Annotated in this window: 60 protein-coding genes and 1 tRNA gene (2 of these 61 cut by a window edge); 31 read left to right on the forward strand and 30 right to left on the reverse strand. The window is 40.3% G+C overall.

The features are described 5' to 3' along the window. Positions 1–567, reverse strand: the 5' portion of a protein-coding gene (locus tag OO007_RS12420; RefSeq protein WP_165874692.1) for a TIGR04219 family outer membrane beta-barrel protein. It extends 90 nt beyond the left edge of the window; 567 of the gene's 657 nt are visible here — the first part of the coding sequence; its start codon is at positions 565–567; its stop codon lies beyond the left edge, outside the window. 266 nt (positions 568–833) lie between these two features. Between OO007_RS12420 and OO007_RS12425 the strand changes: the two genes are divergently transcribed. From OO007_RS12425 to OO007_RS12435, 3 genes are all read left to right on the forward strand, one after another. Further along, complete coding sequence (locus OO007_RS12425) at positions 834–1520, forward strand: YceH family protein (protein WP_131906033.1); 687 nt, start codon at positions 834–836, stop codon at positions 1518–1520. 418 nt (positions 1521–1938) lie between these two features. Beyond that, positions 1939–2526: a hypothetical protein gene (locus OO007_RS12430; RefSeq protein WP_131906034.1), complete on the forward strand. Its 588-nt coding sequence runs from the start codon at positions 1939–1941 to the stop codon at positions 2524–2526. A gap of 217 nt (positions 2527–2743) precedes the next feature. Further along, positions 2744–3259 (forward strand): YHS domain-containing (seleno)protein, encoded by a 516-nt coding sequence (locus OO007_RS12435; RefSeq protein WP_325809046.1) that lies wholly within the window; start codon positions 2744–2746, stop codon positions 3257–3259. A gap of 102 nt (positions 3260–3361) precedes the next feature. On the opposite strand, the gene OO007_RS12440 is transcribed toward OO007_RS12435, so the two are convergent. Then, positions 3362–3901, reverse strand: coding sequence for a hypothetical protein (locus OO007_RS12440; protein WP_325809047.1), 540 nt, complete (start codon positions 3899–3901; stop codon positions 3362–3364). 367 nt (positions 3902–4268) lie between these two features. Here OO007_RS12440 and OO007_RS12445 point away from each other — a divergent pair, with 367 nt between their 5' ends. Then, positions 4269–4868, forward strand: coding sequence for a hypothetical protein (locus tag OO007_RS12445; RefSeq protein ID WP_131906037.1), 600 nt, complete (start codon positions 4269–4271; stop codon positions 4866–4868). A gap of 83 nt (positions 4869–4951) precedes the next feature. Here OO007_RS12445 and OO007_RS12450 read toward each other — a convergent pair whose 3' ends face one another. Both OO007_RS12450 and OO007_RS12455 read right to left on the reverse strand, forming a co-directional pair. Next, on the reverse strand, positions 4952–5692 hold the full coding sequence (locus OO007_RS12450; RefSeq protein WP_325809048.1) for a DUF4124 domain-containing protein: 741 nt from the start codon (positions 5690–5692) through the stop codon (positions 4952–4954). Between the two features lie 121 nt (positions 5693–5813). Then, positions 5814–6257: a hypothetical protein gene (locus tag OO007_RS12455; RefSeq protein WP_325809049.1), complete on the reverse strand. Its 444-nt coding sequence runs from the start codon at positions 6255–6257 to the stop codon at positions 5814–5816. 326 nt (positions 6258–6583) lie between these two features. Between OO007_RS12455 and OO007_RS12460 the strand changes: the two genes are divergently transcribed. After that, a complete protein-coding gene (locus tag OO007_RS12460) occupies positions 6584–6979 on the forward strand; it encodes a hypothetical protein (protein ID WP_325809050.1) in 396 nt (131 codons plus the stop codon). Positions 6980–7057: 78 nt separating this feature from the next. On the opposite strand, the gene OO007_RS12465 is transcribed toward OO007_RS12460, so the two are convergent. After that, positions 7058–7807 (reverse strand): hypothetical protein, encoded by a 750-nt coding sequence (locus OO007_RS12465; protein ID WP_325809051.1) that lies wholly within the window; start codon positions 7805–7807, stop codon positions 7058–7060. Positions 7808–7957: 150 nt separating this feature from the next. Then, positions 7958–8554, reverse strand: coding sequence for a DJ-1/PfpI family protein (locus tag OO007_RS12470; RefSeq protein ID WP_325809052.1), 597 nt, complete (start codon positions 8552–8554; stop codon positions 7958–7960). 413 nt (positions 8555–8967) lie between these two features. Here OO007_RS12470 and OO007_RS12475 point away from each other — a divergent pair, with 413 nt between their 5' ends. After that, positions 8968–9678: a cyclic nucleotide-binding domain-containing protein gene (locus tag OO007_RS12475; protein WP_325809053.1), complete on the forward strand. Its 711-nt coding sequence runs from the start codon at positions 8968–8970 to the stop codon at positions 9676–9678. Positions 9679–10747: 1069 nt separating this feature from the next. Here the strand turns inward: OO007_RS12475 and OO007_RS12480 are convergent. Then, positions 10748–11743 (reverse strand): GlxA family transcriptional regulator, encoded by a 996-nt coding sequence (locus OO007_RS12480; RefSeq protein ID WP_131906044.1) that lies wholly within the window; start codon positions 11741–11743, stop codon positions 10748–10750. Positions 11744–12084: 341 nt separating this feature from the next. Here OO007_RS12480 and OO007_RS12485 point away from each other — a divergent pair, with 341 nt between their 5' ends. Together OO007_RS12485 and OO007_RS12490 are read left to right on the forward strand one after the other, a co-directional pair. Further along, a complete protein-coding gene (locus OO007_RS12485) occupies positions 12085–13428 on the forward strand; it encodes an NAD(P)/FAD-dependent oxidoreductase (RefSeq protein ID WP_325809054.1) in 1344 nt (447 codons plus the stop codon). A gap of 60 nt (positions 13429–13488) precedes the next feature. Further along, entirely contained in the window at positions 13489–14067 is a 579-nt protein-coding gene (locus OO007_RS12490; RefSeq protein ID WP_325809055.1) for a histidine phosphatase family protein, read from the forward strand. A gap of 111 nt (positions 14068–14178) precedes the next feature. On the opposite strand, the gene OO007_RS12495 is transcribed toward OO007_RS12490, so the two are convergent. Then, positions 14179–14868 carry a hypothetical protein gene (locus OO007_RS12495; protein ID WP_131906047.1) on the reverse strand — a complete coding sequence of 230 codons (690 nt, stop codon included), beginning with the start codon at positions 14866–14868 and terminating at the stop codon, positions 14179–14181. 419 nt (positions 14869–15287) lie between these two features. Between OO007_RS12495 and OO007_RS12500 the strand changes: the two genes are divergently transcribed. Continuing rightward, complete coding sequence (locus tag OO007_RS12500; protein WP_131906048.1) at positions 15288–15506, forward strand: hypothetical protein; 219 nt, start codon at positions 15288–15290, stop codon at positions 15504–15506. Between the two features lie 90 nt (positions 15507–15596). On the opposite strand, the gene OO007_RS12505 is transcribed toward OO007_RS12500, so the two are convergent. Further along, positions 15597–15977 (reverse strand): TusE/DsrC/DsvC family sulfur relay protein, encoded by a 381-nt coding sequence (locus tag OO007_RS12505; RefSeq protein ID WP_243651559.1) that lies wholly within the window; start codon positions 15975–15977, stop codon positions 15597–15599. Positions 15978–16123: 146 nt separating this feature from the next. Between OO007_RS12505 and OO007_RS12510 the strand changes: the two genes are divergently transcribed. The 3 genes from OO007_RS12510 (at position 16124) to OO007_RS12520 (ending at position 18066) form a co-directional block, all read left to right on the forward strand. After that, complete coding sequence (locus OO007_RS12510) at positions 16124–16408, forward strand: hypothetical protein (RefSeq protein WP_325809056.1); 285 nt, start codon at positions 16124–16126, stop codon at positions 16406–16408. A 37-nt stretch (positions 16409–16445) separates the two neighbouring features. Further along, entirely contained in the window at positions 16446–17357 is a 912-nt protein-coding gene (locus tag OO007_RS12515; protein ID WP_325809057.1) for a LysR family transcriptional regulator, read from the forward strand. 121 nt (positions 17358–17478) lie between these two features. Beyond that, complete coding sequence (locus OO007_RS12520; protein WP_325809058.1) at positions 17479–18066, forward strand: cytochrome P460 family protein; 588 nt, start codon at positions 17479–17481, stop codon at positions 18064–18066. 155 nt (positions 18067–18221) lie between these two features. Here OO007_RS12520 and OO007_RS12525 read toward each other — a convergent pair whose 3' ends face one another. The 6 genes from OO007_RS12525 to OO007_RS12550 form a co-directional block, all read right to left on the reverse strand. Beyond that, the gene (locus tag OO007_RS12525; RefSeq protein ID WP_325809059.1) at positions 18222–18665 is read right to left on the reverse strand and encodes an MgtC/SapB family protein; all 444 of its coding nucleotides are present in this window, start codon (positions 18663–18665) and stop codon (positions 18222–18224) included. Between the two features lie 69 nt (positions 18666–18734). Then, a complete protein-coding gene (locus OO007_RS12530; RefSeq protein WP_325809060.1) occupies positions 18735–19544 on the reverse strand; it encodes an alpha/beta hydrolase in 810 nt (269 codons plus the stop codon). 302 nt (positions 19545–19846) lie between these two features. Beyond that, positions 19847–20785, reverse strand: coding sequence for a 4,5-DOPA dioxygenase extradiol (gene ygiD / locus OO007_RS12535; RefSeq protein ID WP_325809061.1), 939 nt, complete (start codon positions 20783–20785; stop codon positions 19847–19849). A gap of 41 nt (positions 20786–20826) precedes the next feature. Next, on the reverse strand, positions 20827–21300 hold the full coding sequence (locus OO007_RS12540; RefSeq protein WP_325809062.1) for a DoxX family protein: 474 nt from the start codon (positions 21298–21300) through the stop codon (positions 20827–20829). 116 nt (positions 21301–21416) lie between these two features. Next, positions 21417–22058, reverse strand: coding sequence for a DsbA family protein (locus tag OO007_RS12545; protein ID WP_325809063.1), 642 nt, complete (start codon positions 22056–22058; stop codon positions 21417–21419). A 42-nt stretch (positions 22059–22100) separates the two neighbouring features. Next, positions 22101–22994: an MBL fold metallo-hydrolase gene (locus OO007_RS12550; RefSeq protein ID WP_325809064.1), complete on the reverse strand. Its 894-nt coding sequence runs from the start codon at positions 22992–22994 to the stop codon at positions 22101–22103. A 137-nt stretch (positions 22995–23131) separates the two neighbouring features. On the opposite strand from OO007_RS12550, the gene OO007_RS12555 reads away from it, so the two are divergent. Beyond that, positions 23132–24061, forward strand: coding sequence for a LysR family transcriptional regulator (locus OO007_RS12555; protein WP_325809065.1), 930 nt, complete (start codon positions 23132–23134; stop codon positions 24059–24061). Positions 24062–24258: 197 nt separating this feature from the next. Here the strand turns inward: OO007_RS12555 and OO007_RS12560 are convergent, their stop codons facing one another. Beyond that, positions 24259–24465: a cold-shock protein gene (locus OO007_RS12560; protein WP_131906057.1), complete on the reverse strand. Its 207-nt coding sequence runs from the start codon at positions 24463–24465 to the stop codon at positions 24259–24261. A gap of 356 nt (positions 24466–24821) precedes the next feature. Here OO007_RS12560 and OO007_RS12565 point away from each other — a divergent pair, with 356 nt between their 5' ends. Further along, entirely contained in the window at positions 24822–24947 is a 126-nt protein-coding gene (locus tag OO007_RS12565) for a hypothetical protein (protein WP_279388040.1), read from the forward strand. Between the two features lie 195 nt (positions 24948–25142). Here OO007_RS12565 and OO007_RS12570 read toward each other — a convergent pair whose 3' ends face one another. The 4 genes from OO007_RS12570 to OO007_RS12585 form a co-directional block, all read right to left on the reverse strand. Further along, positions 25143–26300, reverse strand: coding sequence for an alpha/beta hydrolase family protein (locus OO007_RS12570; RefSeq protein WP_325809066.1), 1158 nt, complete (start codon positions 26298–26300; stop codon positions 25143–25145). Positions 26301–26409: 109 nt separating this feature from the next. Beyond that, positions 26410–26637: a DUF1653 domain-containing protein gene (locus OO007_RS12575; RefSeq protein WP_325809067.1), complete on the reverse strand. Its 228-nt coding sequence runs from the start codon at positions 26635–26637 to the stop codon at positions 26410–26412. A 101-nt stretch (positions 26638–26738) separates the two neighbouring features. Next, positions 26739–27956 carry a vWA domain-containing protein gene (locus OO007_RS12580; protein ID WP_325809068.1) on the reverse strand — a complete coding sequence of 406 codons (1218 nt, stop codon included), beginning with the start codon at positions 27954–27956 and terminating at the stop codon, positions 26739–26741. A gap of 121 nt (positions 27957–28077) precedes the next feature. After that, positions 28078–28671, reverse strand: coding sequence for a TetR/AcrR family transcriptional regulator (locus OO007_RS12585; protein WP_325809069.1), 594 nt, complete (start codon positions 28669–28671; stop codon positions 28078–28080). A 101-nt stretch (positions 28672–28772) separates the two neighbouring features. Between OO007_RS12585 and OO007_RS12590 the strand changes: the two genes are divergently transcribed. Then, positions 28773–29198 carry an MAPEG family protein gene (locus tag OO007_RS12590; RefSeq protein ID WP_325809070.1) on the forward strand — a complete coding sequence of 142 codons (426 nt, stop codon included), beginning with the start codon at positions 28773–28775 and terminating at the stop codon, positions 29196–29198. Between the two features lie 113 nt (positions 29199–29311). Here OO007_RS12590 and OO007_RS12595 read toward each other — a convergent pair whose 3' ends face one another. Next, a complete protein-coding gene (locus OO007_RS12595; RefSeq protein ID WP_131906063.1) occupies positions 29312–29563 on the reverse strand; it encodes a PA3496 family putative envelope integrity protein in 252 nt (83 codons plus the stop codon). 269 nt (positions 29564–29832) lie between these two features. On the opposite strand from OO007_RS12595, the gene OO007_RS12600 reads away from it, so the two are divergent. Beyond that, positions 29833–30633: a hypothetical protein gene (locus OO007_RS12600; RefSeq protein ID WP_325809071.1), complete on the forward strand. Its 801-nt coding sequence runs from the start codon at positions 29833–29835 to the stop codon at positions 30631–30633. A 235-nt stretch (positions 30634–30868) separates the two neighbouring features. On the opposite strand, the gene OO007_RS12605 is transcribed toward OO007_RS12600, so the two are convergent. From OO007_RS12605 to OO007_RS12620, 4 genes are all read right to left on the reverse strand, one after another. Further along, positions 30869–31471, reverse strand: a complete 603-nt coding sequence (locus tag OO007_RS12605; RefSeq protein ID WP_325809072.1) for a pathogenesis-related family 1 protein — start codon at positions 31469–31471, stop codon at positions 30869–30871. 120 nt (positions 31472–31591) lie between these two features. After that, positions 31592–32269, reverse strand: coding sequence for a hypothetical protein (locus OO007_RS12610; protein ID WP_325809073.1), 678 nt, complete (start codon positions 32267–32269; stop codon positions 31592–31594). Positions 32270–32466: 197 nt separating this feature from the next. Next, on the reverse strand, positions 32467–33168 hold the full coding sequence (locus OO007_RS12615) for a ParA family protein (RefSeq protein WP_131906067.1): 702 nt from the start codon (positions 33166–33168) through the stop codon (positions 32467–32469). A gap of 350 nt (positions 33169–33518) precedes the next feature. Then, entirely contained in the window at positions 33519–35354 is a 1836-nt protein-coding gene (locus OO007_RS12620) for a TPR end-of-group domain-containing protein (protein WP_325809074.1), read from the reverse strand. 476 nt (positions 35355–35830) lie between these two features. Here OO007_RS12620 and OO007_RS12625 point away from each other — a divergent pair, with 476 nt between their 5' ends. Then, positions 35831–36406, forward strand: coding sequence for a hypothetical protein (locus tag OO007_RS12625; protein ID WP_325809075.1), 576 nt, complete (start codon positions 35831–35833; stop codon positions 36404–36406). 176 nt (positions 36407–36582) lie between these two features. Here OO007_RS12625 and OO007_RS12630 read toward each other — a convergent pair whose 3' ends face one another. After that, positions 36583–37353 carry a DsbA family oxidoreductase gene (locus tag OO007_RS12630; protein ID WP_325809076.1) on the reverse strand — a complete coding sequence of 257 codons (771 nt, stop codon included), beginning with the start codon at positions 37351–37353 and terminating at the stop codon, positions 36583–36585. Between the two features lie 445 nt (positions 37354–37798). Here OO007_RS12630 and OO007_RS12635 point away from each other — a divergent pair, with 445 nt between their 5' ends. Further along, positions 37799–38362, forward strand: a complete 564-nt coding sequence (locus OO007_RS12635; RefSeq protein WP_325809077.1) for a PhnA domain-containing protein — start codon at positions 37799–37801, stop codon at positions 38360–38362. A 184-nt stretch (positions 38363–38546) separates the two neighbouring features. Here OO007_RS12635 and OO007_RS12640 read toward each other — a convergent pair whose 3' ends face one another. The 4 genes from OO007_RS12640 to OO007_RS12655 form a co-directional block, all read right to left on the reverse strand. Then, a complete protein-coding gene (locus tag OO007_RS12640) occupies positions 38547–38984 on the reverse strand; it encodes a hypothetical protein (protein ID WP_325809078.1) in 438 nt (145 codons plus the stop codon). Positions 38985–39331: 347 nt separating this feature from the next. Further along, the gene (groL, locus tag OO007_RS12645; protein WP_131906073.1) at positions 39332–40972 is read right to left on the reverse strand and encodes a chaperonin GroEL; all 1641 of its coding nucleotides are present in this window, start codon (positions 40970–40972) and stop codon (positions 39332–39334) included. A gap of 58 nt (positions 40973–41030) precedes the next feature. Further along, a complete protein-coding gene (locus tag OO007_RS12650; RefSeq protein WP_131906074.1) occupies positions 41031–41321 on the reverse strand; it encodes a co-chaperone GroES in 291 nt (96 codons plus the stop codon). A gap of 144 nt (positions 41322–41465) precedes the next feature. After that, entirely contained in the window at positions 41466–42008 is a 543-nt protein-coding gene (locus OO007_RS12655; RefSeq protein WP_325809079.1) for an FxsA family protein, read from the reverse strand. Positions 42009–42140: 132 nt separating this feature from the next. On the opposite strand from OO007_RS12655, the gene OO007_RS12660 reads away from it, so the two are divergent. The 13 genes from OO007_RS12660 to OO007_RS12720 all read left to right on the forward strand — a co-directional run. Next, positions 42141–42464 carry an H-NS histone family protein gene (locus OO007_RS12660; RefSeq protein ID WP_325809080.1) on the forward strand — a complete coding sequence of 108 codons (324 nt, stop codon included), beginning with the start codon at positions 42141–42143 and terminating at the stop codon, positions 42462–42464. 746 nt (positions 42465–43210) lie between these two features. Then, on the forward strand, positions 43211–45679 hold the full coding sequence (dsbD, locus tag OO007_RS12665) for a protein-disulfide reductase DsbD (protein WP_325809081.1): 2469 nt from the start codon (positions 43211–43213) through the stop codon (positions 45677–45679). 22 nt (positions 45680–45701) lie between these two features. Beyond that, the gene (locus OO007_RS12670) at positions 45702–46286 is read left to right on the forward strand and encodes a TlpA family protein disulfide reductase (RefSeq protein ID WP_131906078.1); all 585 of its coding nucleotides are present in this window, start codon (positions 45702–45704) and stop codon (positions 46284–46286) included. A 140-nt stretch (positions 46287–46426) separates the two neighbouring features. Then, positions 46427–46503, forward strand: a tRNA-Met gene (locus tag OO007_RS12675). Positions 46504–46650: 147 nt separating this feature from the next. Next, positions 46651–47094, forward strand: a complete 444-nt coding sequence (rimP, locus tag OO007_RS12680) for a ribosome maturation factor RimP (RefSeq protein WP_325809082.1) — start codon at positions 46651–46653, stop codon at positions 47092–47094. A gap of 17 nt (positions 47095–47111) precedes the next feature. Next, a complete protein-coding gene (gene nusA / locus OO007_RS12685; protein WP_131906080.1) occupies positions 47112–48644 on the forward strand; it encodes a transcription termination factor NusA in 1533 nt (510 codons plus the stop codon). A 20-nt stretch (positions 48645–48664) separates the two neighbouring features. After that, positions 48665–51478 (forward strand): translation initiation factor IF-2, encoded by a 2814-nt coding sequence (gene infB / locus OO007_RS12690; protein WP_325809083.1) that lies wholly within the window; start codon positions 48665–48667, stop codon positions 51476–51478. An 18-nt stretch (positions 51479–51496) separates the two neighbouring features. Continuing rightward, a complete protein-coding gene (rbfA, locus tag OO007_RS12695; RefSeq protein ID WP_131906082.1) occupies positions 51497–51886 on the forward strand; it encodes a 30S ribosome-binding factor RbfA in 390 nt (129 codons plus the stop codon). A 2-nt stretch (positions 51887–51888) separates the two neighbouring features. After that, positions 51889–52821, forward strand: coding sequence for a tRNA pseudouridine(55) synthase TruB (gene truB / locus OO007_RS12700; protein ID WP_325809084.1), 933 nt, complete (start codon positions 51889–51891; stop codon positions 52819–52821). A gap of 317 nt (positions 52822–53138) precedes the next feature. Next, the gene (gene rpsO, locus OO007_RS12705) at positions 53139–53408 is read left to right on the forward strand and encodes a 30S ribosomal protein S15 (protein ID WP_131906084.1); all 270 of its coding nucleotides are present in this window, start codon (positions 53139–53141) and stop codon (positions 53406–53408) included. Positions 53409–53613: 205 nt separating this feature from the next. Then, positions 53614–55704 carry a polyribonucleotide nucleotidyltransferase gene (gene pnp, locus OO007_RS12710; protein WP_325809085.1) on the forward strand — a complete coding sequence of 697 codons (2091 nt, stop codon included), beginning with the start codon at positions 53614–53616 and terminating at the stop codon, positions 55702–55704. A gap of 158 nt (positions 55705–55862) precedes the next feature. Then, positions 55863–56405: an RNA polymerase sigma factor gene (locus OO007_RS12715; RefSeq protein WP_131906086.1), complete on the forward strand. Its 543-nt coding sequence runs from the start codon at positions 55863–55865 to the stop codon at positions 56403–56405. Further along, positions 56393–56962: the 5' portion of an anti-sigma factor gene (locus OO007_RS12720; RefSeq protein WP_325809086.1), read on the forward strand. 165 nt of this gene lie beyond the right edge of the window; 570 of the gene's 735 nt are visible here — the first part of the coding sequence; it begins with the start codon at positions 56393–56395; its stop codon lies off the right edge, out of view. The genes OO007_RS12715 and OO007_RS12720 overlap by 13 nt, the downstream gene beginning before the upstream one ends.

Here is a 56962-nt window from a genome sequence, read left to right on the forward strand (position 1 = left end):
TCGATAACCCGCTTTCAAACCAAGATCTACCGCGACTAAATTGAAGTCATAGCGTAAACCTGCAATCGCGTCAGTGATCTGGTTTCCATCATAATTCAAGTAATGAATATCGGTATAAAGCGTGGTATTCAAAAACGGCAAAGCCACTTCTGCATCGAAATAAGCATGCGGTGTTGCGCCAGAAAAAGATTGTGACAGGTATTTTCCGCCTTCAAATTGTGAGATACCCAAACCGACGTCAATTGAAATCGCGTCATTGTCTAAAATTTCGTAGTAAGCGGTGTAATCAATTTTAGTGTATTCATAAGCGTCACTATTCACTTCAGACAGTGATAATTTGAAATTTGGAATCAATGGCACCGGATGTTCAATGGTTGCGCTGGCAAACACCGATTGATCGTCACCAGACACACTGCCGACGAAGCTACCAGCATCATAACTGGGTGACCAGACTCCTACTTCTAAATCTGCCCCCAATAAGGTATCGGCATTTAACCCACCGTTGATTAAAAATGCACTGATCACAGTGCCTGAGAGTAATACCTTATTGATGTGTGTTGACTTCATGTTGCCCTTGCCCAAAATTATTATAATATTCATTCGTTTTCATGCAGTTATCGGCTATTTATTTATTGCAGATAAGCGCTAAACTTTCGCGGCATAGAATATCAGCTTTGCTCAATAAATAGCACCTCTAAAACCAAACTCACATTCAGTGTGGATAAAGGCGTTTCATACTAGAATTGCTATAACGTGCTTAGAAATAATTACTAATAACAATACAGAACGATACATAACAATACATAACAACAGATCAAAAAGGAGATATTTTCATGGATGAGACTCTCGAAAACACGGATAGTAATAGCGACGACCTTCTAGACGAAACACAAGATGAGGTTTCACAAGAACCTGCTTATTTCACAGCTTTAGAAGCCCGCGTAATTGGCTCGTTGATGGAAAAACATCTAACCACGCCAAATAACTATCCGCTCACAATTAACTCACTGAGCAACGCCTGCAACCAGAAAAGCAATCGCGAACCTGTGATGAATTTGACCGAGGGTCAGGTAGGTCACACAGTAAATGCACTAGTGGAACGCAAACTGGCAGGTATTGATTACGGTGAACGTTCGAATAAAATCTCGCATCGTGTTTGCACAGAGTTGGATATTGATCGCAAACAACAGGCGATTCTCACAGTATTACTGTTACGCAAACCGCAAACACTGAATGACCTAAAAACTCGCACTGCGCGTATGGTTGATTTCGAATCTAACGATGAAATCCACGATAATCTTATCGCGATGATCGAACGTGAGATGCCATTGGTAACCCTGATTCCCAAAGGTGCTGGACGTCGTGAAGATCGTTTTGCACATACACTCTGCGGGGAAGTATCAGTAGAAGACATCGAGAAAGACGCTGTATCAATCAGCAGCATTCCTCTCGACAATGACCGCCTTGATGCGATTGAAGCCCGATTGGCAGCGATAGAAGCTAAACTCGGCATTAACTAGAAGAACAATTATCCAATTATGCTTTTCTGGTTCTTATGTTCTGGAAAAGCCACCTCCCCACTTTGAGGCGTTTTTTTCGTTAACGACATACTTACTGCTGTATAGCCAGATAATACGCTTAGCTGGCTAGACAACACACTTCTAATCGATTGATTTACTTCATTTTATTTTTGTAAATATTAAAAAAGCGGCAGACTATTTGATTTAAACATTTAAAAAAAACTAATAGCCTCATAAATACAACTTTATACTTATATTTCAATAACTTAAATAGTATATATTAATTTACCTTCTATCCTCATAAATTAAATTTCGGTACAGGATAAAAAAAGAGGAGTACATTAAAGGAATATATACTGATTATTAACATTCAATTTTACACACATTATTAAGTACCACTCAAAGAGAGGAAGCAATAATGACACAAGCAGAAAAAGGGATTCACCCGAAGCAGCTACCCAATGTAGTGAGCTTAACCACGCCAGATTCTGATGGCAAAAAATTAGTTTCTGAGGATGATCCTGCGATTAAAGTGATGACCGATTTAAAAGTCGTCAAACCTTATTCCATAAGATCCAATGCCTGCATTGAGTCGATCAATAACAAGATGATTGCCTGTGGCGTTCGCATGCTATTTGTTAATGATCCCATGGGAGACCTGGCTGGCCTGGTAACCACTTCCGATATAAACGGTAAAAAGCCGTTACAGTTCGCTAATCAAAATGGTTGCAGCAGGGATGACATTAAAGCGTCTGATCTAATGACTCCTATTAGTCGCCTTGAAGCCATTCCAATTAAAGAAGTGTTGAGTTCACATGTGTCAGATATTGTGAGTGCATTTGAACAATGCCGAAGAAATCACATGCTGGTTATGGAAAGTAATAAAGAAGGTAAAGTTATTCGGGGGATTTTCTCAATTACGCAAGTGAGTAAACAACTCGATACCTATATCCCTTCAAGTATTGAAGACACTAACTTCGAAGAGTTAAACGAAGCTTTAGCCTGATTACTTTGCATCCATAGCCTATTATTCATCCATGCTTAATTGGGTGGATAATTGGAAAGTCTGAAATGATCATTTGCCAATCAACGTAGAATTATTTTTATGTTGTCTAACGGCTTTTTTCTACGACTAATCCAGACAAAATTAACAATTCACAAGCTCTCTATAATTATACCAACATACAATCAGAGCTTTTATAACTCGTTATAGGAGTATCTATATGGCCAAACCGCTAGCCGTATCAAATATCTTATCTCAGCCTGGCTTTACTCTAAGCCTTACCTCGTTGCGAAACAGCCTTATCTTTTTAATAATTATGTGGATCGGGAGTTCTGTTGCGTACGCCGCCAATGGAATGAATATCGATTCAAGCAACGGACTTGCAATTCATGGATATGATCCTGTAGCCTACTTTAGTGATAGCAAACCTGTAGAGGGTAAACAGGAATATACGCTCGATTACAAAGGTAATAAATGGGCATTCGCCAGTGAAAAAAACAAACAGGCTTTTGTTGAAAACCCTGAGGCCTTTATCCCTCAGTATGGAGGCCATTGTGCTTATGCCGCCGGGAAAAATGCAATTGCGAATACCGATCCGTTTGCATGGACCATTCACAATAAAAAACTGTTTTTAAATTACAGTATTGGTACACGGGAATTATGGTTGAAAGATAAAGAAGCCCATATTGCCTCAGCGGATGGGTATTGGCCTTCGTTGATGAAACAGGTTCCTTAAATACATATTTAGATATAAAAAAGCACAAATAAAAAAAGGGCGATCTAAGTCGCCCTTTCTTTGTTTAGTGGTTATCCTTTTTTGTTTAGTGATCACCACTTATTACTTTTTAAATGTTTCAAACTTAGCGTATTGCTCAGCGGTAAGAATTGACTTCATTTTTGCAGTCATTGCTTCTTTACGCTGCGAACGCATCTCTTCTTTAAGTGCTTTACGTGCATCTCTCAATTGAGTCTTTTGCTCTGCAGTAAGATTCAAGCTCTTCATCTGCTCACGCTTCATTTTACGCCCTTGCTTATGCTCGCCACGTTGTGCTTTGATTTGCTCAAGTTTCGCATTTTGCTCAGCCGTTAAAATTCCTGCCATTTCGCTTTTAAAACTTTCACGAGTCAGACTTCCATCACGCTTTTGCTTACGTAAGTCTTTGAGCTGTGTTTTCTGAGCATCTGTTAAATCTAGCTGTGCAAACACTTTCTTAAAACCTCTGTGATGTTTATGATGACCACCTTTTTTGTGAGACTCACTTTTATTGTCTCCATAATTAGTGTTAATTTCTTTGTCACCGTCTGCAAATGCAGATAGAGAAGCTAAACTTACCGCAGTAGCGATTGTTGAAGCGATGATTGCTGATTTGATTTTCATAATATTTTTCCTGTAATTTCAATTAAGTTTTTAAGTTCACAGCCGTTGTGTGACTGATGGAGAAATTGTGCAGGTATCTTGTGTAAATGTGGGTGTTAGGTGAGTAAGAAAGTGTAAAGAATCGTTATTATTTCTTTACAAAAAATGTGGGTAAACTTGGCACTTTTTCTTTTATTAGAGAAATAGCCGATTAACAACTTGCTTACAAGCGAATAGCATTAAGCAATTGTTTTAAAAGAATATTTTTGCATAAAATACTAACACACAACGCTACTAACTGAGTTTATAAAGTGCATCGAATTTACTGTATTACATAACAATTAATAAGCGATAGACTAGGCGCACCTAAAAATAAGAGACAACTACATTGACGATTAGAGAATATAAACCTGGTGAACATAAAGCAGGTTTTAAAGGGCTTCGTGTCGTAGTGAAAGTAGGCGATGATTATCGCCAAAAATATTTTGCATTCCGCGGCATCACGAACAAAAAAGAATTAAACAAAATTAAAAAAGAAGCGGAAGCGCTTAATGCCGAATGGAATATGGAACGGCAACTTATCCAGTCAAAGAAAGACCTTGAGTGTAAAGAGCATCGACGGATCTCGTCTGCTTATACAACGGGAGTTTCTGGGATTAAAATGAAATTTGCTCGTGGCAAAAAAGTACGCGCAGGTGTCACTAAATATTACTATTCACCGTTATTTATTATTTCAGGCTCAACCGACGGTGTGCGTTTTGATAAAAATATTAATATCAGTAAACATGGTTTTGACATGGCGTGGCTAAAGTCAGTAATGTTCTATGCAGAGAAAAAAGGCATTGCCAATTACACTCACCTGCTTGAGCGTAAACCTCCTGTTGAGCAATTTATTGTTATTTATAAACATCAAAAATCGTTGGGGCATGATATTCCACCGCATCGTATCCCAAAAGAAATTGATGAAAAACTGTTAGAAAAAATATAAATCAATGATCAATACATCTATATCTGGTTACATTCTTTAGTAATAAAAATGTAATCGTTTATGTATCGATTTATTTGTGGAGGTTATTCTTCTGAATAACCTCTCATTTTTTTGCTTCTCCTGTCCCATGCGTCATACGCATCCTGACATTCTGAAATATTGTGGAACATGCGCTGAATATAATAACCGCGCGAGTTCATTCCACCATCACCAAAATTCTCATTAATTTCTTCACAAGAATCGCGAGTTCTCGAACTCATGCTGTGTTTCATTTTCATGCATGAAGCTACTGCCTCCTGTCTTAGAGGCGCAATCAGCTCTTCTCTTGCATCCTCACAGCGCTGATTATATTCCGCTATGGTGTATTCGGGTTTGGCTTTCGTATTGCGACGGGTGTTTCTGGATTTTCGTTGTATATAGGACTTAGATTTATTTATTTGATCCAACATGATGCGATGCACATCTGAATCTTCATTGGATAAAGAATCAATCGACTCCGTATTCTTATAAGAAGCAACGTCGCTGGATAATTTACTATTTGAATGACTCGAGCCTGCAGCATTTGACACTTCATTAAACGGGTTATCGTCTAATCCTGATTCTGTTTTAGCGTTTGTCTGGTCTGGTTCCACATCATCTGAGGTTTCGTATTCAACAAATTTGATAACTTTAGCTTTGTTTCTCGATGACTTTTTTTCTTTATTGGAATAGTGCGTCTTGCCGTTTTCATCTACCCACTTTAAAACATCTGCATGGGCATTGATGCTCAATACTGTGACACAGACACTAATAAATGCCGTAACTAAGCTCGTCGAAAAACGCATTGGGGACTCTTGTCTATAAAAAAATCTATTATGCTTATTATGTCATTAGAATAAACTATTCAAACTCAATATGAAACTAATGCGTAAATAGATTCAAAATCAGCTGTCCCTTAAGCAGGTTTTAATCGAATCGATATTGCATAAGAACCAAAGCAAGAATAAATAACAGCATGGCAGGAAATGCCGCACTAATCCCTAAAGGTATCAGTGCAATGAAGAACACTATGCCACCCACTACTCCGAGATACACAAAGCGACCACCGGCACTGAGCAAGATAGCAACGATTATTTGGCCTAAGCTAATCAAACCTACAACCAACTGAATATGATGACTAAAGTAGCCACTGATGAAGGTTCTATAAATATTCAAAAATGCCTTATCGGCATAATAATTAAAAAATTCAGGATTCACTAAAATGGTATAGAGGTTGAATAAGCCTGCTAATAAAAAAATAAGAATGAAAATTAATCGAGTCATTCGGTGTTTTTTAAACGCTAAAAAAACTAGAACTAATGCCAGAGCGTTGGTTAATAGATAAGGAATGTGTGAACCATATTCGATCATAAATAACTCGTACTTTTCTAAGGTCAGGATATTATTCTATGCTATTCCCTACCTATAATGCTTAACTATCGTTCTGATATCGTTGATATATGTCTCGTCTGGTTGAATAAATGACAAATAGATTTACTGTTTCATCATTAAAGAAAGCTAAAGACATTCTTAACAATTATTTTTGATCAAGTTGATCATAAAATATCATTAACTTTTCTCATTTTTCATTCCTCGTACATTCTTTAACTTTATATACTTTACTGATATGGGTTATCCAAAGTCTAGAGACAGTTAGTCTTTAATGAAGATTACCCAATTTTCTCAGGATTAAAAAAATGATCAAAAAATCAGTTATCACACAATCGTTGGTATTTTTTCTTAGTGCATCATTATCGGTGGTCGCGTTAGCGCAAAATAATGAAGACACTGTTTCACTATCTGCTGCGACAGAGGCAGAAACACAGCCGATGAGTGATGAGGATTTGTCTGAGGCTGAGTGTGTACCACAAGCTCAAATAGATGCTATGTCAGATGATAATGTAGAAAAACTGGAGTTACCGGTGTGCGATGAGGGTGAATCTGCGATTGAAAATGATGATTCAACACCTCAGACTGAAACTAATGAAAGCCAAACGATGACCACTGAAAATGAAGAATTAACGGCAGTCAATGACGTTGCCGTAGAAGAAACCACCTTCCCCAGTCCAGATGAAAAGCTTTATGGCGATTAATACGCCATAAAGCGAGATGTTTCCCATCAAATAAAGTCACCCCCCTACTTTAGAGGGGTTTTTGGATTTTTTTCTGTATTAGTTCCCAGTCAGGATTGTGTAGTTAGGTATATCAAACTCAGAATCATCGACGAATACATCAAAATGTACGCTTGTTGCTGTTTCTGTTGTAAAAGCTGTATCTGTGGAAAAAATTGATTCTAATTCTATGCCACTCCTATCAATAGCGCCTTCATTTATACATTGTGTGAAAAACTCATTAATCACATAATTCGTACAAGATGTTAATGCGATGATTTTTACGCCATCAGCAGTTAAAGGTTCTACTTCATCAGGGGCAATTGCATCAACCAATTCATCATTTGTTAATCCTGTTAAAACTGGACTAAAATCCAACATAGTAATGGTTTCATGGTCAAAATTTACATCATAACTTTTTGGTGTATCCCATTTTCTTAAATCGTGAATAGTTTCTACTTCGGTTGTTACCGCACCTGTCACCAAGTCAGTGATAACTGAAGTTCTTTCTCCTTCATACTCTTCAATTCTGAGATTTCCCCAATCCTTAAACACAAAGCGCTTAGTCCCTTCTTCGGTTACCGTGATAAAATCACCAAGCGTAGATTCTTTTTGTACATCATAAATAATTTTACCCGTCTCATACGTGTAAATCTTAGGCCTTAATTCGCCTGTTTCAGGATCTGTAGGTATATCGATATTAATATCACCAACATCGACTGAATCACCTGAACTACTTGAGCCCCCACCGCATGCCGCTAAAAAGAAAGTCGAGAATAAAACCAAAGAAAAATGCTTAATTTCAATCATAAGTTATATACCAAAGTGATGTTATTAATTAGATAAGGTGATAATAACATCAGACACTTACGTAAATATAGAATGATTTGCAAACAAATCTATTGAATACTTAAATACACCTAAACGTATGCTAGTTTGATGTAGATATAGCTTTGTTTATTACAAATAAGGTTGAATAACCGAGAGACTCTTTTCGACAAACTGTTGTTGTTCACCAACGGGAGATACATAGGATAATGCGTTTTCTGCTGCATCTATCCCTGCTAGTTTAGCGATAACCCAGGTCGCTAAATATTGGGAAGACATACACCCACCTGCTGTAGCAATATTATTTTTAGCAACGAATGATTGGTTTAATACCTCAACGCCCGCTTCGATTACCCAGGGTTTTGTGGTTAGATCAGTACAGGCTGGCAAATTGTTCAGTAGTTTCAGTTTTGCCATAAGTAAGGCACCTGAACATTGCGATCCTACTAATTGTTTCTCGGTATTAAGATTGATGCGCTCTAAGATTGCCTTATCTTTCGCTACTTCGCGCGTATAGATACCGCTGCCAAAAAGTACCACATCAGAATCATCACAATATTCTAGCGGTTGTTGTGCCTGAATAGTCACACCATTCATTGAAGTAACAGAGTCTGTAGGGCTAGTAATTTGTACTTCCCAACCTTCTCCCTTCATACGATTTAAAATCCCCAAAGCAATAAAAGAATCAAGTTCATTGAAACCTTCGAAGGTGAGAATGGCTATTTTCATGGCTGCTATACCTGCTGTTTCATTGATGAGTGTGTTGACTGATTAATAGCATACAGTAAATACAACTAAGGCTTTAGAACCAGTCTCTGATTATTCATTGACCGAGTATTCTTTGACCTTATTTCTGAATATCCGACTGATTGTGTCTGGTTTGAGTCTGCAGGCTGGGTAATGATAATAGCTAAGAACCGATGACAACCGTCTGTAAACGATAAATACACCCCCCTACTTTCAGCCTGTTTTTCGTGTAAATATTGATAGACGCATTCTAAGATAAAAAGACATGCACAAAAAATATCAATATAGAATTTATAAAATCCACTACAATCTTCTAAACTGATGATTAATTTAGCTTTTATTGAATAAATCTCAGAGAAAAAATAAAGACCTAATTAACGACAAATGGAGGCACAATGGAAGGTGCGATAGAAGCAATAAAGGCAAGTTTCTCGCTTGATGCCGGATTGCTGGTTCATATTGCAACCTTAGGTTATGTGCTAGGTTTTCTTCTTAAAAATCAACTGCTTTTGCGCTTTCTGGTTTTAGGATCGACGGTTCTGTATATCGTTTATTACTACATCTACCCTGCTCAACCCTTATGGGCAGCTATTATGGGGAGTGTGCTACTAATCATCGCCAATATCATCGGCACCCTTTCCATCATCTATGATCGGCTACCGATTAAAATTGATCCTAAGCATTTACCCATTTACCATAGTCTTCAAGGAATACGACCCGGTGAATTTAGACGATTAATCAAAGTAGCAGAGTATCAAACCACCGAAGGGAAGTTTACCTTAACCCACGAAAACGAAGCGCCAAGCCATTTATATTATTTAGAAAAAGGCACGGGAGAAGCGGAAAAGAAAGGAAGCACCTTTACCATTCCAGAGGGACGTTTTGTCGGAGAAATTAGTTTTATTCTAGGAGGAAATGCGACAGCCACAGTGAACCTTGCAAAAGGCAGTACCTTTTTGTCGTGGGAGAAAACAGTACTCAATAAACTTCTGGAGAAACATCCCAACTTACAACGCGCATTCGAAGCAAGAATCGCTCGTGATATGGCCAGCAAACTCGCCTCGGCAAATTCCATCAAAATTGATAATAGTGTAGGACTCAACTAGCTGAAGGTTACGATAATTTGGGTTGAAAGTTTTCAATTGAGTCAGAAATTGAATTAAAAATTCGATGCTTATTTCTGCCATCTAAAGGCTATCTGAAAAACACTTTTCCCAAAAATAATGTGCCCCTTCACCGGGGTAAGTGAAAGGGCACTTGGGAGACTGGTAGTTATTTTATTTTTATATTTACTAAACTACTCTTCGCCTCAGGGGCTTGCTAAAAATTCATTGTTTTTATACTTAACTATAATGCAATGACGATGCCAACTTTTCCTTAATAACGCTATCTTATTGTTTTAAATGAGTTTATTTGTTTTGTTGGTTTTTTTACATCATTATCTTTATCGTCACTAGCTGACAATTTCTCTATGTTTGTGTCACACATCCACATTTTGTCAGTCTTGTGTCATTGATTTGGTCATTGATTTGGTTATTTATTCGATCATCATTGACTCATTAATAGTGGTAGAGCAAATTCAGCGTATTCGGAATGATCAGCTAGTGAGAAAAACTGAGTAACAATTCCATGCAATAAGAAGCATCAGAAGGTATTGCGAAAGATAAACGATAAGTCACCCCCTACTTTGAGGCGTATTTTTTAAATATGCTGTTACTTAATCATTTATCCGTCATGTGGTTTACGAATTAACAATATATTGCGAAATATAGCGAAGAAAACGCGTAAGGTAGAAATAAGTGCGCCCCGACGTTGGGCAACGACAGGGCACTGGTGAAACTAAGTTAATCTATCCTTGATGTATTAACTCGTTAACGTCTCTAGGTTTGGGTTTGTTTCAGAATTTTATAAATTCTTTGTTTTTATAGTCGTTGCTAATGCAATGACAATGCCATCTCTACCTAAAACACGTTAACTACATGATAAATATAAACAATAAAATAAAAAAGGGGTTAATATCATGGCTGTATTAGCAGTCACTTATTGACACTTTTGTAAGGTATGTGACACATACCCAGGAATTGTCAGGCGTTTGTTAATGTCATAACAGTTAAACGCATGGTAGTAATCGACATAATAGTTAACAGCATGGTAGCTGTAGAACTCGATTAAAAATCAAAGACTATTCTTAAGAATCATGCGGCGCTCATCTCGCGGAGACATATTAAACATATCCTTGTAAGACTTACTAAAATGCGGTGAAGATTTAAACCCACAAGAAATGGCAATATCAGTCACTGGCTTATCTGTTTGCAGCAATAAGCGTCTCGCATTACGCAGACGTAATCTCAGGTAATACTGCATCGGTGTGCAATCTAAATAGACACGAAAAGAACGCTCTAATTGACGTCTAGACAGCTCAACATAGTCCGCTAACTCTTTTGACGACAAACACTCTTCTAGGTTGGATTCCATTAAACGCACGGCTTCTGTGAGTTTCGGCTGACCCGTTCCAATCTGTTGACGTAATGGAATCCGTTGCGGATCGCCCATGCCTCGTACATGATCAACCAATAACTTTTCACTCACTGCAGATGCCAAACGACGTCCGTGTTGTAAAGATACCAGATGATGCATCATATCAATCGAAGCGGTACCACCTGCACAGGTAAAACGGTTACGATCGATTTCGTATATATCATCAGTTAAATTCAGGTGCGGATATTTTTCACGCATCGCGGCAATATGATCCCAATGCATGGTACAACGGTAATCATTCAGTAAACCAGCCCTGCCCAACACATAAGCGCCAGTACACAAAGAACCGAGCATCACACCTTTCGCATCCTGCTGGCGTAACCACTTGCCGATAGAATCAGTCCAGTACAGTTGAATATTGTGCCCACCACAAACAAACAATGTCTCATAGGTATCGACATCTTGCAGGCTTTTATCCGGTTTAAATTCCAGGCCATTACTCGCCTTCACAACATCATCGTTTGGGGTGATTGTCTCCCAGCTGTAGATTTCACTTCCCTTGATATTGTTCGCTAAACGCAACGTTTCTATCGCTGAGGCAAATGCAATCAAGGAAAAATTAGGCATCATCAAGAAGCCAAAATGTCTGGGGCTGTTGCTTTCTTGAGCTTGATGTGTCGGTTGATTATTCAATAGTTTCCCACGATAAAAACGAAAAAACAGTTAGCTTAGTGCAAGTTTATGATGAAGTAACTAATTATTGTATATTTTAATACATGACTCTGTATTATTATCTCTTTCTTAATATATTCTTTGACTGATTTTAATATGCGACAGAATTGAATAAGTGAACAATTAAAAACCTTACGAGAAAAAGCGCTGTATAAATAGCTATAGTAATAAGAGACAAAGACCACAAAGATAATAGCCACCCCCCTACTTTAGGGCACTTTTTTACAGGTTAATTGTAAGATTAATTTTATAAACCAGAGAATAATAACGGCACAATTTTTACCACCAAAAGCACAATAACTATGATTACTATCGATACCCCCATCACATTCAACGACACCCTTCCTGACGAAGTCGATGCCATTATTATAGGCGGCGGCATTATTGGTGTGTTCTCGGCACTCAATATGGCTCGTAAAGGTCTCAAGGTTATGATTCTGGAAAAAGGCCGTGTCGCCGGAGAGCAATCTTCACGGAATTGGGGCTGGATTCGACAGCATGGCCGTGACCCCGCTGAATTGCCGATAATGATAGAAGCTCTGCGCTTGTGGAAAGATATCGATAAAGAAGTGAAAGGCCGAACAGGGTTTAAACAAAGTGGCGTGATGTATCTTTCGAAAACCGAAAAAGATCAAGCGAAACGCGAAAAATGGCTGAGTACCGCAAAAGAGCATGGTTTAGATACCGTGGCTTTATCAGCGTCACAATTAGAAAAGTACATCGACTTCAAAACGCCTTCGGACAATAAATGGATCGGAGGCACGTATACCGCTAGCGACGGTCGTGCCGAACCATGGCAAGCCATTCCAGCTGTCGCAGAGTTGGCACATAGTGAAGGGGTTTTGATAAAAGAAAATTGTGCAGTTCGCGCTCTGGATATTCAAGCGGGTCAAATCACAGGTGTAGTGACTGAATCAGGTCACATAAAAGCATCTCAGGTGATTCTTGCTGGTGGCGCATGGTCGTCGTTGTTTTTACGTCGACATGGCATCAATATTCCACAGTTATCAGTGCGTGCATCCGTTGCAAGAACAGCTCCGGTACAAAGTGTGTCATCGACCAATTTTGCAGATCCAGAATTAGCCATACGTCGACGTGATGACGGGGGGTACTCGATTGCACTCACTGATTCTCATGACCATTTTATTGGCCCAGACTCTTTTCGTCTAATGACCAAGTGGATAAAAACTGGCTTACAGAATATTCACGAAATCCGTCCCTGGATTAATGAAGTGAGTACCTCACCTGATGCCTGGAAAACACCGCGTCACTGGAAAGAAGACGAGATAAGCCCATTTGAAATAACACGTGTGTTAAATCCGAACCCTGCCAAGGGAAAAGTAAAAGTCATGCAACAGCGATTTGCAGCTCGGTTCCCTCAAATCGGTGAGCCTAAAATTCTTGATGCCTGGGGTGGTATGATTGACGCAATGCCAGACATTGTTCCGATTGTTGATAGAGTGCCAGATGTGGAAGGGCTGATCGTTGCAACGGGCATGAGTGGTCATGGTTTTGGTATCGGTCCCGCTTTTGGTAAAATAATCGCGCAAATAGCGAATAAAGAGAGTAGCGAGCACGATCTGAAACGTTTCCGGTTCTCGCGTTTCTCTGATGGAAGCAAGTTAGATATCGGACCTAATATTTAAACGGCTAACTTAATCGAGCTACTCAAAAAATTAATCTGGTAGTCATAAAAAGAGGAAGAAATGAGTTATATAAAGTTCAGTCTTCTCAATCTGCTAATATTTTTTACGTTTAGTTTGAGTGTGCATGCAGAAAATAACGATGCTGCGCTGATAAAAACGATGCAAGATGGTGGTCATATCTTGATGATTCGTCATGCAAAAGCACCTGGGTTTGGCGATCCGGATACTATTAAAATTGAAGATTGCAGCACGCAACGCAACCTGGATGAAAATGGACGACAGCAATCTGCCAATATTGGAAACTGGTTACGAAATAATAAAATAGAAATTTCAGATATTTATTCGAGCCAGTGGTGTCGATGTCTGGAGACTGCTCGTTTACTTAATGTGGGCTCAGTAAAAGAATTACCTGCTTTAAATTCTTTCTTTCAAATGCCTGAAAATCGCGAACCAAGCCTGAGTGCGCTAAAACAATTTATTGCCGCGCAGGCAACGAATAAAAAATTGATTATTATGGTTACCCATCACGTCACGATTGCAGCTATATCGGGTCAAAACGTTGCGTCTGGCAATGGTGTGTTACTGAAGCTGAATGCTTCAGAACCGTTTGAATTTGTGGGTATTTTTAATCCCGAATAAAAACATTAAACGAGTAAAGGAGTTACAAAAGCCCCCCCCCTACTTATAACGACTTTTTTAACAGAGGCTTAGTATTCTTTAAACCTCTGCCGAGTATCAGCGTTAGAAAAACTAAGCTGCAACCGCTTCCTGATTATCGATTAACAAGCACGCTAATGTAACGATTTGAGCTGGCTCTAAAGCGATGAACTCTTCTCTTAAAAACATTCCTTCAGGTATTCTGTTGTGATCTCTCATCAAAGCGATCACATCTTTATTAGACATGTCTGTGTTTTCACTGCTGACGAACACCGAATCAATAATGACATCATCATCAATACGCTGTTTTCTACAGTAAGTGTGTACAAAATCAGAGAGCATGAAAGTATTTGCCTGAACATCGTAATTGTTCTGATACCCAGAAATCATTTCAATCAAATGAGACAGTAAACCGCTGTCTTTAGTGCTAAGTATGTGATGCACTAAAAAGTTCTTAACGTTTGCGGTATTGATTTTATTGCCACCAAAAGAACTAACATAAACTTCATCTGATGATTTTTTGTAGTAAGAATAAACGAGATAAGATCTAACCACGAAGTTATATGACGGTGTTGCTCTCATCAATCCTCTTAGTTCATCAATGCTCCTGACATAAAAATCGTCTTTTATGGTCGACAGGTCAGCATCTTTGAATATTTTGGCTTGCTCAGCTATTTTGTCTTCGTAGTCTTTTCCAATAAATACTTTTAACTGGTACAAACTATCCAGGCTGTCTTTATAAGAAATATCTGCAATTGCATGTGAAATTCTAGGTGTTTTCATAGTGACTATCATCGCCATTTAATTTTTATTTCATTTGATTGTATGCAAACTGTTCTGCTTTTAAAAATAATTACGATATTCGGTATAGTCAAAAACAGACATATTTCTATTTTTACAGTAATAACCTAAGTTCAGCCCTACTCTAATGACTATGAACCACTTATTTTTATTTATTCTAATAGTCTCTGTTTTTCAGACTCTGTTTTTATCTAAAAATAGTTTTTAAAGACTTAGCACACATTTTAATGATTCATTAACAAAATATTTTCATTGGTTTAACAATAATTTTTACTCCTTATTTCGTATATAAAATGTAACTTTTACAGAAAACGGTTGGTCTAAGTTAATAGTAAAAGAGTTGATTTACCTGACTCGCTTACTTCGTTTTAACAAACAATTAACTTTTTCAGGATATAAAAATGAACAAAACAACATTATTCGTAAGCGCTCTTGTATTAGCGATGAGCTCAGCTGTTACCACTATTAGCTATGCAGCATCTCATGAGAACAAAGCGGAAGATGCTGAAGAAATGGAATGCGTAACGGAAGAAGCTTTGGAGGCAATGTCAGAAGAAGCGAGAGAAGCGTTGGAAACACCAGTATGTGAAGATGAAGAAGAAAAAGCACCAGCTGACTAATTTCACTGCGCTAATTCAATAAGATCAGTTTGACTGGTCAAAAAAAATGCCTACGAAAGTAGGCATTTTTTTATTTGAAATATAACGATACTAACCGGTGCTCCATGCACGTGGTCGTTGCATTCCTGCTATTTTACACGTCTGTTTTACATAGCCATAAGGGAATAAATCAAAAATACGTTTTTTCCCTGCCTTCTTATCTACCTTATATAACTCTGCAAGATAACTGGCTACATGACGAATATCGGGTGTGACTTTATTCTCCACCCAGAAATCTCTTACAAACGTTAAAATCGGCCAATAGTCATCGTTTAATTCAATATTTTCTTCAGCTGCTAGCTCTGCCGCTATTTCTAAGGTCCAATCTTCAGGATGTACTAAATAACCTTCTATATCGCGTTCAACACTCACCAATGCCAGGGATTGTTTCATAGACTGGCGCATTTCTTGAAGCATAGATAAGTTACTCATCATTTTCTCCTTTCATTTATTTTCAGTCTAACGGACGAGCATTACACCTGTATAACGAATTTTTTACCTAGTTAGTATCGGAAAAGCCGATATTAAAAATGGTATACTTGTTCAATCTACTCAATGAATAAGATGAAATCTGCGTTATGAATCAATGGTTTTACATCAATCTCGGTGATGCGATGCTGGCAACCGAAGAGCTGTATCAACTAAAAGATGATTTTGATGATTATCTGCAAAGAGTAGACAACCCAAAAGGAATGACTCTGTTTTATCGGCATGAGGCAGAAGCGCGATTACACTGCGAAGTGAAGGTGTATTTTTCACCTCAGTCCGCATCAATCGCAAAAAGACTAAATGCGATACCCTGTAAAACACCTCACTTAACTGGTTTGAGTTATTTAGCAGGTGAAGATGCAACCCTCAAATAAGTCTAAAAGACATTAATTAGTAATAAGGTCACCTAGTATGGATATTGAGCAAATACGCACCTTTCTTGCAGTAGCGGCCAATGGCAGTTTCATCGAAGCTGCTTCGCGTCTCTACATTACCCAATCAACTGTCAGTGCGCGTATCCAGACTCTGGAAAATAATCTACAAGCCAAATTATTTATACGTAATCGATCTGGTGCAACGCTAACATCTGCAGGTAAGCGTTTTTTGCGACATGCGAAAACGCTGATGCTAACCATGGAACAGGCAAAACACGATGTCGGTCTACCCAATCGTTATCATTCCAGTTTGATGATTGGCGCACGTATAGCACTGTGGGATGGTGAATTACTCCCGCAATGGGTAGGAGAATTGCGTAATCACATGCCAGATGTATCCATCAACAGCATCATTGGATTCGAGGAAGACTTGATGCGCAGAATGACAGAAGGAACTCTGGATATAGCCCTAATGTACACGCCACAACACAACCCGGGCCTGAAGATTGAACATTTGTTTGACGAGACATTAGTACTAGTCGGCACAAAAGGTGACAAGCCCTGGCCTGATGAAAATTACGTTTATGTCGATTGGGGACCTGGCTTTTATGCGGAGCACAGCAATCATTTTCCACAATTAGAACGGCCCGCATTACTCGCCAATATCGGTTGGTTGGCAGTACAACTGGTTATTCAAAATGGTGGATCGTGTTTTTTACCGAAGAGAATGGCAGAACCATTAATCGCATCAGCAACGCTATCTTTAATACCTGACAGCCCAAAATTTAATCTCCCTGCTTATGTGGTTTACCCTGAAAACGTAACTGATATAGGAAAAAGAATAGAAAATAAAGGAGGAAATGTCGGAGAAAATGAAGGAGATAATAAAGAAGATAAAAGTGTACATCAGCAGGCGATTCAAATCCTGCATCAGCTCATCAAACAGTAAGTGCTCAGTTTTTTAAGAATCATGGAAAAAAACAAAAATAAATGAATCCGGTTTTAATCCAGCCTGCGTAAGCCCTCCCATATCCAGCCGGATATTCAAAGCTGACAAAAGGAGATGAGACATGAAACCAGGCAATATCAAAAAGACAACAATCACAAAAACTCTCGCCATAACCACCATTGCAGCGCTTAGCGCTATAACCATAGGTTGTAGTACAGGAATGCATAAAAATAAAACAATGACTGCCAAAAATGATGGCGACATTATTGTACCCGCCAATTATCGTAGCTGGCCGAAGTTTGTCGGTACAGTGGATAAAATGAAAACGGGTCAGGTACGTGAGATTTATATTAATAAAACAGGTATGAAAACCCAAAAAGGAAATGCTTTTCCTGATGGAACCGTTTCGATTATGGAAATCTACGGCGCACAAAAGTCTCCTACAGGTGAATTACTGAAAGACTCAAAAGGCAAACTCATAAAAGGTAAATTATCTAAAGTGTTTGTGATGGAAAAAGGCGCCGGCTGGGGCAGTAAACAAGCTAAAGGAACCATCAATAATGGTGACTGGTTATATGGTGCTTATCTTGCTGACGCAAAAACACCTGCGACTAAAGATTTTACCTCATGTAGAAGTTGCCATGCTCCATTAGCCGATAAGGATTATATCTTCCGTTACGATGAGCATTTTGACACGTCGATGCATTAAGGAAACTTTTTGCTGTAAATGAATAATTAGAGGTGCTATCCCCCTCTTACACTTTATGGGCTTGCCAAATAAATTCATGGGGTGGCAAGCTCACTTTTTAGTACGTTATTATGTCTTAATAGCTAATCAAATCTCACTATTCCAGAGGATAGTTATTAATCCGAAAGTGTGTTTTTAATAGGTTTTGCCAAAGATAAAATCATAAAGCTAATCACCGCCAGTACAACCGCAATTTCATACCGATGGAATGCAACTGCCGCTCCTACCGCACCCGTATTCCAGATACTCGCAGCTGTCGCCGTACCCTGAACACTCGCACCATCTTTTAGAATTGCTCCACCACCGATAAAACCTATGCCTGTCATCAATCCATAGAGCAATTTTGACAAGGCATCAGGATCACCATCGACGACTGAACTACCAATTAGCATATAGCCACAAGACGCTACCGCAACTAGCGGAAAAGTACGTAAGCCCATGCTCCGACTTTCTTTTTCGCGATTCCAGCCGATAGGTAGCGCAATTACAAAAGCGAATAACAATTCTTTTATATTAGATATTTGAAAGAATTCCTGAAGCATCACTGGTAGATCAGACATATATTTCTCTTGTGGATTTGTTTAGGTTTAAGCTTTTATACACTTAATTTTAATCGTGAGGCGTTTTAATCAATCGATACGCGTTAAAAATGCATCAATATCGCTGTAACTATCATTCAGAAAACGTAATGGCGCTGCGAGGCTTCCTATAATTCTCGTATGGTTCACACCGGGGTATATCTTCAACGTTACAGATGCGCCCGATGTGGTTAACGCCTTAGCAAAGCGTTTGCTGTGAAACGGTAAAACGCGCTCATCCTTTTCACCATGTAGCAATAAAACAGGTGGCATATCAGGACGAATATTGAACACAGGATTAGCCTCTTTTTCACTGACGTTTTTAAAAACAGGTTTCACTTCCGGATCATCCAGCGGTAAATCGTAAGGACCAGAGATTGCGATTAAACCAGCTATCTCGGTTTTAACGTTGCGGCTGTTTAAATATTGTGGATCCGTTGCGAGTAATGCGGCAGTGTGAGCGCCCGACGAGTGCCCCATAAGAATCACCTGCTTTAGTGGTTTACCAAGTAAAGAAGTTGCATTCTGTTCAACAAAACTCATCGCCTCAGCCACGTCGTTTACAAATTCAGGAAATTCCGCTTCCGGGTATAGCCGATAATCAGGAACGATCACCGTATCTCCAAGCCCGACCAGAGCGTGTGCGACAAACTCATAATCTTCTTTACTACCTTTGCGCCAGGCACCACCGTAAACAAAAACAATCGGGGTTTTATTGTTAGCTGCTTTAGTTTCTGTATTTGCTTCTATTTTAGGTTTATAAACATCCAGAGATTGCCGAGGATTACTTCCGTAATTCAATGTTGTTTTAGCATAGCCGCTCGCAGGCAAAACGAAATTTAAAACGTCTGTTGATTTCATCGACGAGCACCCCGCAATAATTAAAAATATCAGAACCGTTGATAAAACAAAGAGCGCTTTAGCAATCTTCATAGAAAAGGGCCAAGCCACACAGATTAATAGTTTTAAAAAACATCCCGATATCCTTTTAATCATTCGATAAAAGTTGATTTTAACCAGCCAGATTTTCAATCACAAATAGCCTTGAATAAGGTCTAGGATTAGTATTTGGATTTTGCGAGAGTTTTGCCTTCTTAAGACAATATATAAAAGCCCCCCCCCTACTTACAGGGGGTTTTTGTTGTTTAAATTTACCAGGAACACTACGCCTCAAATATTACTGAACGCATCGCTATCGCACTCGACCCATATCCTGAATTGAAAAAACTGATTTTGTCTTTCGCGCTCTTTGCTCCTAATGTATAAATAAGCGGCAAGAAGTGTTCATGTGTTGGATGCGCTAAAGATGTGAGCTTGGGCATCGTTCGCGATATTTTGATGATGGATTGATCATCGCGATGCTCTATCCAATCCGTCATCTTTTGCTCAAATTCCAAAGTCCAATCATACGGTTTGCTATTCGGCATGCGCTTTGCATACAGGTTGTGAACCATGTTTCCACTTCCAATGATAAGCACACCGCGCTCTCTTAGAGCAGAAAGCTGTTTCGCCAAATCATAGTGAATATCGTGTGGCAAATTCCGATCAAGACTTATTTGTAGCACAGGAATATCAGCTTTGGGAAACATCGGCAACAAAACCGACCAGACACCATGATCAAAACCGCGGTCTTCATCTAAGATAATGGGCGTATTGGGTGTATGTCGCTGTGTTTGCAATAATTGCTTGGTTATTTCAGCCGTTGTTAAAGAACCGGGAGCTGGATAGGTCTGATCATAAAGTTTTTGCGGAAAACCACCAAAGTCATAAATAATCTCAGGCTCTTCGCTGGCGAGTACACCAATGCCCCCAGTTGTTTGCCAGTGCGCCGAAATCACGAGGATAGCCGAAGGTTTAGTCCACTTAGCGTCAGAGCCTTCACCAAACTGCTTACCTATTTTTCGCCAGCTTTCGTTGAACGCGTTCTCATTGATGGCATTCATCGGGCTGCCGTGACCAATAAACATCACAGGCATCGTGGGCGATTTAGGCAGAGCCTTGAGTGACTCTAAGGTTGAGTTGCTAAAAGTATCAGCCCAGGTCCTGGTTACCAAACCAAGACCTGCAAGCGTACTGAATTTTAACCATTGTCTCCTATTCATCTAAATTTCTCCGCGTGTTTCATATATCAAATCGATTACGTTCACTTGCTTATTATTCCATCCAATGAAAAACGACCTGCTCCACTGAATACCAGAGCCGCCGATGCTGCAAACAGTGCCAAAGCAAACTCATAACCTTTATTGCTGATAAACAAACCATTCGAAAAATGAACACTAAAGATCGCTACTAGCATGGTAACCGCCAAAACCAAAGCTGCTGGTCGTACCAATAACCCAAGAATCAATGCTAAACCACCAAAAAGCTCAGCGCTACCAGCCATTAGCGCCATTAAATAGCCAGGCTCTAAACCGATAGAAGCCATCCATTTAGCCGTACCTTCAAGTCCATATCCACCGAATAGTCCAAATAACTTTTGCCCACCATGAGCGATAAAAATCACTCCGATGGGAATTCGTAAGATAAGTGATGAAAGACTCTCATCTGTAGTAAATATTCTATTAAGTAATGGTGTTTTCATTGTCGTGTTAAGTGTTGCGTTAAGTGCTGTATTCATTATTGTCTCCAAATTTTATTGTTAAGCTATCTAAGACATTTGCCTGTTATTTAGATTGCTTTAGTTGATTTTGTAGTTTGTTGATTTTGTAGTTTGTTGATTTTGTAGTTGGTTGATTAGGTGAATAGTTGACTATCCAGATACGCCTGCCATGCTTCAGGCTTTCCATAATAGTTAGAAATAGGATGACTGATTATTTGCGACTCTCTGACTTCAAACAACGTTGGAAAACCATTACCACCAACCTTACTCAGTAACTCCCTACTCTGTTGAATATGTGCATCGACCTGATTGTTCATAACATCTTCGAACACGCGCTCAAATTCATCGACAGGGATTTCAATATCGCTAGCCAACGCTTTCAAGACTTCTACATCTGCCACTTTTAAACCTTTTACATAATGGGCTTGTTGAATGGCATGCAACATAGCAGGCGCTTTATCCCACTGTTCTGCTGCAATAATGGCTGCGATAGGTGGGGTTGAATCCAATATGGCTGTTTCATCTTTCAATAAACCATTGTTATATTCATCACTGAATAATTGTCCTGTTAATTCTGCAATTCGCGCATCATGTGGTTGCACAAAGTCACGTAGTTGAGAAGTAACCGCCTTAGTGTTCAAACCCGACATCATTCCTCCACCGTGCAATTTTAAAGATACATTGGGGTGTACTTCTAGTATCGCAATTAACGGTGCAGCGCCATAACACCAGCCACAAAGCGGGTCGAATATATACTCTAGTGTTTTCATTTTCATATTATTTATTTCCGTATCCAAGCAAGACAAAATGCAGGGGATTTACCACTTCATCTCGCCTGTATTTACTTTCGCACCAATCTCCAAGGCAAGGCCTAACTTATTCTCAGGATATTTAGCCTGCATAGATTTAATCAAAGCCGCAGACGTTTTATGCGTTTCAAGGGCTTGTTCGAAATCGGCTAAATATTTAAGGTTGTATTTAACTAGAGAGCTATCCTGTACATCCTGATTCGCAGCATGTCCCGGAATGACCGTAGTCGGATTTAACGCCAGAATATTATCCAGCGTACCCGCCCACGCTTTGCGCGACGCTTTAGTTTGCGTATCTGCAGTCCACAAGTGCAAACCTGCAAACACATTAACGCCACCCATTACGGCTTTGAGGTCAGGTACCCAGAGAAATGTTCTGCCCGGTAAATCACCATCTAAACCAACGATGTTAAAACTATGCCCTTCCAAATCGAACGATGACCCTTTGATTACTTCGGGAATCACTGGCTTTGTCGGTGCATTAGCACCCATTTTTGGCCCCCAGAATCCAACTTTCTTATCAACCGTTTTTTTAATCCAGTTTACGGTTGGTTCGGTGGCGAACACTTTAACGTCAGGAAATGCCTGTTTAATCACTTCCAGTCCAAAGTAGTAATCAGGATCGCCGTGGCTGATGTATACCATCTTCAACTGCTTGCCACTGTTCAAAATCTCTGCAACCAACTGATGTGCTTTGGCTTTGGTAAATTGTGCGTCGATCAATACTGCATCCTTTTCACCGGTTACCAATACTGAATTGACGAAAAAGCTATTTTCTCCGCCGTTATATACCTGAAATTCTAACTCAGATTCCGTTGCCGCCTGTACCGATGACATTGTCGTAAGTGTTAGTACAGCGGGTAATAAAAATTGGCTGATGCCTTTTAAAATAGTCGTTTTCATAGCGTTTATTCCTATATTCGTTTAATTGTTTTTCGAGGTAATGTTTCGATGTGAGAAAGTATATGTACTAAAAACGGACGAATAAACGTGGCATATCGCACTTCATTGTTGCAATATACGCACTAATGGATAAATTAATGGCGATGAAAATCTTTACCGAAGTGGCTGACAGAGGCGGATTTACTGCTGCGGCAGAACATTTAGACTTATCACGTTCGATGGTTACACGACATGTCACCGAACTTGAGCGCTGGTTAGGCAGCAGATTGTTGCAACGTTCCACGCGTAAAGTAAGCCTTACTGATGCAGGAGAAGCCTGCCTGAACAGCTGTCGACAGATGCTCGCAATCAGTCAGGAATTACAGGACATCTCTGGTAAAAGAGATATTGAACCGCACGGTCAATTACGAATCACATCCAGCGTATCATTTGGAGCCACCCATTTAACGCGGGCGATTACCGACTATTTAGAACATTACCCAAAGGTCACTATCGATTTATTATTACTTGATCGCAGCGTAAACCTAATCGAAGAGCGGGTCGATTTAGCCATTAGAATAGCTGGCGAGCTCGACCCTAATATCGTCGCTCGGAAAATTGCACCGTGTAAATCCATTATTTGTGCAACGACTAAATATCTAGAACGCCATGGCGCGCCCGAACATCCGGACGATTTACAACATCATAACTGCTTGACCTACGCGAATTTTGGTAAAAGCGAATGGCGCTTGTCTCCTGTACATACAAGTAGCAATGGCGACGATGTTGATGGCCGTGCTAACGATGAAGAAATAGCCGTCCCGGTGACAGGAAATTTAAGAGTGAATGAAGCAGCGGCTATCACACAAGCTATTCTTGATAACGCCGGTATCGCACTTCAACCGAGCTATATCGCCGGACCACTGATTCAACAGGGGAAACTGGTAAAGTTACTAAGCAATTGGGAGCCAGCGGAGCTTGGCATCTGGGGCGTTTATTTATCGCGACATCATGTATCCGCCGCACAAAGAACATTTTTAGATTTTCTGGTAAAACGCTTCAAGGGTATTCCAGATTGGGAAATTTAAGCGTGTTGGTGATTACAGTTCTTTGATTACAGCTATTTGATTAATCTGACTAGATGAATATTGAGATCAAATAAGTAGATTTAAGTGAGTTAAAACCTAGACTTATTATTGATACTTTTGGAGGCATATTAAACACCTCCAAAAGATTTTTACTGTTTAAACTGTGCTGCTTAAACGATATTGCTTAACGGTGTTGCTTAAACTGCAGTCACTTTATTTGCACAAGGACCTTTCTGGCCTTGGCCAAGTTCATATTCTACTGCTTGTCCATCAGCTAGTGTTGCGTATTCGCCGCCTGCCTGAATTTCTGAATGATGCACGAATAAATCCTTGCTACCGTCTTCAGGAGTTATAAAACCAAAACCTTTAGCCGCGTCGAACCACTTAACTGTACCTTTACTCATATTTTTCTCTTTTATAATAATTAATCGCAGAACTCTGCAGTACCAAGTATAACCGTTTATCGTCAATAACATCGATTTATAACAAAATGAATGAAACTGACTTTATTTCTGTTTAATCCGACAACGTATTTTTATATAGGGTATATTGGTTTTTCATCCCTCCTCCGCAACTTCTTGCCGAATGGCGCCCTTGCCACAACACACTGAAGCCGGACTACTTTTAATAATTCCTTTTGATTTCTGATCATTCCTTTTTATTTTCGTAGGTATCATTTTCATCTCAAACAGTACAGAGGCTGCCCCTATTGCCATCAGCAATAATGTAAATAACACACAATAAAAGCCAGGAGTACACCATGAGCAAAGGATTAAACAGTAAGAAAGCAACCAAGAAAGAGCCTTTAATGACAGCTAAAGAAAAGAAAGCTGCCAAGGCCGAGAAAAAAGCAGCAAAAGGACGCCGCCACAAAATTGGCGAATAATTGGTTTAGACAACCTGAGAGTCAGTGCTCTGGAAGCAAGCATTCTGGAAACAAGGATTTTTAAAGTCACCCCCCTACTTTGAGGCAGTTTTTTTACGTTTATAAAACGTGATAGGGGGATGACTATTATGGAATAATAACGCTATTTATTATGATCATCTGATCAGTGTCGATTAAGCTTAATCTGTCACCAGATTAATCGTTACGTAATCCACCAAATATCTGTACCACCAACTCTACGTATTCTGGCACACAATCCTTGTGGCCCGATGGGACTGCAGTACATTTGATTAACTCGATATCAGCACCCAAAGCCAGCATCGTACTTAGCGTGCTTTCTGAGCTGATGATGGGCACAGTCTCGTCATCTTCGCCGTGGAACAATGTCACTGGCACATTCGGTTTCCAGTCATGCACGTTATCCTGACGATCATTCTCTAAAAAGCGATCAAGGAAGGTCGTTTCATATCCCACGTCTGCATCCTGAGGGATAAATGCCGACTCGATAATGCTGACAATACCATCGGCCAAATCACCCGGCAGGTTAATCGTAGGAATTGAAAAGCCCAGATTTTCCTCTACCAATTCATTCAGCGCCAAATTTAAATTGTATGGACCAGCTCCCATCACCGCAGTAACCACATCCATCCCTTGTTGAGGATTAGCCTGATAATCCTGCAATGCCGCCATAGTTACATAACCACCTTGCGAATAACCCGTCATAAACAATTGGCCATTACTTTGAATGGATGTTGTGTCTAACCACGTTTTAGATGCCTTCAGCATGTCAGTGACGGTGTAGGCAGATGTATCTTTTTGCAGGTAAGGATGATCGACGCCTAGCGACGAACCAAAACCAATATAGTCCGCAGAGAAAACAATATACCCCAAAGAGGCAAGCGCAATTTCAATGCTCTTTTCACTGGGTGTTAACTGCTCACTAGGGGCTTCATCATTAGTGAAGGTGGTGGCATGCTGATAACTAATAATAGGACTAGGTGACGATTTGGCAGGAATGGCTATCATGCCAGACACTAAAATCAACTCACCCGATGAATCAACCGTCATATACTCTATTTTATAGGTATCAACTGCATATTGAACCGTAATATTCTGCCCACCCGCGACATTAATCGCAGTCTGAATATCTGTTATAGAATTGGCTGTTTTACTGCTAATTGATTTAAATTCACCACGGGCTGGATCAGCCGGTATCTCTTGATCATCATCATTTGAACTAGAACTTCCGCCACCACAGGCCACTAAAAACAGACTGGAAACCATGATAAAAATGAGTCTGTTCATTACAGAAAACAAACTACTCTTCGATTCGTTTCTTATTCCCTTAATCACGACCACTCCTTTTAATAATGTGAATAATTAGCCATTTACTATTCATTACAGTATAGGCGTTTTTATCGGTTAAATTTGAAAGATATAACAAAATCAAACAATTAAAAAACTAATCACCCATAAATGTAAAACGTAACACAGTTTCCCCTTGCAACTCTATCTCATCATAAAACATCTCCACGGGCCTTACCCAGGTCTCCAGTTCACCCTCTTCCAGTGGATAGAGTGGTTTATAAATGGCCATCACTTCCATCGTTTCGGAATGCTTTGCAAGGCTTATTACTTCGTATTCACCACCTTTATAGTGTTTATATTTTCCAGGTTTTAGATGCTTCATGTTATAGATGTTTCATATTTAATTGATTTTAATTTCATTATTTTATACTGATGACACCCCCCCTACTTTGGGGCACTTTTTTATTTCCTGTTTCTATTGCGTTATTTAATTGATTTCCAGATAGAACCCTTCTCCATTTTCTCTAACGCTTTTTCCTGATGTGCGCGAATTTCTTTGTTTTTATCTAGAAGCCAACGTCCATCTTCTACATTCTGTTTATAAGCAAGAAGTTTAGTTTGGCTGGCGCATTCCTTATCAATTGCACCCTCGGCAACCAAGGTCTTTAATTTCTTTTGTAGCTCTCTATGTGGATTGGTAATTTCACGAGTCTGGCATTTAATCGCATCAAGCAAGGCATTATTATGGACGCCAACAGTATGTGACAGATTAAAGAATAAACAACGCTCATATTGCAATAAGGACATTTCAGTATCGTGCGCTGCGGTAAGTTGTTTACGCAATGCTTTGGCATCTTTTGCAGGAAAATACTTGCCACCACCCGCTTCAGAAATTTCTTCCAGCTGCTTGCGTGTCTCTTTGCCCACATCAAATCCGATAACATTCACCACCGCACGAACACCCGACTCATGCAACGCTTTTGCAGATGCGACAGGATCACCGCCACAGGTTTCTTTACCATCGGATAATAAATAAACAATCGGAATCGACTCTTTCTTCTTTTTAGGGATTCGCACCTTTTGTAATTCAGCCAAGGTGAAATCCAGCGCGTCCCCCATAGGTGTATAACCAACGGGCTTCAAAGCATTGATGCTATTTTTTAGTTTAGATTTTATCGCGCCAGGTCTGTGTAACCATTCGACCGAATCGCACGATTCAGCTTTACCCTTTTTGGTGTTATCGCCTTTGTGCCCATAAACGATCATTCCCACCGGTACATCTTTTTGTAGGGCGCCGAGAAAACGCAAAGACTCACGTTTTGCAATCGACATCTTCGATTTACCACCCAGCTTACCCGCCATCGAGCCAGACGCATCCATCAATAACACCACATGAGAAGCTGGCCGTTCCCCACCACTAAACGTCTTGGGTAATGGGCATTCTTTGATTTTAGGCGCTTTGATCTGAATATCACAACGCGAGATATCACCGCTTGTTTCAGCATCGAGTTTCTCGTAAAGCGCTTGAGCATCACAGGTTTCATCGGCATTAAGAGGTACTACAAAAGCAACACTAAACATCAGAGTGCATAAAGTTACTGCCATTTGTTGCCTAGCCGTTTGCTGCTTAGCCGTTTGCTGCTTAGCCTTCTGTTGCTTAGCTTTCTGTTGCTTAGCTATCTGTTTCCTAACGGCTTTCATGAGCTCTCCTGCGGTTTTCACTAAAACATAAGACTACTCACTCAATAATAGTATAAAAAACACACCCCCCTACTTATAGGGGGTTTTATGTATTTTTTATTCATTTTTTATTAACTCTTAATCAAAGCTTTAGTAACTCAAAAACACTTTGACGGCTACTATTTAACAAGTCTGAGGTTAACGATTCATCGTTTAAGGCTCTTCCAATGGCTACGCTACCAATCATCATTGCGGTTGCGGCGTAGATATCTTCTTTACTGACTTCGGGCTTTTTCGTGTCTTCTGTCACTTTTGAAATACGTTTATGCATCGCAGCATTGAGCCCTCTGAATACCTTCGTATAGGCCTCTTTTACTTCACTTTCGCTGTTCGCGATATCTGTCACTAAAAATGCCAATGGGCATGGAGAATGTTCCTGATTGATATGTTCCAGACTCAAATAGTCATTTACCAGATACTTAATCCATTGCTGATCATCAAAATCATCTGGTTTCACTCTAGATATTTCAGTGCGTTTAGCACCCGCAACAACTGCTTTTGCGTAGACCGCTTGCTTACTCTCAAAATGTGCGTAAAACGCTCCACGCGTCAGACCTGCATGATTCATTAATTCATCGATAGACACTTGATCAAACCCTTTGGTCGAAAAGAGTGTAATTGCACTACTGAGGATTTTATCGTGACTCGTTTGTTTATGTTGTTTTGATAAAGGCATAAATCGATTCTAATGAAAACTATAATATGTTGTTTAACATATCATAATTAACTTTAAGATGATGAACTCCCAAGAACCTTAACATAACAAGGAAAACCCCGATGACTCAGCAAGCCGCTATGCTTTTACCAATGATAGTAATGATCTTTCTAACTTTTGGCGTGATGCTATGGATGCTAAAGCTACGCTATAGAGCGGTATTGAAAGATGGTCTAGACCCACGTTATTTCAGGCTCTATAACCATGTTGAACTCCCTGAGTATCTGCTCAAAGTTACCCAACACTTTCATAATCTATTAGAAATACCGCCGTTGTATTACACCGCGATGATTCTGTTAGTCGCGCTAAATACTAGCGATACATTCTATGTATTATTATCATGGGCATTTCTCCTTTCACGTTTAGCACATAGCTATATTCACACTACCTCGAATAAACTAAAGTGGCGAAAAAATGTATTTATTATCAGTATGTTAATACTAATGATAATCTGGATCAGAGTAGCAATTACAGTATTATGTTTGTAGTACCTTATTCCTAACCACGTAGTTGTACGTTTTTACTTATAGTTTTTTACTAATAGTATTTTGACGTGTAGTGATTAGAACAAAGCCCCCCCTACTTATAGGGGGTTTTCGCTTCAAAAATCAAAGCCGTTATCCCAATCTTTCATCTTTTCCTTGAATGCTTTACGCTCCATATAATCCTCTACCTGACGACGTGCATGTTTACGTGATTTAGCTTTTTGCTTTTTATTGATTGCTTTTGAGTTTTTAAAAATCAGATCAAAACCGTCATCCAAACTCGCGTTTATATCACTCTCTTTATATATATCATCATTTTCAAAATCGTAATCATCGCCGTAGTTTTCATTGTTTTGCTTAATAGACATTTCCTGTACTCCATATTTTTTAACCTCAAGATTTTTATCTCCTAGGCTTTTATCGTTTAAGTAGCTATCGTAATTCTTCAGATAACAGAGACAGGATATCCTGTTAATGTGACAATAAAATTAAATCTATGTGACAGTAATGTTTCAAGATTGATCAAATATCTAAAACGAATAATCCTTTTAAGAGAAAATGTCACCCCCCTACTTATAGAGGTTTTTTTATAAAGGTGTTTCATTCTAAAATACTTAAAACTAAAAGAGCTCGCTCAATGCACGTATTAACAACAGAACAACAAAAATTACTTTCCATTGTTCTGATGGAATATTTCAATGTCCGCGATTGGAAAGATCTGTTCCAACAAACCGATAGCGAAACATATGCGCAACAGCACACGCATTTTTACGATGAAGAGAGTTGGGATAATGGTAGTTACGAAGACAACTTAGAAAAGGATTGTGCCAAAACTGTGGCATTTATCTTAAATAAAGACGGCGATAATCTGAAAGTGATCTGGGAAATGCCGGGTGTAAAAACCATGAGCCTCAGAAAAGATGAAAACTTCCATGCGGAAATTGAAGCAATTATCGAGGATGCATTAGAAAAAAGTACAGACAAGCAAACTGCAGAGAATCCCGAAAAAGATACGGATTCCTACGCTAACCTTCCTGATGAAAATCAAAACCCCTATGAAACTTTAGATGCTGCTCAAGAACTTTTAGATTCAAATAGCACAACGCAATCGATACGCTTAATCCATGCGGCTTTAAAAAACTTTCTACAACAAACATGCAAAAATTTAGCAATCACTACGGATGAGAATGACTCAATTTCTATTTTGCAGGCTAAGGTTAATGAGCATATAAAACAACAAAATAGCGCCAGCCAAAAAAGTATTAACCTAAACGATTCATCACTCTCAATGTTGCGGACTACAACCCTGCTGACAGAAACGATTGATGATTTAAGTTATCAGAACAAAAATGAAAACCACGTCAATAACTCCGAGGTGAAATATGCGATTAATATAACCCGCTCAGTTATGATTTATATTGATGAGTTAGTGGCTTAAAAAAACGAATAAATAACAATAGGACAATGCAACTGGGTGGTTATATTTTTATAAGTCACCCCCCTACTTTGGGGCGTTTTTTACAGGCATCTTATTCTCAAACTTTAATTCGAGAGCAAAGTTAAGCCACAAAAGAGTTTCACGCAGTGGTATCCGACTTAAACATCTGCAATTCGCAACAGATTTCGGACGACGTTCCTTATTTAACCTAGCGGGCTTATAACCAAAAAATCTTTTAAAACGGACGTTGTCCTGGATAATTCCCCGGCGGGTTATAATTACACACCCAAACCTGTGACTTATTGTCACATACAGAAACCGCACAACCCACAGCCGTGGAATTCTTCCACATCACCTGCGTATAATGTCCACACATTTCACCAGCATTACAGCTATTCGTTTTGTTATTATAATTAGCTTTCTCTGAAACCCAGTCACTCACAACTTTTGATGAAGTAATATTCTGGATTTGTTTTTTGCCACTACTCCAATTTAAAGCACTCGCATAATACAAATTCTCGCCATACAACTGTTTAAACTTTCCAGACCCGGGACGATGAACAATGTCACAACTCTTAGTCCGGTTAAGTTCTTCAGCCCATTGCTTCGAATAACGTGCAAGGTCCTCAGACCAAACCAACGCTGGTACACCCTCAGCTGCTCGCGCCCTATTATGAGCGGCCAAAAACTCTTCAGAATTAACACGTTTTGGGGCGCTCATCATATCTTTGGCCTTAGAGCTTGCAACACTGCCTGCATCAGAATCCTTCACTTCGCTAGTATTACAAGCAAATAACACGACCGAGCTGGCTACCAATATTACAAAACGTTTTAGCATAATTAACTCACTCCTTTAAAAGCAACTTTATTAATACTTAAAATTAAGATATATAGAAATACTATAGACTAAATATCACCCCCCTACTTTGGGGGCGTTTTTTTAATATTGACTTGTCTATTACTGATTTCTTTTCTTCATTAAAGTGATTGAGAACAATCCTAAAATCAGAAGCAGCAAAGCTAAAGGGTTATTTACAGGGATATTTTCTGCTATTGGAGCAGGTAATGCTGCAGGTGTAAAAGCAACGTTAACTCGAATATCACCTACCGTTGAAGTATTGGTGCTATTACCTACTAAAATATAATATGTACCTGCTGGCACCAACGCAGTCACCGTTGGATTTATAATGCTTTGTGTGATATCTACCATTGTGTAACCCGGATCACTTGGATCAGGCACACGAACAAATGATCCTTCGCAGGCTAATTCAGTAAGGGGATGAGTGGTTCCAGAATAAATTGCCACATTCACAGCAGTTTGGTTACTCATATCAGTGGGTAATATTAACGCAGGATTTAATGACATAGCATCAGCAGTAAGCTCACCACTTTCACTCAAAGTCACAGAATACCACCAAGTGCCATTATAAAAACCGCTAGAACATTCTAGCTCATCAGCTTCACTGGTAGCGTCATCAGAATCTGCCGCTAAAACGGTATCAGTAAATGGGAAAGCACCGATAATAGTCGCATTGCCTAACTCATCGTTAACGGGAACTGCTGCTGAAACCGAAGTTACAGCCAATAACTGTAAAATAAAGAAAATACATACAGTTTTAAAAAATTGCTTACTCATATACCCAGCCCTTATTGATTATTGATTAGTCATTTGTGAGTTGCATATTAAGCACAAACAAAGATCTCAAATGTGAATATTTCACAAAACTCTTGAATTTCCATCAAAATAGAAAATTAGATTGGTAGACACTGAGATTAACTATGTCACCCCCCTACTTTGGGGCATTTTTTTATTAAACCGGCTCTATTGTTTAATTAAAAATTACCAGCCTGTTTATTCATATCAGAATGTTCCAAGGCTTTAGTATCAAGCCAGTTGAGTAACTCAGCCCACTGCTCCTGATCTTTTACATTACGGCTTTTGTTGAGTTCGTGTACACCCAATCCCTGATCATGTGCAAAGACATAATTCTGTGCATCATTCAGACTAGCGACAAAGGGAATCCCTAATCGGTCTAAAAATTTATGAAGTTTGCGATAGGCAACCGTATTGGTCTTCACTCTATTTGCGATAATACCAATATTGCTCATTTTTAATCCGTTCTGTTTCGCTCCACCTTGAATCAATAATTTCTCAATGAAGTGAGCGCAGGCATGGATATCAATCGGCGACGGTAAAACCGGCATCAAAAGCGTATCAGTATTTTTTACCAATGCCTGTAGCATTGCATCATCTAACGCGACACCCGCGGGTGAATCGATAATAGCAATCTCCGAATCAGCGGGTGCTTGTTGCTCAGAATTAACCGGGGACATTTTATTATCGCTAGCAGCAAACCCGTATATTGACGGCCTACTCTCGCTGCGGCGGCTTAACCAATGCACGCTTGAACCCTGCGGGTCAAAATCAAACAAACAGGTGGAATAGCCCTTAGTCGCATAATATGCGGCTAAATTAGTAGCGATAGTCGTTTTACCGCAACCACCTTTTGAATTCATTAAAGTGATCTTATGCATCTCTCTCGCGCTCAACTGGTATGGTTTATTTAATCACTCAGGTGATTTTTAATTATCATGTCGGCGATAGTCTAAACATCACCTTGGGGTTTGGGTGCTTGGAATTCTATAGGATGTTGTGAAATGAAGAAACACTTTGAGGTAAATCCGATCAACATTCAATCATAATCAGGAAATCATTTAAAACGACACCCCCCCTACTTTGGCGCACTTTTTTATCAAATGGGGTCTTTATGCTTCAAACACTAAAGCTCTGTAGATCAGATAAAGGTAATGCAATGCAATCCAACCTACTACGCTACTTGATAAGGTGAGAACGTAACGTTTTAGGATTACTCAATTACAAAAATTCAGGCTTCAAGCATTTGTGATATTTTAATGAATTTCGGGTGGTCGCGAATCAGGTCCAGATCAGAATCATTTTCTATCCATTCTTTTGAAACGTATCCTGCGCCAATGGCGAACTCAAAGTGTTTGATGGCATCTTCAATATTACCCATTAATGCGCTGAGACAAGCGGCATTGTAATATACAGATGGCTCGTCCGGATCGATCGTCATTGACTTTTCCATCCATTTTACAGCCTCATCTTTTTCGCCAGCTCTGATGAGCACTTGTGCCCCAAGATACAGCGCACGCGAATCACCAGGGTTTAATGCAAGGTGATTATTCACCACCTTGATGCAACGCTTAATTTCTTTATCACGTTTTTCTGTTTCGTTTAAATCATCATAAGCGGCGACTAAAAAAACCGACGATTCATAGTCATCAGGTCGTGTTTTAGATGCTGCTTCAAATAAATGGACGGCTTTCGATAGTTTGCCTTGTGCGCGACTAGCACGTGCATACTGATAATTGGCAACAAATAGATTGGGGTTGATTTGCAGCGCTTTTTCAAATTCCTGTTCCGCTTCCTGATAATCACCATTCTGCGACAATGCAATCCCGCGTGATGAATGTGATTCTGCCAGATCGGGGTCGAGCTTGAGGGCTTTCAGGCTTAAATCGAGTGCTTTTTGTAGCGTCGATTTTTCCCTCTCAAAATACATATAATATTGTGCATAACTATCCGCAAGGCCCGAGTAAGCCAATGCGTAGCTCTTATCGATATCAATCGCCTGAGTAAACAATTGAATCGCGTAATTTGTGGTATTCCTATGAATCCGATGTAAATAGGAGCGACCTTTGATGTAATGATCGTAAGCCTTAACATTCTGGGTTTTGGCTTTTTCTATTTTGCGACGATCCTTGGTACTTAGCTCAATTTCCAGAGATTCAACGATACTTTTTGAGATTTCATTTTGAATCGCAAACACATCTTCTAGCTCACGGTCATAACGGTCTGACCAAAGATGAAAACCATCCGCCACATTAATCAACTGTGCCGTGATACGCAATTGATTGCCTGCTTTCCTGACACTACCTTCGACGATGGTATCTACGCTCAATTGCAAACCGATATCACGAATATCCTGATTCTTGTCTTTGTAGGCAAAACTTGAAGTTCGTGCAACCACCCGAATATCTTTCAATTGGGTAAGATCATTGAGGATATCTTCCGTAATGCCATCGCAAAAATATTCCTGCTCGGGATCATTACTCATATTAACAAACGGAAGCACCGCAACAGACGGTCTCATGTCTTTTGTATAAGATTGTGACTGGGCTGGCCTGTTCAGCTCAGGCAGACTGAGATCGCACCTAGCCTTGTATACTTTGATTGGCTCAACGACATTTTTAAATGATTTCTCGCCGAGATACTCAACCTCAATGCCTGTTTTGTTTTTAATATCATTGTAGACCGCACCAGAGATATTGATACTGCCTTTTTCAGCCAGATCTTGCAGTCGTGACGCCACATTTACGCCATCGCCAAGGACAGCACTGTTTTCAAAAATGACTTCGCCCTGGTGGATGCCAACCCGCAGCCCGATACCGGCATTTATTGCTTCTCTCTGGATTTCGCACGCGCAGCGAACAGCATCGGTAGGGGTAGAGAAACTGGCAAGAATTCCATCTCCCATTTCATTGAGCCATTCTCCATGGTACTTATTCACAAAAGAACGATGGAATTCCCGGTTTTTATCCAGAATTTTTATAGCATTATCTTCATCGGCACCCATAAGAGAGGTAAACCCGACAATGTCGGTGAACATAATTGCAGCTAGTCTTCGAATTTTGGCCATATGCTAATTATCTAAATGAAAACAAAGATGTTATTCCTAATATAAACGAATATTGTTTTAATTGTTGTTAAATCGATTATATGCGGAAATTGCCAGTTCCCTTATTCAGGAAGCTCATATCGAAATTCCCAGAATAATTTAATTATATATACAACGCGGATAAGTTGAAGTGCTTACAAAAAATATTGTGGATAAAACACAATCTTAGAATCAAATCATGCATTCGTAGTAATCAATCGTACTAGTTGATTGTAGTAGTTAACCCATATCAGGCGAATATTAGGCTAATAAAAGTTTATAGGGCACCCCCCTACTTATGGGCACTTTTTTATTAACCGAGGTGTAGACGCTTTAATCACCACAGGTTTGCAGCTTATTTTCTGTTTATCGTTTCTATTTTATATATATATATATATCTTTCCCAAATTCTTTCGAGAACATGAAATAATGGATTGAAATAAAATAAGACCTATTTGATGAAACTAAAAATCATAACAACCGTATTATTCATGCTACTTAACTCTGCGATTCTGGCAGAAGCACTTTTCGTTGGCCCAAATTATGTTGATACCGAATTTACCGTGCTATTCAAAGGTATCAATATCAAAAAAGCTGAAAAAACAACCAACGACCTTCCAATGAGAGATTATCTGCCTTTTGGTTGGCGCGCTTATTACGTCGACGCTAAAGTAAAAGAAGTATTTAAAGGCAATTTAAAACCAGAAGAAACACTACAATTATTGTTTTACTCTTCTGTGCTATCACCCAATTTGCGTGAACAACTCGAAAACGAATTTATTCTCAGTTTTTGCCGATCAAAAAGCGGGGTTTACTATATAGGTCGCAACTTTTCGCTTGTCTATGCGAATCATGAAAACATTACAGCAATGCGAAGAATTCAGCGTAAAGGCACGGAGTACGAAGGTACTGGTGACTGCTCTCAAACCAACTTTAAATGGATGAATCCAGATACACATATCTTTGACCCTGATGTTGAAGCAGCACTAAAAGGCCTTTCGGAAAAGATAAAAAACAAAAAATCTACCAAGTAGACCTTCAAACATTAGTCGCTTCATCAAAGGTTTATTAAGAATATATATGTAAACCCACCCCCCTACTTTGAGGGGGTTTTTCTTTTCATGCCTTAGATGGCGCACGCTTATCTAATCTATGTATGCGAGTTAACGAGTTACGTATGCGGGTTAACGCATTAAGCAGGCTTAATTTTCTACTTCTTCTCATTGTGTAAGGCTACCAACAAGGCTTTATAGGCTTCAACCGGATTAGCTCCCCGACGTGCTACCCGCTTATCAAAAACCATCGTGGGAATACTGTGTACGCCTAAATCTTTCCAATATTTTTCATCATTTTTAACACGCTTTATTGCTTCAGCATCATCAAGCCTTGCTATTCCTTCTTCTGCATCTAATCCCACTTCTTTCAGAATTGAAGATAAAACTTCCCTATTACCAATATTTTTTTTCTCGCTAAAATAGGATTCCTGCAGTCTTACTTTCAGTTCCGTTTGCTTATTAAAGGCTTTCGCATAATCAAGTAAAACATGAGCATGAAACGTATTGGGTTTTTTCATCTCGTCGTAGTAATTAAATGTAAAACCAGAATCTTCACCTGTTTTTGCAACCGATGATCTTTTTTGTTTTAGCTCTTCGGGAGAGAGCCTTAATTTGTTCATTAAATATTGATCGGCATTAATTCCTTCTTGCGGCATATCAGGGTTAAGCTGAAAAGGATGCCAATGAATATCGACTTTATCCTGAAATTCTAATTCATCAATAGCCTGGCTGAGTCTCTTATAACCAACCGCACACCAAGGGCACACAACATCAGAGACAATATCAATTCTTATTTTATCTTCAGACTTACTCGCGGCGACACTTTCTGCATCAATTTCTTTTTGAGCCGCTAAGGCATTAGCACTGATAAAACTTATTTTTAAAATCATTATTAATATCAGTAGTTTATTTGTTTTTCTTAACATGCATATTTCCCTGTAAATTCGCTGTATTCAATACCCTATAAAGCTTCATAGACTTCATAAAACATCTATGACCCAATTGTATGCTTAGTATAAGCGGTTCAGATTGATTACTTTTGATCTTTACAAAATCTTTACATAAGCGCCACTTGAAATGGCCTAGATACCAAACAAGATGAGCGTAACTTTTACAATCAAATGCCGAGGGAGGTTAAAGCAACGTGTTGAGTCTTCTAGACTCCTGAAAATAACTTCTTATAGGTCACCCCCCTACTTTGGGGCTTTTTTTACTATTAATTTTATTCGTGTTGTCGAAACGCGTTCTTTAATCAGACCTAATGCGCTTGTACCCACTGTTTAATCGAGTAAGCAATTATTATCATCTCGATTAATGAAGAAATATGTAAAATATTCTAGAATCATTTTTTCTGCGATCCATGAGTTAAACATGTCAATTGACCCTCTTTTACTAAAACGCGCCCATTCCAAATGTGAATTCTGTGGTTCTGATGAAGAGTTAGCTACTTATGACATCCCACCGATTACGTTAAAGAGCCTGGATAAATCTATCTTAGTTTGCTCAACCTGTTTAGATCAAATCGAACACCCTGAAAAAATGCAGCCAAATCACTGGCGTTGTTTGAATGACACCATGTGGTCTGAAATACCCGCGATTCAAGCAATGAGCTGGCGCATGCTAGACCGCCTTAGAGATGAAGGCTGGCCAAATGATTTATTAGAAATGCTCTATATCGAAGATGATGTAAAGAAATGGGCAATGGCTGGTCTTAGAGCAGTCGATGGACCGACCCTAGACAGCAATGGCGTAGCATTTGCCCTAGGCGATTCCGCCATTATGATCAAAGATGTTTTTATCACTGGCGCTAATTTCACCGCCAAACGAGGAATGGTCGTAAAGAATATAGCACTGACAGATACCAATCGAAGTATCGAAGGAAACCTCAACGGCACGCGAGTCGTTTTAGGCGCTAAAACGGTAAAGAAAGTATAAACCACTACACCCCCCTACTTTGGGGCACTTTTTCTGGTTAAAGATGTAGTCTAGATAAGCGATAGCGTCATCTGGGTTTTGAGAGTTAACTATCGATAGTAGCAGGGACTAACTTGGTGCCACTAATCATGCGTTAGATGGCGCAAGCTTATCTAAGCTACGTGTGCTACCGCTATTTTATAGATTATTTGGGACAGTTTGCTGGGTTACCTTTAACTGCATCATCAAGTGGCTTAAGGTGCCTTTGCCACCCATTTGAATAGGCATATGCTTTAACAAAAGTATTACACCCCTGAATATTAGGAACTACTTCAGCAGTAAAAGCATAACCTAATTTATTTTTAACTGAGTATCTATTCCCATATGGTAAACGCTCTTTCACAACTTCCTGATGTATCGTCATGGGTATTATCATACCTGCTGCATAAGTTGCAGATTGAAATGGGCGATAACAACTAACCATGTAACTATCAAGTCTTTGATTAACGACCTCAGGAGAAAGGTCATAACAGAGACTACCAATATCTTTTGACTTGTTTACAACTTCTGAAGAGCTTTGTGGAATTGAGCAACTAACCAAAAAAGCACTCATAATTGATAAAACTAAAGACTTTATTTTCATTTTAATCCCTGAATCTTTTAAATGATTTTTACAAATCTGAATAACTCGGCATTTTGATTTCTAGGAAGTAAATCGAATAGCTCTTTAGGATAAACGCAGTAAATTGCTGGTTAAACTAGATAAAGGTCACCCCCCTACTTATAGGCACTTTTTTTCAAACAAAAAAAGGGACGCAAATTGCGTCCCTTTTTAGGTAGATACTAGAATGTATCCGACAGATATTTCAAGCAGGATTTTTGCTCAAGATCAAGGCGGGTATTTGGCTACAAGACCGAAGCGTACTTAAGTACGTGAGGGTTTGTAGTCAAATGCCCAACGCCGAGATTGAGCAAAAAGACTATTGAAATTTACATCATGCCGCCCATTCCACCCATTCCACCCATATCCGGCATACCGCCGCCAGCTCCGCCTTCTTCTGGCTTATCCGCTACCATTGCTTCGGTAGTGATGATTAGGCCAGATACAGATGCTGCGTTTTGTAGCGCTGTACGAGTTACTTTAGTTGGATCCAGGATACCCATTTCGATCATGTCGCCGTACTCGCTAGTACGTGCATTGTAGCCGAAGCTTCCTGCGCCGTTCTTTACTGCGTTAAGTACTACTGAAGACTCGTCGCCTGCGTTTTGACAGATTTGACGTAGTGGCTCTTCCATTGCACGAAGTAGGATTTTAATACCCATGTCTTGGTCGTGGTTGTCGCCTGAAAGATCAGAGATGTCTTGTAGTGCGCGAACTAATGCAACTCCGCCACCTGGTACCACACCTTCTTCTACTGCTGCGCGTGTTGCGTGAAGTGCATCTTCTACGCGAGCTTTCTTTTCTTTCATTTCAACTTCTGTTGCTGCGCCAACTTTGATTACTGCAACGCCACCAGCTAGTTTAGCTACACGCTCTTGAAGTTTTTCACGATCGTAGTCTGATGTTGTTGTTTCCATCTGTGCACGGATTTGGTCAACACGCGCTTTGATGTCTTCGCCTGTTCCTGATCCGTCTACGATTGTTGTGTTTTCTTTGTCTACTACGATACGCTTAGCAGAACCTAGATCTTCAACTGTGATGCCTTCTAGTGATAGGCCAACTTCTTCTGAGATTACTTTGCCGCCGGTTAGGATTGCAAGGTCTTCTAGCATTGCTTTACGACGATCGCCGAAACCAGGTGCTTTAACAGCTGTTACTTTTACGATGCCGCGCATATTGTTTACAACTAATGTTGCTAATGCTTCGCCTTCGATGTCTTCTGCTACGATAAGTAGTGGACGACCTGCTTTTGCAGCGCCTTCTAGTGTAGGAAGTAAGTCACGGATGTTTGTGATTTTCTTGTCATGTAGAAGAACTAATGGCTCTTCTAACTCAGCAGACATGTTTTGCTGGTTTGTCACGAAGTAAGGAGATAGGTAACCGCGATCGAACTGCATACCTTCTACAACGTCTAGTTCGTTTTCTAGTGCTGTGCCTTCTTCTACTGTGATTACGCCTTCTTTGCCAACTTTGTCCATTGACTCAGCGATGATGCCACCGATGTTTTCATCAGAGTTTGCAGAGATTGTTCCAACCTGTGCGATTGCATCGTTGTCTGCACATGGTTTTGACATTTCTTGTAGCTTTGCTACTGCTGCCTTAGTTGCCTGGTCGATACCACGCTTAAGGTCCATTGGGTTCATGCCTGCAGCTACTGACTTCATGCCTTCGCGAACGATTGCTTGTGCCAATACTGTTGCTGTAGTTGTTCCGTCACCAGCGATGTCAGATGTTTGTGAAGATACTTCTTTCACCATCTGTGCGCCCATGTTTTCGAATTTGTCTTCTAATTCGATTTCTTTTGCTACTGATACACCATCTTTAGTGATCGTTGGAGCACCAAATGATTTATCTAATACTACGTTACGGCCTTTAGGACCTAGCGTTACTTTTACTGCGTTAGCTAGAACGTTTACACCTTCAACCATACGTGAACGTGCGTCATCTCCAAATCGTACTTCTTTAGCCATTTTTATTTACCTCTAAATTTGTTTTTTAATCAATGAAAGTTTTTAGCGTTGCGAGTGATTACTCTACTACTGCTAAAATGTCTTCTTCTTTCATCATTAGTAAGTCTTCACCTTCAACTTTCACAGCTTGACCTGAGTATTGGCCGAATAGGACTTTGTCGCCTATTTTTACGTCCATTGCGCGTACATCACCAGAATCTGTGATTCTGCCGTTGCCTGCTGCAATGATTTCGCCTGTGTTTGGTTTTTCTCCGCTTGCGCTATCTGGAATGATAATTCCACCAGCTGACACTTTTTCTTCTTCAGTCGGACGTACTAGAACTCGGTCGTGTAGAGGACGAATCGCCATGTGTAACTCCTTATAATGTAAATTTTAATTAAATTTATGTAATGTTTAATTTGGCTCATCAAGAGTGGATTAGCACTCTCGATCAGGGACTGCTAATGATAGGGTCAGATTTTAGTATTTCAAGTGAATTTTTTATTTAATTGCTCAAAGATCGCTATCTGACTTATTTTTATTGCTGATTACAATGGTTTCCTGATGGACTTCTCCGTCTTTTACGACGGTGTATTCACCTTCTACGATATCGGCATCAGCGCCATCTGAGTTGAACGGGGAACCTGCTTGCCCATTGAAGCCTGCACCGAATCCACCCATACCTCCGGTTACTTTCATTGCTGATCGTTTGATTATGTTACTGGCAATATATTGACGACTAAATGGCAGCAAACATAAGAAACCAATGGTGTCAGTGACAAAACCCGGTGTCATTAGGAGTGCGCCACCAACGGCGAGAATTATGCCTTCGACCATTTCCTGTGCAGGAATTTTACCCTGCGACATGTTCTGCTGAAATCGTGCGAGTGTGGATAAACCCTGTTGGCGCAGTAGCCCTGCACCAATTACAGCGGTTAATACCACCAGTATGATGGTTGGTAGTGCGCCGATGACTTCGCCGACTTTTATTAGAAAGTAGATCTCTGTGATGGGGATGATCAAAAATAGAACGGCAAAGATGGTGGTCGAACGCATAGATATACTCCACAATATTGAAGGGTAATTTTAATTAATACCTTTGTTTCAATATAGTTATAAAAGGTGTTACTTCAATAGTAATATCATTTTAACCTTTTCGGGCCTTTTAAGAGCGTTTGGACATAAGTTATGAAAACCATTGATTTGAGTGAGTTAAATCTTGAAGAACTGATTTTTCTTCATGGTGAATTACCCAAATATATTAACAAGGCGAGAAAGGCTGAAAAGCTTGCATTAAAGGAACAAATGGAAGCAATGGCGGCAGAGGCCGGCTTTAGTCTGGATGAAATCGTGAATAATAAAAACAAAACCCAGATAGGATTTGTGAAAGCAAAATACAGAAACCCGGATGATTTCAATGAAACCTGGAGTGGTCGTGGCAAAAAGCCCAAATGGGTTCAGGATTACATTGGAGATAAGGGCACTCTGGACGATTTATTGATTATTCTTTGATATATGATTTTCTAATCGTTTTTTAACGACGATTCCTTACGGAATCTACGATGGACTTTAGTGAGCTTATCGTTTTGTTGTTAAAACGAGTAACTCAATTATTTGACTTGTCATTTCTGGCTTTTGGTAAGCGTTAAACTGATAAACCATCGAACTCCAAATTAGTCAGCCTTGAATTTGATCATTGTACATCGACGATTCCTTACGGAATCTACGATGGACTTTAGTGAGCTTACCGTTTTGTTTTTTAAAACGGGTAACTCAATTATTTGACTTGTCATCTCTGGCTTTTGGTAAGCCTAGAAAAGCCACCCCCCCTACTTTGAGCCGTTTTTTTTAGCTTGTTTTCTATTTAACTTGCATACAGCTTGCTTACGTTATTATGAGCTTACTTACATTAATTATTAGTAACGTTGGGCTTTTTGATTTTATTGATGATTATGATTGGCGTTATAATGCAGGTTTTCCTTAAGTGGTGTTACTAGTTCGCATACTTTTCTTGCATCCATGACTCTGTTATAAAACGTATTAAGCTGTGATTTTTGCCTGTACGTATTGCACGTACTGTTGATTTGCAAACGATTTGAGACAGCTACTGCTAGAGAACCGGACTTTTTAAACGTTATACATAAACGACGCAGATAAAGTTGAGATAACGGTTGTTGACCCTTTTAAACAATAAATTAGATTTTACGAGAGCGCGTAACGCCTTCGAAAGAATCTTAAATAAATAAGATAACGCTTTTATGTTAAAGAAACTTTTACATAGTGCATTTTCCCTAAAGTCACTAACATCACTTATTTTGCTGTTTGTATCATTGAATACATTTGCAGCAAACCCTGACGATTTATTACCGCCAGATGAAGCGTTCAGCCCTTCATTATCGAGCAGTTCACCAGAGAGTTTAACCGCCACCTGGAATATCGCTGATGGTTATTATATGTACCGCAAGCGTTTCTCCTTCGAAAGTGAAACACCGGGCATCACACTAGGCGAAGCCACGTTCCCCAAGGGTAAGATTAAAGACGACCCGGGTTTTGGCAAAGTAGAAACGTATCGCAACAAAATCGCTGTGCAAATTCCGTTGATTCGAGATGCTTCTGTCTCATCGGGTACGGAACTGTCGTTAAAAACCAAGTCTCAAGGTTGTGCGGATATTGGAGTGTGTTACCCACCGCAAAAGAAAACGCTAACGCTGAAACTTGCCGCGTTACCTGCACCTGCTATGGACCCCATTGCCGCAGCCAAAAAACCTGGCGCACTTTCATTAACCGCGCCTGCGAATGATGTTTTTACGCCGACGGCCTCTTCTTCTATTGCACCTATTCCTCTTTCTGATAAAGCACCCGCAGCAGGTTTAAGCCTTGCTGATGAGTTAGGCATTACCGGACTTGATGCACCCAATGAACCACTTCATCCCGATGAGGCGTTTGGTTTTGACCTGACCGCTGTCGACAAACAAACACTCAATGCCCGCTGGGATATCCTGGAAGGCCATTACCTTTATCAGCATAAATTCAAGTTTGAAATTGTTGATCCTGCGTCTGGGGTGAGTTTACAAAAAGTATCGCTCCCTAAAGGTAAGGAAGAGCACGATCAGTATTTCGGCGATATCGTTATCTACAATAAACCAATCGATGTAAAGCTACCTTTTACAGGCAAAACGGATGAAATAACCGTAAAGTCGAGCTACCAAGGCTGTTCTAAGTTGACTGGCATTTGCTACCCGCCTCAACATAAAACACAAAAGGTAAGCCTTACGAATGCGCCTGCGGCTATTGCCTCTGCAGATGCATCAGCCACGTCTAATGCTGGCGATAACAATTCGACAGCTACTGCAACAACAAATGCAGTTACGGATAACAACAATGCCGTTGCAGCGACAACCAAAGTTTCTGCACAGGATGGATTTGTCAATAAACTACTGACTGATAGTTTTCTGGTGGTTTTGTTTACCTTCTTCCTTGCGGGTCTGGCACTGACGTTTACTCCGTGCGTATTCCCGATGATCCCTATTCTATCTGGCATTATTGCTGGACAAGGTAGCGATAACAGCACGCGTAAATCTTTCTTCTTATCGCTTTCTTATGTATTAGCAATGGCTTCAACCTACGCCATTGTCGGCGTAATTGCGGCATTGAGTGGAGAGAACCTTCAAGTTGCCTTACAAAACCCCTGGGTGATTGGTGCATTCGCAGGTTTGTTTGTTTTGCTATCGCTCGCCATGTTTGGCTTCTATGAATTACAAATGCCTGCGAGTATTCAGAGCAAATTAACCAATATCAGTAATAGCCAATCCGGTGGCAGTATGTTGAATGCTGGCATTATGGGCTTGTTATCTGCCTTGATTGTTGGCCCTTGTGTCACCGCCCCACTTATAGGCGCTTTAATTTATATCGCACAAACTAAAGATGTGGTGCTGGGTGGTTTGTCATTATTTGCACTCGGCCTCGGTATGGGCGTACCCCTTCTGATTATTGGTACTTCAGCAGGCAAGATTTTACCTAGAGCTGGCGCCTGGATGGATAAGGTAAAAGCTGGCTTCGGTATTATGATGCTGGCTCTTGCTATCTGGATGCTTGAACGTATTCTGCCGATGACTGCGATTGTATTGCTTTCTGGCATTCTAGCGATCTTCACCGGTATTTACATGGGTGGTCTCGATGCACTGAATGAGGCGAGTACCGGCTGGAAACGTTTCTTTAAAGCGTCTGGTTTAGTCACACTACTCTATGGCGCAATGCTATTAATTGGCGCAGCGAGCGACAATGGCAGTTTAATCCATCCTTTAAAAGGCAGCTTTGCAAGTGATGGCTCATCCGTTGCAGCGGTTGAACAAAAGCTCGTCTTTAGACAAATTAAAGGCGTAGAAGGTCTTGACCAAGCATTAGCGCTAGCAACACAGCAAGGGCAAACAGTGATGCTGGACTTCTATGCTGACTGGTGTATTTCTTGTAAAGAAATGGAGCATGGCACCTTCACAGATTTAAACGTGATTAATTCATTAAAAGACACCGTATTGTTGCAAGCCGATGTCACACCGAATGATGACTTAGATAAAGCATTGTTGAAGAAATTCGGGCTATTCGGACCTCCGGGTATTTTATTCTTCGATAAGAACAGTAAAGAAAACCTACCATTCAGAATTGTTGGAGAGATGAAGGCTGATCCTTTTAATAATCATGTACAAGAATTTTTAAAGACAGTTAAATAAATCCCCCATTCAAAGAGCAAGTATGAAAAAACTACCCATTATCGTCGCAATATTTTTATTCTTAGGTTTTGCCAGTGCCTATGCCGTCAAAAATGACGTGCATAAAAAGATCTTTGGTGATGATTCATCCATTGTATTCCTGATTGAAAAGACATTAGGACATAACCCTCCAGCGTTAGCGAAAGACATGGTCGGTAAAAACGCACCTGCTTTTACATTAACCAGCGAAAGCGGTCCGGTAAGTCTGGCTGATTATAAAGGTCAATTAGTGCTGCTTAACTTCTGGGCGTCATGGTGTCCGCCCTGTCGTGCGGAAATGCCAGGATTTATCAAGACGCAGGAAAAGTATAAGGATAAACCTTTTACTTTTTTAGGTGTTGCCATAGAAGATAAAGAAGATGTTTTATCTTACGCCAAAGAAATTGGAGTTAATTATCCCATCACTTATGGCACAGAAGACGCCTATAACGTTGTCAGTAGTTATGGCAACCCTGATGGTGCACTACCCTATAGTATTCTGATTAGTCCAGAGCAAAAAATCCTGCATGTTTTTTCAGGTTACTTAAGCGAAGATAAACTCGAAGAATTAATTGCTCAGAATTTGTAATTTAGATTTATTTTTTACTAAAAATGACGCCTGACAACCGATCTATCAACGGTTTCTGAATTAGATTAAATTAAATAAGAGTTTCTTAAAATTATTGCTTGATATTACAAATAAGTATCCCTATAATTTCCCTCCTCTGATGCGGGGTGGAGCAGTCTGGCAGCTCGTCGGGCTCATAACCCGAAGGTCGTAGGTTCGAATCCTGCCCCCGCTACCAAATTCAGGTAAGTAACTATTTCGACGTTATTTTCATAATAAAAAAGCCCCGTTTTAACGGGGCTTTTTTATTATTTACACTACTAGAAAATTCAAGAAAACCGAACCAAGTAAGCTCGCGCCGACAAGGGAAACATAAGGAAGCATTGTGCAAACTGCATTAAACAATTTAGTCAAAAATACAGTTGAAGGCCTAGACTTCATACTTTGGGGATACGAATATCGCCCTCATAGTGAAAGCGCACTTCTTCGAGTATTTATTGAAAAAGAAGGCGGCATTAGCGTTGATGATTGCGCAACTGTCAGCAGGCAACTTGGTGCTGTACTTGATGTTGAGAATATTATTCCAGTAGCTTATATTTTGGAGATATCTTCTCCGGGCATGGATAGAGTTTTGTTTACTGCTGATCAGTACCAAGACTATATTGGTGATTCTTTAAAAATCAGAACCAGAACACCAATTGAAGATAGAAGAAATTTTAAAGGCTCATTAGTCAGCGCTAATGAGAACTTTGTAACAATCAAAGTAGACAATACAGAATTTGAAATTCCGTTTGAATCCATTGATAGAGCCAGATTGGTTCTGGACTAAAGGTTGAAAAAGAAACTATGAGCAAAGAAATACTATACGTTGTTGATGCTGTATCAAACGAAAAAAATCTAGAAGCAGAAGATATTTTTGAGGCGGTAGAAATTGCAATCGCAACTGCCACGCGCAAGAAGTATGGAGCAGAACAAGATTTCCGTGTAGATATTGATCGCGAAACAGGTGATTACGATACCTTCCGTCGCTGGCAGATTATGGATGATGAAGATCCAGAATTCGAATCACCAGAAAGACACATATTAAAAAGCTACGCAGATGATAGAAAGCTTGGCTTAGAAATTGGCGAATTCCTTGAAGAGCCAGTTGAATCAATTGAATTTGGACGCATAACGGCACAAATCGCTAAGCAAGTGATCATGCAGAAAGTTCGTCACGCAGAACGCCAAAAAGTTGCTGATGCATTCCAGGAAAGCGTTGGAAAATTGGTACTTGGTACAGTTAAGCGTGTTGATAGACGCGGCATCGTATTAGACCTTGGTGAAAATAGTGAAGCTATTATCCCTCGTGAAATGATGATTCCTCGTGAGATGGCTCGAATGGGCGATCGTATGCGCGGCATTCTTCAGGAAATTGACGAAGAAGGACGCGGCGGGCCAAAGCTAATCGTTAGTCGTATTGATGATGACTTCCTGGTTGAGCTTGTAAAATTAGAAGTGCCGGAGATTGGCCAGGAGCTAATCGATATCATGGGCGCTGCTCGTGATCCTGGGTCTCGTTCGAAGATTGCAGTTAGAGCTAATGTACCAAATCTTGACCCAGTAGGTGCTTGTGTTGGTATGAGAGGGTCTAGAATACAGACTGTAACGAATGAAATGAACAATGAGCGTGTAGACATTATCCCTTGGGATGATGACATTGCACGTTTCGTAATCAACGCTATGCAGCCTGCTGAAGTTTTATCGATTGTTATCGACGAAGACAAGAAAAGCATGGATATCGGTGTTGACGAAGAAATGCTTGCTCAAGCCATTGGTAAAGGCGGACAAAACGTACGTCTGGCAAGTAAACTAACAGGCTGGACACTCAATGTTATGAGTGAAGAAGAAGCCGAAAGTAAAAGTAAAAGCGAACAAAGCATCATGGTTTCTCTGTTTGCAGAAAAACTTGATGTAGATGAAGAAGTGGCTAGCATACTTGTTGATGAAGGCTTCTCAAGTCTTGATGAAGTTGCTTATGTGCCGATGGAAGAATTCTTGAAGATTGAAGAATTTGATGAAGAAATTATCGAAGAGCTAAGAAGTAGAGCACGTAACGCCCTACTCGCGCTAGCGATAACAGGAGAAGGTGGAAAACCTGCTCAGGATCTTCTAGAAATGAAAGGCATGAATAATGCACTCGCGCAACTACTCGCCAGCAAAGGCATCTGTACGATGGAAGACCTTGCGGAACAAGCAACTGACGAGTTAGTTGAAATTGAAGGTATAGATGAAGAGCAAGCTGCTAAGTTAATCATGACCGCACGTGCACCATGGTTTGCCGAAGCTGAAGCGGAAGAAAAGTCAGACAAATCTGATGAATCTGCTTCAAATGTGTAAACCAAATAGAGGGTTAATAAATGTCAGACATAATAGTAAAACAACTCGCCGAACTCATTGGCGCTCCAGTCGAAAGTTTATTACGACAACTTAACGACGCAGGAATCAGTGTTTCAGGCGCTGAAGACAGCATTACGGATGCGCAAAAGTTAAAGCTACTTGAATTTATTCGCACAGGTCAAGCGACTACAACTGAAGCTGCACCTAAGAAAGCGGGTGGAAAAATATCACTTAAAAGACGTTCTAGCAGCGAGATCAACGTATCCGGCGCTCAAGGTAAGACTAACGTCTCTGTAGAAGTAAGACGCAAGAAAAACTTTAGTCGATCAGCAACTGAGACAAGCACTGAAAGCGAAACCTCTAGCGCTGATATCGATGATTTAAATGCATCCGCGAATCGCACCAATGATCTGGCCGAGCAGCTTTCTAACGAGAGAAAAGCTCGCGAAGACGCAATAGACAAGTCTAAAGCAGAACGTCAGGCGACCAGCGAACGCAAAGCGGAAGAAAAAATAGAGCGCGACACAGCGAAAGAAACTGCGGAAACTACAGCAGAAGCACCTCAGGAAGAAGTTACTGAGACTGCCGTTGAACCTGAAGTTACAACCGAGACTGTTGCAGAAGAAAGTACACCTACTGCTACAGAAGAATCGGCACCAGCGGAAACACCCGTTGCTGAAAAGACCGAAGAAGCTCCTGCAGAAGTTGCTCCTGTTAAGAAGAAACTTGAACTTCCAACAGATCCAAGAGAAAGACGTGAATTCTTGGCGAAACGCGCAAGAGATGAAGCTGCGGCGAAATTTAAGAAGCGCCCTTCTCGTCCGAAGCCAGTTCCTAAGCCTGCACCAGCAAAACCTGCGGCTGCTCCTGCACCCGCTCCCTCACCTACTGCTAACGCAAATAAAGGTAAGAAAAAGCCGTTCCAGGGTCGTGGCGGAACACCAGGTGGACAGTTACATGTTAAAGAAGGTCTAAGCGGTCGTCGCAAGAAGAAAGGCAAACGCACCAGAAGTGTAAAAATTGAGCAATCAACAGAGCATGGATTCGTTGCACCAACAGAACCTGTAGTGCGTAGCATAGAAATCCCAGAAACTATCGTTGTATCTGAACTTGCTCAAATGTTATCTGTTAAAGGTGGTGACGTTATAAGAGCGATGATGGATATGGGCGTAATGGCCACTATCAATCAAGTGGTTGATCAGGACACAGCGATACTGATTGTTGAAGAAATGGGTCATGAAGCTAAAGCAGCAACCTCAGAAGAAGAGAAATCATCGACTGAAAACTTGCTTGAAGATACTAGCCAATATGAAACATTCTCACGCGCTCCTGTTGTTACAATTATGGGACACGTTGACCATGGTAAAACATCGTTACTTGATTATATTCGTGAAAGTCGCGTTGCATCAGGCGAAGCAGGTGGAATTACCCAGCATATTGGTGCTTATCAAGTAGCAACAGCGAATGGCATTATCTCTTTCTTAGACACACCGGGTCACGCGGCGTTTACGCAAATGCGTGCACGTGGTGCGAAAGCGACTGATATTGTTATTTTGGTTGTTGCAGCTGACGATGGCGTTATGCCTCAGACAGAAGAAGCGATTAAACACACTCGCGAAGCGGGAGTACCATTAATTGTTGCTATCAATAAGATAGACAAAGAATCAGCAGACCCAGAAAGAGTTAAAAGCGAGCTTGCAAAGTTTGAAGTTGTTGCTGAAGAATGGGGTGGAGAAGACGTATTTGCTAATGTATCTGCTAAAACAGGTGAAGGCATCGATGGTCTTTTAGAATCTATTCTTTTAGTGGCCGAAGTAAGAGAACTTAAAGCACGTAAAGACGGCCCAGCTAAAGGCACTATTATTGAGTCTAGCGTGGTAAAAGGACGTGGTGCTGTTGCAACTGTTCTGGTACAGGAAGGCACACTTAAGAAAGGCGATGTAGTACTTGCAGGTTCTGAGTTTGGACGTGTTCGTGCAATGACAGATGACCTTGGCAAGCCTATTACAGAAGCTGGCCCATCAACTCCGATTGAAATTCTTGGTTTATCAGGAACACCATCTGCAGGCGATGATTTAGTTGTACTGAAGAATGAGCGTAAAGCACGTGAGCTTGCAACGAAACGTCACGAGAAAGAACGTGAAACACGTTTTGCAGCTCAACAAGCGGCTAAACTGGACGCGATGTTCGAGAAAATGCAGGATGGCGAGAAGAGTACGCTTAATGTATTACTTAAAGCAGACGTTCAAGGCTCTCTGGAAGCAATCAAGAGCTCTTTAAATGCCCTATCTACCGATGAAGTTGTAGTAAATATCATCTCTTCAGGTGTGGGTGGATTGAGTGAAACTGACATCAGTTTGGCGCAATCTTCAGAAGCAGTCATTATCGGCTTTAATGTACGTGCTGATGCATCTGCAAGAAGATTCGCACAAGAGTCTGACACTGAAATTCGTTACTACAGCATCATCTACGAACTAATTGATGATGTTCGTGATGCAATGAGTGGACTACTTAAGCCTGAACTACGTGAAGAGCTTGTTGGTATTGCAGAAGTTAAGGACGTATTTACAGGTTCTGGCTTTGGTAATATCGCTGGTTGTTTGGTTATCGAAGGCAAGATCAAGAAAGACCTACCGATTCGCGTATTACGTAAAGACGTGGTTATCTATGAAGGTTACCTCGAGTCACTTCGTCGCCATCAAGATGATGTGAAAGAAGTTGCGATGGGTACTGAATGTGGTATCGGCGTTAAAAACTACGATGACGTTCAGCCGGGCGATCAAATCGAAGTATTTACACGTACTGAAATTGAAAGGAAACTAGAGTCTAGCTAAGTCGCTAGAGAAACCGATATGCCTTACGATTATTCACGCACCGACCGTATTGGTGAGCAAATCAAACGAGAGCTTTCCATGCTAATTCGCAATGAGATCAAAGATCCACGCGTTAGCATGGTGAGCATTCTTGATGTTGAAATCACCAAAGACCTTTCTAAAGCCAAAGTTTATTTTGATGCATTGAATCAAGAAGAACACGAAGCTTGCGAAAAGGGATTAAACAATGCTGCAGGTTTTCTTCGCAGAGAATTAGGTCACGCGATTAAACTGCGTAACACCCCTTCCCTGACGTTCATCTATGATGATACGGAACAGAAGGCAAACGATCTCTCTGTTTTGATAGACAAAGCCGTTTCATCTGATCAAAAGTCATCTGACAAAAAATCTTCAGATAAAGAAGACTAACCTTGGCTAGACGCAAAGGTAATGACGTCGATGGCATTCTGCTACTCGACAAACCTCTTGGTAGAAGCTCTAACAACGCACTGCAAAAAGTACGTTATCTTTTTCAGGCTAAAAAAGCCGGACACACAGGAAGCCTCGATCCTTTAGCGACTGGCGTATTACCGGTATGTTTTGGCCAGGCTAGCAAAGTCACCCCCTATCTTTTAGATGCAGATAAAAGCTATCGCTGTACCGCTCAACTCGGAGTCACCACAACCACTGGCGATAAAGAAGGCGACGTTTTACAAGAACGCGAAATCACAGACTTTAACGAACAAGATGTAGAAGCCGTTCTAGCAACCTTCCGAGGCGCAATCGAACAAGTTCCACCGATGTATTCTGCGTTAAAGCATAACGGTCAACCATTATATAAATTGGCGCGACAAGGAATTGACATCAAACGCAAACCACGTGATGTAACCATTCACGAACTCGTGTTAATCGATAAAACTGAAGATTCCATCACTCTGGATGTAAGATGCAGCAAAGGCACCTATATCCGCACACTGGCACAAGATATTGGCGAAGCACTTGGTTTTGGCGCGCATTTAAGCATGCTTAGAAGAACCCATGTATCACCCTTTAATTGCGATAAGCTTTATACTATTGAAGATATAGAACAACTCGCAGAAACAGGGAAACTCGATGAAGCTCTATTACCTATCGACACGGCTCTTCAGGAATTACCTAGCTTAAACCTTAGCGAAGAAGAAACCAAACTACTGCGCAATGGCATTAAGGTAAAAAAAGCAGATACACCAGATTCCGACATGATTAGACTCTATAACCAGAACAACACATTCATCGGCATTGGCAGACAGTCAAAAAATGATAATGACGAGATTCAAATAGCTCCTCGCAGAATGATGAACACACACGAACCTTTATCTGAGTAGTTTTAAGTAGCTAAGTAGCCGAGTAGTAGTCAAAACAATAGACGAATTAATCAGTCTAAAACAGCGTAAATAAGCCCTTTAGGTCACCCCCCTACTTATAGCCCTTTTTTACACAAAGAATTAAGCAGAAGTAAGAAATTAAAAGGCTTACTTTGGTGCTTAGCGCGTGTTACAATGCGCCGTTTTTAGGGTAGTCAATATACAATTGAGGCTTGTTTCACTGAGCTGATAGGATTTTGACTACTTTTTTCAACCCAATCTACCCTGATATATTCATAAAATATACTTTGTAGGTACTTATCTGGAACTTAGGAACTATGTCTCTGAACGCAGAAACTAAAGCGAAAATCGTTGCTGAATATCGCTTGTCAGACACTGACACCGGGTCTTCGGAGGTGCAGGTTGCGCTTTTAACAGCGAATATCAAGCATCTTACGGAGCACTTTAAAATTCACAAGCATGATCATCACTCACGTCGTGGTCTATTGAGAATGGTTAACTCTCGTCGTAGCTTGCTTGATTATTTAAATCGAAAAGATTCAGCTCGTTATCAAGACCTTATTAAACGTCTCGGTATTCGTCGCTAGATTTAGAATACTTTAAACACCGCATCCGTGCGGTGTTTTTATTTCAGTATCATGACTTAAGGCTGTTTACAAAAGTTAATACCCACCCCCCTACTTTGAGGCATTAATTTTTATAAACATCCTTCGTGATACTAATCGATACTAAAGTCTCAACAAATATTTAAAACGCAAGAACACACAAGATTATATAAAAGGAACAAAAAACATGTTTGATGTTGTAACTACAACTTTCCCATACGGTGAACATACTGTTGAATTAGAAATGGGCGAAATCGCTCGCCAAGCTCACGCTGCTGTAAAAGTAGATATGGGTGGAACGGTAGTATTTGTATCAGTAGTTGGAAGAAAAGAAGCAAAGCCAGGACAGGACTTCTTCCCACTAACGGTTAACTATCAAGAAAAAACATACGCTGCCGGTAAAATACCTGGTGGTTTCTTCCGTCGTGAAGGACGCCCAAGTGAAGGCGAAACATTATTAGCACGTTTGATTGACCGTCCTATTCGCCCATTATTCCCTAACGGGTACATGAACGAAGTTCAGGTTATCATCACTGTTGTATCTTTAAACCCAGATATCCTACCTGACGTTCCTGCAATGCTAGGTACATCTGCTGCACTTGCGGCTTCAGGCATTCCATTTGCTGGCCCGATTGGCGCTGCACAAATTGGTTATAAAGATGGCGAATACATCTTGAACCCTAGTGTTGCTCAACTGGAAGAATCAGACCTAGACCTTATGGTTGCAGGTACTGAGCATGCTGTACTTATGGTTGAATCTGAAGCGAAAGAGCTTTCAGAAGAAGTTATGTTAGGCGCAGTTGTATACGGACATGAGCAAATGCAACCAGCTATTGCTGCAATCAAAGAGTTTGCCGCTGAAGTTGGTAACGAAACATGGGAATGGACAGCTGCAGAAAAAGATACTGCACTGGCTAAATCTGTTGCAGATATCTGTGAAGCAGACCTTAAAGATGCATTTTCAACCGCTGACAAGATGGATCGTCAGGACAAGGTTGCAGCTGCTAAAGCTAAATTAATGGAAACGCTAGCAACAGGTGAAGAAGACGCACCGAGTGATAGCGACATTGGCAATGCATTCAAAGATCTTGAGAAAAGCATCGTACGTAGCCGCATCATCGCTGGTGAGCCACGTATCGATGGACGTGATAGCTCAACTGTTCGTGGTATCGAATCACGTGTAGGTGTTTTACCACGTACTCACGGTTCTGCGTTATTCACACGTGGTGAGACTCAGGCATTGGTAGTAACTACATTGGGCACAACACGTGACGCTCAGATCGTTGATGCATTACAAGGTTCTTACAAAGATGCATTCATGCTTCACTACAACTTCCCTCCTTACTCTGTAGGTGAGACTGGTCGTACTGGTAGCCCGGGTCGTCGTGAGATTGGTCACGGCCGTTTAGCTAAGCGCGGTGTTCTAGCGGTTATGCCTGATCAGGAATCTTTCCCATACACTATTCGCGTCGTTTCTGAAATTACAGAATCAAACGGTTCAAGCTCAATGGCTTCTGTTTGTGGTACGTCACTGTCTTTGATGGACGCTGGTGTTCCAATTAAAGCTCCTGTTGCTGGTATCGCAATGGGTCTTGTTAAAGAAGGCGAGAAATTTGCTGTACTAACAGACATCCTGGGCGACGAAGATCACTTAGGTGATATGGACTTTAAAGTAGCGGGTACTAAAGACGGTATCAACGCACTTCAAATGGACATCAAGATTGACGGCATCACTAAAGAGATTATGGAAATCGCACTTGAGCAAGCTCAAACTGCACGTTTACATATCCTTGATGAGATGAACAAAGTTATCGATAAGTCTCGTGACGATATTTCTGACTTTGCTCCACGTTACGTAACAATGAAAATTAACCCTGATAAGATTCGTGAAGTTATCGGTAAAGGCGGCGAGACTATTCGCGGCATTACAGAGCAAACTGGCGCACAGGTTGATATCGATGATACTGGCGCGATCAAAATCTCTGCTGTTGACGGCGCTGCTGCTAACGCTGCGAAGAAAATTATCGAAGATATTACTGCTGAAGCTGAAGTGGGCACTATCTACAACGGTAAAGTTGCAAAAATCATGGAATTTGGTGCTTTTGTAACAATCCTACCGGGCAAAGATGGTCTTGTTCACATTTCACAGATCAGTAATGATCGTGTTGAAAAAGTAAGCGATCACCTAAAAGAAGGCGATGAAGTACGCGTTAAGCTACTTGAAATTGACCGTCAGGGTCGTATGCGTCTAAGCATGAAAGAAGTAGATGCTGAGTGATTTATTAGCTAAGTATTACTTCTCTAATTGTAATTAATTTTACAATCTGACAAAAAAGGCTCCTTCTGGAGCCTTTTTTGCATCTAAAATAAAAACCGTGCGTATATGATAACAAGCACGAGATTAGTGCAACTCACAACAACAAAAGAATTTAGACAATGGAAGATATTTACGCTGAATTACTGCAGAAGACTGCAGCTGGAGATCAGTTAGCTTTTAAACAGCTATATGAAAAGTGCTCGCCAAAGTTGATGAGCCTTTGCTTACGTTTAATGCAAACTGAAGCTTTAGCTGAAGATGTTTTACAGGAAGGTTTTATTAAAATCTGGGACAAGGCAGACACCTACACCCCGGGTAAAGGCAAAGCAATGACCTGGATGTCTACAGTTATTAGAAACAAAGGATTAGATAAATTAAGAAGTCTCAAAACCAGACCGGTTGAAACTGAAGCCCAGTTTGAAGGTTTAGAGTTTACGTCTTCTGATTTAACACCAGATTCAATGGAAGATATGAGTCAGGAAATGCAAGGTTTGATGGCTTGTCTGGATACCTTGAAACCTTCACAGCGAGAATGTATTTTATTGTCTTATTATTACGGACACACGCACCAGGAACTGTCAGAGAAACTTGGCAAACCCCTGGGTACAATTAAAGCCTGGATACGCAGAGGCTTAGAGGATATTAGACCATGCCTAAATTAGATCACAACACTCAGGGAGCTAAACGCTACCAAAACCCTGAAGTTTTTGAACAACTAGCAATTGAATATGCAGTTGGTTCAATGCAAGGGCGTGCAAGAAAACGCTTTGAAGTATTGATGGAAACTCATTTCTATCTGAAAGCGACAGTTGAAGCTTATGAGAATAAATTTGCTAATCTTGTAGAGCTATTACCTGATGCGAAAGCACCTGATAGTGTATGGGCTGGCATTGAAGCACATATTAAAGAGAGCGCGCCACAGGAAGAGAAAGCACCCTGGTGGAAAGCCAACTTCTTTAAACAAGGCTTCGCGATGATGGCTATGGCATTGATTGTAACGGCAGTGATGCTTTATAACCCGATGTCTAATCACAACCCTATTTCGTACAGTGCAATGCTAGAGTCGGACACTAATGGCCCAATGGCTTTCACCAAAATTGAAAAGTCAGACATGATGATTAAAGTCGATATCATGAAAGACGTCAAAATAGCGGATGATATGGTTTTGACCTTATGGTGCCAACCGAAAAAAGGTGGAGAACCCATGAAAATGGGGACT

This window comes from Cocleimonas sp. KMM 6892, assembly GCF_035798195.1.
In the GTDB taxonomy this organism is placed as follows: Bacteria; Pseudomonadota; Gammaproteobacteria; order Thiotrichales; family Thiotrichaceae; genus Cocleimonas; species Cocleimonas flava.

What these genes read in the sequence shown, in the direction of transcription:
- OO007_RS12425 (WP_131906033.1), top strand. Translation starts at nt 834, where the DNA reads ATGGATGAGACTCTCGAAAACACGGATAGTAATAGCGACGACCTTCTA.
- OO007_RS12430 (WP_131906034.1), top strand. Translation starts at nt 1,939, where the DNA reads ATGACACAAGCAGAAAAAGGGATTCACCCGAAGCAGCTACCCAATGTA.
- OO007_RS12435 (WP_325809046.1), top strand. Translation starts at nt 2,744, where the DNA reads ATGGCCAAACCGCTAGCCGTATCAAATATCTTATCTCAGCCTGGCTTT.
- OO007_RS12440 (WP_325809047.1), bottom strand. Translation starts at nt 3,901, where the DNA reads ATGAAAATCAAATCAGCAATCATCGCTTCAACAATCGCTACTGCGGTA.
- OO007_RS12450 (WP_325809048.1), bottom strand. Translation starts at nt 5,692, where the DNA reads ATGCGTTTTTCGACGAGCTTAGTTACGGCATTTATTAGTGTCTGTGTC.
- OO007_RS12455 (WP_325809049.1), bottom strand. Translation starts at nt 6,257, where the DNA reads ATGATCGAATATGGTTCACACATTCCTTATCTATTAACCAACGCTCTG.
- OO007_RS12460 (WP_325809050.1), top strand. Translation starts at nt 6,584, where the DNA reads ATGATCAAAAAATCAGTTATCACACAATCGTTGGTATTTTTTCTTAGT.
- OO007_RS12465 (WP_325809051.1), bottom strand. Translation starts at nt 7,807, where the DNA reads ATGATTGAAATTAAGCATTTTTCTTTGGTTTTATTCTCGACTTTCTTT.
- OO007_RS12470 (WP_325809052.1), bottom strand. Translation starts at nt 8,554, where the DNA reads ATGAAAATAGCCATTCTCACCTTCGAAGGTTTCAATGAACTTGATTCT.
- OO007_RS12475 (WP_325809053.1), top strand. Translation starts at nt 8,968, where the DNA reads ATGGAAGGTGCGATAGAAGCAATAAAGGCAAGTTTCTCGCTTGATGCC.
- OO007_RS12485 (WP_325809054.1), top strand. Translation starts at nt 12,085, where the DNA reads ATGATTACTATCGATACCCCCATCACATTCAACGACACCCTTCCTGAC.
- OO007_RS12490 (WP_325809055.1), top strand. Translation starts at nt 13,489, where the DNA reads ATGAGTTATATAAAGTTCAGTCTTCTCAATCTGCTAATATTTTTTACG.
- OO007_RS12495 (WP_131906047.1), bottom strand. Translation starts at nt 14,868, where the DNA reads ATGAAAACACCTAGAATTTCACATGCAATTGCAGATATTTCTTATAAA.
- OO007_RS12500 (WP_131906048.1), top strand. Translation starts at nt 15,288, where the DNA reads ATGAACAAAACAACATTATTCGTAAGCGCTCTTGTATTAGCGATGAGC.
- OO007_RS12505 (WP_243651559.1), bottom strand. Translation starts at nt 15,977, where the DNA reads ATGAGTAACTTATCTATGCTTCAAGAAATGCGCCAGTCTATGAAACAA.
- OO007_RS12510 (WP_325809056.1), top strand. Translation starts at nt 16,124, where the DNA reads ATGAATCAATGGTTTTACATCAATCTCGGTGATGCGATGCTGGCAACC.
- OO007_RS12515 (WP_325809057.1), top strand. Translation starts at nt 16,446, where the DNA reads ATGGATATTGAGCAAATACGCACCTTTCTTGCAGTAGCGGCCAATGGC.
- OO007_RS12520 (WP_325809058.1), top strand. Translation starts at nt 17,479, where the DNA reads ATGAAACCAGGCAATATCAAAAAGACAACAATCACAAAAACTCTCGCC.
- OO007_RS12525 (WP_325809059.1), bottom strand. Translation starts at nt 18,665, where the DNA reads ATGTCTGATCTACCAGTGATGCTTCAGGAATTCTTTCAAATATCTAAT.
- OO007_RS12530 (WP_325809060.1), bottom strand. Translation starts at nt 19,544, where the DNA reads ATGAAATCAACAGACGTTTTAAATTTCGTTTTGCCTGCGAGCGGCTAT.
- ygiD (WP_325809061.1), bottom strand. Translation starts at nt 20,785, where the DNA reads ATGAATAGGAGACAATGGTTAAAATTCAGTACGCTTGCAGGTCTTGGT.
- OO007_RS12540 (WP_325809062.1), bottom strand. Translation starts at nt 21,300, where the DNA reads ATGAATACAGCACTTAACGCAACACTTAACACGACAATGAAAACACCA.
- OO007_RS12545 (WP_325809063.1), bottom strand. Translation starts at nt 22,058, where the DNA reads ATGAAAATGAAAACACTAGAGTATATATTCGACCCGCTTTGTGGCTGG.
- OO007_RS12550 (WP_325809064.1), bottom strand. Translation starts at nt 22,994, where the DNA reads ATGAAAACGACTATTTTAAAAGGCATCAGCCAATTTTTATTACCCGCT.
- OO007_RS12555 (WP_325809065.1), top strand. Translation starts at nt 23,132, where the DNA reads ATGGCGATGAAAATCTTTACCGAAGTGGCTGACAGAGGCGGATTTACT.
- OO007_RS12560 (WP_131906057.1), bottom strand. Translation starts at nt 24,465, where the DNA reads ATGAGTAAAGGTACAGTTAAGTGGTTCGACGCGGCTAAAGGTTTTGGT.
- OO007_RS12565 (WP_279388040.1), top strand. Translation starts at nt 24,822, where the DNA reads ATGAGCAAAGGATTAAACAGTAAGAAAGCAACCAAGAAAGAGCCTTTA.
- OO007_RS12575 (WP_325809067.1), bottom strand. Translation starts at nt 26,637, where the DNA reads ATGAAGCATCTAAAACCTGGAAAATATAAACACTATAAAGGTGGTGAA.
- OO007_RS12580 (WP_325809068.1), bottom strand. Translation starts at nt 27,956, where the DNA reads ATGAAAGCCGTTAGGAAACAGATAGCTAAGCAACAGAAAGCTAAGCAA.
- OO007_RS12585 (WP_325809069.1), bottom strand. Translation starts at nt 28,671, where the DNA reads ATGCCTTTATCAAAACAACATAAACAAACGAGTCACGATAAAATCCTC.
- OO007_RS12590 (WP_325809070.1), top strand. Translation starts at nt 28,773, where the DNA reads ATGACTCAGCAAGCCGCTATGCTTTTACCAATGATAGTAATGATCTTT.
- OO007_RS12595 (WP_131906063.1), bottom strand. Translation starts at nt 29,563, where the DNA reads ATGTCTATTAAGCAAAACAATGAAAACTACGGCGATGATTACGATTTT.
- OO007_RS12600 (WP_325809071.1), top strand. Translation starts at nt 29,833, where the DNA reads ATGCACGTATTAACAACAGAACAACAAAAATTACTTTCCATTGTTCTG.
- OO007_RS12605 (WP_325809072.1), bottom strand. Translation starts at nt 31,471, where the DNA reads ATGCTAAAACGTTTTGTAATATTGGTAGCCAGCTCGGTCGTGTTATTT.
- OO007_RS12610 (WP_325809073.1), bottom strand. Translation starts at nt 32,269, where the DNA reads ATGAGTAAGCAATTTTTTAAAACTGTATGTATTTTCTTTATTTTACAG.
- OO007_RS12615 (WP_131906067.1), bottom strand. Translation starts at nt 33,168, where the DNA reads ATGCATAAGATCACTTTAATGAATTCAAAAGGTGGTTGCGGTAAAACG.
- OO007_RS12620 (WP_325809074.1), bottom strand. Translation starts at nt 35,354, where the DNA reads ATGGCCAAAATTCGAAGACTAGCTGCAATTATGTTCACCGACATTGTC.
- OO007_RS12625 (WP_325809075.1), top strand. Translation starts at nt 35,831, where the DNA reads ATGAAACTAAAAATCATAACAACCGTATTATTCATGCTACTTAACTCT.
- OO007_RS12630 (WP_325809076.1), bottom strand. Translation starts at nt 37,353, where the DNA reads ATGTTAAGAAAAACAAATAAACTACTGATATTAATAATGATTTTAAAA.
- OO007_RS12635 (WP_325809077.1), top strand. Translation starts at nt 37,799, where the DNA reads ATGTCAATTGACCCTCTTTTACTAAAACGCGCCCATTCCAAATGTGAA.
- OO007_RS12640 (WP_325809078.1), bottom strand. Translation starts at nt 38,984, where the DNA reads ATGAAAATAAAGTCTTTAGTTTTATCAATTATGAGTGCTTTTTTGGTT.
- groL (WP_131906073.1), bottom strand. Translation starts at nt 40,972, where the DNA reads ATGGCTAAAGAAGTACGATTTGGAGATGACGCACGTTCACGTATGGTT.
- OO007_RS12650 (WP_131906074.1), bottom strand. Translation starts at nt 41,321, where the DNA reads ATGGCGATTCGTCCTCTACACGACCGAGTTCTAGTACGTCCGACTGAA.
- OO007_RS12655 (WP_325809079.1), bottom strand. Translation starts at nt 42,008, where the DNA reads ATGCGTTCGACCACCATCTTTGCCGTTCTATTTTTGATCATCCCCATC.
- OO007_RS12660 (WP_325809080.1), top strand. Translation starts at nt 42,141, where the DNA reads ATGAAAACCATTGATTTGAGTGAGTTAAATCTTGAAGAACTGATTTTT.
- dsbD (WP_325809081.1), top strand. Translation starts at nt 43,211, where the DNA reads ATGTTAAAGAAACTTTTACATAGTGCATTTTCCCTAAAGTCACTAACA.
- OO007_RS12670 (WP_131906078.1), top strand. Translation starts at nt 45,702, where the DNA reads ATGAAAAAACTACCCATTATCGTCGCAATATTTTTATTCTTAGGTTTT.
- nusA (WP_131906080.1), top strand. Translation starts at nt 47,112, where the DNA reads ATGAGCAAAGAAATACTATACGTTGTTGATGCTGTATCAAACGAAAAA.
- infB (WP_325809083.1), top strand. Translation starts at nt 48,665, where the DNA reads ATGTCAGACATAATAGTAAAACAACTCGCCGAACTCATTGGCGCTCCA.
- rbfA (WP_131906082.1), top strand. Translation starts at nt 51,497, where the DNA reads ATGCCTTACGATTATTCACGCACCGACCGTATTGGTGAGCAAATCAAA.
- rpsO (WP_131906084.1), top strand. Translation starts at nt 53,139, where the DNA reads ATGTCTCTGAACGCAGAAACTAAAGCGAAAATCGTTGCTGAATATCGC.
- pnp (WP_325809085.1), top strand. Translation starts at nt 53,614, where the DNA reads ATGTTTGATGTTGTAACTACAACTTTCCCATACGGTGAACATACTGTT.
- OO007_RS12715 (WP_131906086.1), top strand. Translation starts at nt 55,863, where the DNA reads ATGGAAGATATTTACGCTGAATTACTGCAGAAGACTGCAGCTGGAGAT.